This window comes from Xanthobacter sp. DMC47, assembly GCF_056313845.1.
Window position 1 is genome coordinate 1,072,013 of the sequence record NZ_JBQUZM010000004.1, and the last position, 57,434, is coordinate 1,129,446.

Genomic DNA, 57,434 nt, shown 5'->3' on the forward strand with positions numbered 1-57,434 from the left:
GAACAGCGTGCCCTCATGGGCGATCTGGAACTTGCCCGGCCGCGGCTGGCGGGCGGCGCCGGTGAAGGCGCCCGGCGCGACACCGAAGAATTCCGCCTCCAGCAAGTTCTCCGGCACGGCCGCCACATTGATGGCCACGAACGGCCGGCTCATGCGCTTGGAGGCGGCGTGGATGGCATGCGCGGCCATTTCCTTCCCCGTGCCGGTCTCGCCCAGGAGCAGCACGGCAGACCCGACCTCGCCCGCCCGGCGCAGGAGGCGCGCCAGTTGCCGCATGGCGGGGCTCGCACCCAGGATGTGCTCTGCGGTGAAGCGCACGCCCCGCTTGGCGGAGAAGGCCTGCTCCATCCGCGCGAGGCGCGACTGCATCTGATGGAGCCGCTCGGCGATGGGCTTGAGATAGGGAATGCTGTCCTTCAGGGCGAAAGCGATGGCACCGATGATCGCACCCGTCTCGTCGCGCAGCGGCAACCGCGTCACCAAAAGCCAGCGATCGCCGTACTGGATGATGTCGAGGGGATGGGGCTGGCCAGTCTCCACCACCTCGCGCATCCGGCTATGGGGGATGACACGCTCGATCTCCTGCCCCACGAGTTCGGCAAGGTCCGGCTTGCCGAGCAGCGCCAGCTGGCCTTCGCTGAACCAGACGACCCGGGACTCGCGATCGACCAGGGTCGCCCCATCGATCATGCCCTCCACCACGCCCAGAAGGGCTCTGGCAGAGGCGAAGCATTCGTCGGCGATGGTGGTCATGGCGGCGATCCGGAGGATGTGTGTCCAGTCTTCTGGAAAGCTGTGTCGCTCAACTGGACACCACCCGAAGCGCCGGGTGTCAACCGTCGATGTGAGCATGGGGCAGCCTGACGCCGGCAATGCCGCGGCGGACGCGTCCGGATTGTTGGACAAAAGCGGCATTGAGATTGGCCGGATGACCCGCACAACGCCTTGATTTTGCGCGCTCCGCGCCGCGCCCTCTCCGCTGGCACGCGCCTTGCGCAGGGAATCGGCAAAACAGATCGCCCGCCACTGGCGGGTGCGCAAGATATCGGGATGAAATGCAGCCGAAGAGGATCGCCGTCATTGGCGCCGGCCTGATGGGCCATGGCATCGCGCTGGCGTTCGCTGGCGCCGGGCTGCCTGTTTCCATTCACGACGCGGATCCGGCGCGGCGCTCCGGCGTTCCCTACCGCATCCGCAAGAGCCTCGACGAGCTGGGAGCCGACACCGCCGCCGCCGACCGGGTCACGCCCGCCGACACGCTCGCTGCGGCGGTTGCCGGTGCCGACGCGGTCATCGAGGCGGTGCCGGAAGATCTTGAGCTGAAGAAGCAGGTGTTCGCCGAGATCGAGGCTGCCGCCCCGCTTCACGCGCTGATCGCCAGCAACACCTCGGTCATTCCCATCACGCAGATCATGGCGGGGCTCACCCACCGGCGGCGGGCCATGGGCACGCATTGGTGGAACCCGCCGCACCAGATCCCTCTCGTGGAGGTCGTGCAGGCCGAGGACACCGGCGAGGACGAGGTCGCGGCCATGATGGCGCTCCTTGCTGGCATCGGGAAAAAGCCGGTGCATGTGCGCCGGGACGTGCCCGGCTTCATCGGCAACCGGCTGCAGCACGCCATGTGGCGCGAGGCCATCGCGCTGGTTCAGGCTGGCGTCTGCGATGCCGCGACCGTGGACGAGGTGGTGAAGGAGAGCTTCGGCCGGCGCCTTGCGGTGCTGGGGCCGCTGGAGAATGCCGACCTTGTCGGCACGGACCTGACGCTCAGCGTCCACCGCTATGTGCTTCACGACCTCGACCGCACGCCCGGTCCCCTGCAACTGCTGGAAGAGCTGGTCGCCGCCGGCCGCCTCGGCATGAGGTCCGGCGGGGGATTCCGGGACTGGACCGAGGCGGAGGCGCAGGCGGTGCGCACGCGCCTTGCGGACCATCTGCGCCGGTTCGAGGTTCACGACACATGAGAGAGAACACGCCATGAAAGGCCGCAACGCAATCGTCACCGGCTCCACCTCCGGCATCGGGCTCGCCATCGCACGGGCTCTTGCCGCCGAGGGCTGCAACGTGATGCTGAACGGGCTCGGCGACGCAGGCGAGATCGAGGCCGTCCGTGCCGATCTCGCCGCGTCCGCCGGTACGAAGATCGCCTATCACGGAGCCGACGTGAGCCGGCCGACCGAAGTCCGCGCGCTGGCCGCGGCGGCGCGCGCAGAAATGGGCCCGGTAGACATCCTTGTGAACAATGCCGGCATCCAGCATGTCTCGGCGCTGGCGGACTTTCCGGATGAGCAGTGGGACCGCCTCGTCGCGGTGAACCTCTCCGCGGCCTTCCACGCGAGCAAGGCGGTCATCGGCTCCATGACGGAGCGGCGCTTCGGCCGCATCGTCAACATTGCCTCTGTGCTCGGACTTGTCGGCGCACCGCACAAGGCGGCCTACGTGGCCACCAAGCACGGCCTCGTGGGGCTCACCAAGTCCATCGCCATCGAGGTGGCAGAGACCGGCGTCACCTGCAACGCCGTCTGCCCGGGCATGGTGATGACGCCCATCATCGAGATGCAGGTGGCCGACCAGGCGAAGGTCACGGGCCTGTCGCCCGAGGACGTGGTGAAGGAGGTGTTCCTCCAGAACCAGCCCATCCGCCGCCCGGTGACGGCGGAGGAGATCGCCGGGGCCGTCGTGTTCCTGTGCTCGCCGGCCGGCTCCGGCGTCACGGGCACGACGCTGGCGGTGGATGGCGGCTACGTCGCCCGCTGAGGTGTGCGAGGCGCGTGTCGACGCGTTCAGTGCGGATCAGACAAACAAAAGATCAGGCAAACATAAAGCAGGGAGAAACCGCATGAAGGGTCTCATGGTTGCCGCGGCGCTCGGCTCGGCTGTCGCCGGGCTCGCTGGACCGGCCTCGGCGCAGATGTCGGACGGCAAGATCAAGATCGGGCTCCTGTCCGATCTCGCCGGCGTCTATTCCGACATCAACGGCGAGGGCTCGGCCCAGGCGGCGCGGCTCGCGGCGGAAGAGTTCGGCAACGCCATCAACGGCGTGCCGGTGGAGATCATCGTCGGCGATCACCAGAACAAAGCGGACGTGGCAGCGAGCCTCGCCCGCAAGTGGATCGACACCGAGCAGGTGGACGTGATCGCCGACGTGCCCAATTCCGCCGCCGCGCTGGCCGTGCAGGCCATCACCAAGGAGCGCAAGCGCATCTTCCTCATGTCCGGCCCCGGCTCGGTGGACCTCACCGGCAAGGCGTGCAGCCCCTATGGCTTCATGTGGACGTGGGACACCCACTCGGTCTCCTCCGCTACCGCCCGCGCGCTGGTGAACAAGGGCGACAAGAGCTGGTTCTTCATCACCGCCGACTACGCCTTCGGCCATTCACTGGAGGAGGAGGCGTCCAAGACGGTGAAGGCCATGGGCGGCACCGTGAAAGGCGGCGTGCGCGTGCCCCTCGCGACCTCCGATTTCTCCTCCTTCCTGCTGCAGGCGCAGGCCTCCGGCGCCAAGGTGGTGGCCCTCGCCAATGCCGGCGGCGACACCATCAACTCCGTGAAGCAGGCGACCGAGTTCGGCCTGCCGCAGGGCGGCCAGACGCTCGCCGGCCTGCTCCTCAACATCAACGACATCCACGCGCTGACGTTGCCGGTGGCGAAGGGCCTCATCCTGTCCAACTCGTTTTATTGGGACATGAATGACGAGACCCGCGCCTGGTCCAAGAAGTTCGAGGAGAAGACCGGCCGCAAGCCCTCCATGAACCAGGCGGGCGTCTACTCCGCGGTCCGGCACTATCTCCAGGCGGTGAAGGACCTCGGCACGGATGACGCCGACAAGGTGGCCGCCAAGATGCGCGCCACGCCTGTGACCGACATGATGATGAAGGACGCGAAGATCGGCGAGAACGGGCGCGTGTTCAACAACATGTACCTGTTCGAGGTGAAGAAGCCCCAGGATTCGAAGGGCCCCTGGGACTATCTCACGCTCCTTGAGACGGTGCCCGGAACCGAGGCCTACATCCCGGTCAAGGACAGCGGCTGCCCGCTCGTGAAGTAGCCGGAGAACACTCGAACAGATGCGCGGCGCCATCGTCGGGGTCCGGCACAAGAAGCCGGACCAAGCATCTCGGGTGACTTCGTCGGTCCTGCCAGGAGGTGAAGGCAGCCACCGAGGCGCACTGCCAAACGAGGATCTGCACCGCCGCATCGCCAGTTCGCGGCGGTGCTGGACCCTGCGTTAGGTGTGGGTGAGGTGGTTCATTGGGGCGGGCGGTTATCTGGTCACGCGCTGTTTGTCTCAGGCGCGGGCGCGGGAAATGGCTGAGCACGGAGAAGTCAGCTTCTTGTCTTGAGGCGCTCGGTGAGCTGCAGCATCTGGCGCAGCAAGGCGGAGCCGTCGTTGCGGCGGTGGCTCAAGATGATCGGGCTCGAGAAGGGCTCGTCGAGGTCGAGGAAGCGCACATCGCCCCGCCCCAGCCGGCGGATCGAAGCCGGCACCACGCAGATGCCGGCGCCCGAAGCCACCAATCCCAGCGCGGTCTGCACATCGCGGGCCTCCATGCCGATGCGCGGCGTGATCCCGGCCTCGCGGTAAAAGGACAGCACCTGGTCGGCATAGCTCGGGCGCGGCGAGTGAGGATAGAGGATGAGCGGCTCGGCCTCGACGTCCGCGAGCCGCGGGCGCACTTTCGCCCCTGCCATCTCGTGCGACGCGCAGATGGCGATGCACAGCGTTTCCTCCCGCAGCACGTCTCGCACCAGCGCATCGTCCTCGAAGCGCAGGCGGCCGAAGCCCACGTCGATGCGCCCGTCCTTCAACGCGGCGATCTGCTCGAGCGTCGTCATCTCCATGAGTTGCACCTGCACCTCGGGGGAAAGGATGCGGAATTCACGGATCAGCTCCGGCAGCGCGTCGTAGAGCGTGGACGCGACGAAGCCGATGTTGAACTGAAAGACCATGCGCATCCCGATGCGCCGCGTGGTGGCCTTCATTTCCTCCACCCGCTGGAGCAATTGCACGCTCTGCTCGAACAGATGGCGGCCAGCCTCGGTCAGGGTCAGCGGCCTCCCGCGATCGAGCAGGCGCACGCCCATTTCCTCCTCCAGCTGCTGGATCTGCCGGCTGAGCGGCGGCTGGGCCATATTGAGCTTCTCGGCCGCGCGGCTGAACGAGCCTTCCGCGGCGACGGTGGTGAAGTAGCGCAGGTGCCGCAGGTCCATATCCAACCTCAGTCTTGATACCTCACAAGTATGATCGCGGCGCGAACCCTCTCAATCTGCGCAATTTTCTCCTCGCACCTCGCCATTCGCATCTGCTTTCATACCCAGAAAGTATGAATATACACTCATTCGGTCTTAGCCCACCGACCTCTTGCGCCGTAGTTTGCCGCGCAGGGAAGAAACGTCCGGACGGAGGTGCCGAAGGCCCCCGACTGGAACACTACGCGGCCGAAGCCGCGGGAGGGCCATGTTCGCCAGCCGCATCGCCACGCCCGGCTTTCGCGCCATCGACCGGGACGGATATGCCCGCGGGCGCGAGGCCATCCTCTGCGCGATCGCCCCGCACGCCACCATCGCCGCCGGCGCCGAGACCCCCGCGACGCCGCAGGCCATGGCGTCGGTGCTGAATGCCGGCATGTCGGGCTCACGCCTCGCCGTCTTTTTCCCGCCGTGCATCTCTTCGCCGCCGAACTGCGCCGAGACATAGCCACCTCCTTTCCAAAACGTCAGAACATCTGAGGAGACCCCATGCCAACGCCCACTGCCGTCACACGGGACATCAAGGACATTATCGACGCTGGGTCGATGACCGGCCGCCGCTGGGCGGTCGTCGCGCTGTGTTTCATGATCGCGCTGCTCGACGGCTTCGACACCCAGTCGATCGCCTTTATCGGCCCCGCGATCGCGCAGGACTTCGGCATGAAGGCGGCGGACATGACCTGGGTCATCACCGCATCCATCATCGGCATGACGTTGGGCGCGATCGGCCTCGGTAGTTTCGGCGACAAATTCGGGCGCCGCAGGGCCATCCTCATCGCGGTTTTCCTGTTTGGCGTGTTTTCGCTGATGGGCGCTTACGCCACCTCGCCTACCCAGATCATCGTGTTGCGCTTCCTCATCGGCATCGGCATGGGCGGCGCGACGCCCTCCCTGCTGGCGCTCGCCGGCGAATACAGCACCTCCTCCAAGCGCGGCCTCATGATTACCGGCGTGCTGCTCGGCCTGCCTGCCGGGGCCATGCTGGGCGGCCTCATCGCGGCGAGCTGGCTGCCGGTGCTCGGCTGGCGCGGCATCTTCCTGCTGGGCGGCGTGGTGCCGCTGGCGCTGATGGTCGTGATCTACTTCCTGCTGCCGGAATCCCCGGCCTATCTCGTCTCCCGCAAGCAGAATGATGGCCAGAACCAGGCTCGCAAGCTGATCGAGCAGATGACCGGCCAGAGGATCCCCGACGGCGTGCGCCTGGTGAACCCCGCCAAGGTGACGCACGGCGCCTCCATTGCTGGGCTGTTCGAGAGCCGCTACCGCAACGTGACGCTGGCGATCTCGGCCATCTATCTGTTCAACTGGATCGCGTGGTTCCTGCTGCTCCAGTGGCTGCCCACCGCGCTCACCACGCTGGGCCTCGAGAAGGCGCAGGCGGCCTACGGCACCGTCACTGTCAACGCCGCCTTTATCGCCATGGCGCTGCCGCTCTCGGCCTTCCTGCCCAAGGTGGACGCCCGCAAGCTGCTGGTGTGCATGTTCCTCGTGGGCATCGGCGTCGCGATTGGCCTCGGCCTTGCCGGCGACCGCTGGCCGGTGGTGTTCACGCTGATTGCGCTCGCCGGCTTCGGCATCGGCGGCCAGCAGCTCGTGCTCAACTATCTGATCGCCAATGCCTATCCCACACAGCTTCGCGCCACTGCCACCGGCTGGGGAATCGGCATCGGCCGCTCGGGGGCCATCGGCGGCTCCGCCATCGGCGGTCAGCTTCTGACGGGCGCGGGTCCCTCCGGCTACTTCATGGCGCTCGCCATCCCGCTGACCATCGCCGCGCTGGCCACCCTCACGGTTCGTGCGTCCGGCGAGGAGCAGGGTGTTCCGGTGCCGGCCGCCCACTAGAGGACGGCCAAACCGACTGCAGCGCAATCACCCCCCCCGAAAAGGCCGCGGCATTCAAGCCGCGGCCACCAAGCGGAAAGTATCAATCCCAATTTCAGGAATTAATTCCACAGCACAAATTCAGTCCGACATCTTTTCGCGCGTCGAAATTCAATCGTCCGGGCCATTCGCCCGCTGCCATTCCTCTCCGATGACCCAGGAGCAAGACCGTGCCCGAGGCTGTGAGAGTCGTTGATATCGAAACCTTCCTCGTCGACCTGCCGACCATCCGCCCGCACCAGCTTGCCATGACGACCATCCACCAGCAGACGCTGATGATCGTGCGTCTGCGCATGTCGGACGGCATCGTCGGCATCGGCGAGGGCACCACCATCGGCGGCCTCGCCTATGGGCCCGAAAGCCCCGAGGGGATGAAGCTTGCCATCGACACCTATTTCGCGCCGATCCTGATGGCATGCGACGCCCGCCGCATCGGCCGCACCATGGCGACCATCGGAACGTGCGTGCAGGGCAACCACTTCGCCAAGTGTGCGGTGGAAACCGCCCTGCTCGACGCCATGGGGCAGAGGGTCGGCCTTCCCATCTCCGAATTGCTCGGTGGACGTCAGCACGACCGCCTTCCGGTGGCCTGGACCCTCGCCAGCGGCGACACCGGCCGCGACATCGCAGAGGCGGAGGAGATGCTGGCGCGGCGGCGGCATAACATCTTCAAGCTCAAGATCGGCAAGGGCGACCCGCGCGCCAACGTCGCCCACGTGGCTGCCATCAAGAAAGCGCTCGGCGCACGCGCCTCGGTGCGGGTGGACATCAACCAGGCGTGGTCCGAAGCCACCGCCTCCGCCATGCTGCCGCTGCTCGCGGAGGCCGGCGTCGATCTCGTGGAGCAGCCCGTCGCGCTGCGCAACAGCGCGGGCCTCGGCCGCCTCGCCCGCGAGAGCTCGCTCGCGATCATGGCGGACGAGGCACTGACGGGCCCGGAGACCGCCTTCGCCCTCGCCGCCCAGGCCGCCGCAGACGTGTTTGCGCTCAAGGTGGAGCAGTCCGGCGGGCTGTTCGCCGCCGGCCGCGTCGCCGCCATTGCGGAAGCGGCGGGTATCGGCCTTTATGGCGGCACCATGCTGGAGGGGGGTGTCGGCACCGCCGCCTCCGCGCATCTGTTCTCCACCCTTGGCAACATGGAATGGGGTACCGAGCTGTTCGGCCCCCTGCTGCTGACCGAGGATATCCTCGAGACCCCGCTGGAGTATGCCGATTTCGGCATCACCGTGCCTACGGGGCCGGGCCTCGGCATCACGCTCTGCGAGCAGCAGGTCAACCGTTTTCGCCGCGACCGCGCGGAGCGCTCCCTTCACGTCGTCGCGGGCGCCCGGTAGACGCGCCGGACGCTTCTCCCACCAGCCCATCAAACCAAAACACCAGGAAACGCTATGCCCGCCAATCTCATCCCCGATTCCCAGAAGAAGGAACTCGCCGCCCGCGCCGTCGGCGCCGGGACCGACATGGGCAATGCCCGCGTCAAGCAGGTGTCGGAGCAGCTTTTGTACCGCATCATGCAGGTGATCGACGAGTGCGACGTGTCCATGGACGAATTCTGGGCCGCCGTTGGCTTCATCGGCCGGGCTGCGAAGAATGACGAGCTGGGCCTCGTGGTGCCCGGTGTCGCCCTTGAGCACTTCCTCGACCTCAGGCTCGACGAAGCCGAGCGCCTCGCCGGACTCTCGGGCGGCACCATGCGCACCATCGAGGGTCCGCTCTATGTCGCCGGCGCTCCGCTCTCCAAGGGCGAGGCCCGCATGGATGATGGCTCCGATCCCGGCGAGGTCTTCATCATCGAGGGGCAGGTGACGGACGAGGACGGCGCGCCCATCGCCGGCGCGATCGTGGACATCTGGCACGCCAATTCCAAGGGCGGATACTCCTTCATCGACGGCGAGCAGGCGGCCTACAACCTGCGCCGCCGCATCGAGACCGACCCTGAAGGCCGCTACCGCGCCCGCACCATCGTGCCAAACGGCTATGGCTGCCCGCCGGAGAGCGCCACCCGTCAGCTCATGACGGCCTTCGGTCGCCATGCCGAGCGCCCCGCCCATGTGCACTACTTCGTGTCGGCGCCTGGTCATCGCCAGCTGACGACCCAGTTCAACTTCACCGGCGACAAGTATCTCTACACGGACTTCGCCTTCGGCACGCGCGATGAGCTGGTGGTGACTCTGGAGCGGGTCGATACGCCGGATGAGATCCATGCCGCCGGCCTCAATGGTCCCTTCGCCCGCACGCGTTTCGACGTGGTGCTGGTGAAGGACAACGCCAACGCACCACAGACGGTGGTTCACCGCGACCACGTTCCCGCGCACTGACGACACCGGCCGGTGCGCGCCGGCCGGTACCTTTCCAATACGGCTGGCCCGCCGCAACGGGCCTCCACAGGAGGACAGCCATGGCAGATCCGACCCCCGCCCGGCGCTTCGAGGGCAAGAGCGTCATCGTCACCGGCGCGGCGCAGGGCGTCGGCATGCAGGTGGCGCTGGACGCCGCCGCCGAGGGCGCCCGCCTCGTGATCGTGGATCGCTCTTCCATCGTGCGAGAGATCGCGCAGCAGATCGAGGCGGAGCATGGCGCGGGGCGCGTCGTGGCCATGGAAGAGGATCTGGAGACCTGGGCCGGCAATGAGCGCGTAATGGCACTGGCCAATGACGCCTATGGCACGATCGATGTGCTGGTGACGAATGTGGGCGGCGCCATCTGGATGCAGCCGTTCCAGGAATTTGACGAACGCCAGATCACCGCCGAGATCAGCCGCTCGCTCTTCCCCACCCTGTGGGGCTGCCGCACGGTGCTGCCCTATCTTCTGGCGCAGAAACGCGGCTCCATCGTGAACGTCTCCTCGATCGCGACCAAGGGCGTCAACCGCATTCCCTATTCGGCCTCGAAGGGCGGCGTAAACGCCCTCACCGCGTCGCTGTCGTTCGAGCTCGCCGGCACCGGCATCCGCGTGAATGCGGTGGCGCCGGGCGGGGTGTCCGCGCCGCCGCGTCGCATCCCACGCGGCACCGACGTGCCGTCCGAGCAGGGCAAGGCGTGGATTCAGCAGGTGGTGGACCAGACCGTTCGCTCGACCCATCTCGGCCGCTATGGCGAACTCCGAGAGATATCCGCCGCCGTCCTGTTCCTCGCGTCCGACGAGGCCTCCTACATCACGGGCACCGTGCTGCCGGTCGGCGGAGGCGACCAGGGGTGAGCACACGGAGTGCATCTCCCCTCGTGCCCGCCGTCGCAGGGGCCGACGATGCGTCAGGCCGCGCCGCTCGGCGGTGAGGTCGGACGTGTCTTGGTTCCGAGCCATGGGCCAGCGTTGTCCTTCGGGACACGGGCAGAAGGCTGAAATCCGCTGCTGCTTCAACGGGACGAGCGCGACTCTGCTGGGCATGTTCGCCTCCAATCTGCAGGAAAAAAGGCGGACATGGCGGCAGCCATCTGCCGCCTGATCGATCAGCTCGCCTTTGTGCTGAATGCCCGCAGGATCGCAGACGGTCTGCGTGCCGAAGCGCCGGCGTGCGAGCGCCTCGTTGGAGAGATCAAAGGTCTCGCGGCCCACGGGGGCGACCTGGGCTATCCGCAGCCGCCTTTCCCATGACACGGTGGCAGGCAGGCGAGTCCGCCCTCAAGCCGCCACCGAACCCTTGCGCCTCGCGGCCTCGACATCGCGCTCCGGCGGCGCGCCGAACATCCGGGCGTACTCTCGCGTGAACTGGGAGATGACGGCGCTCGGCCGAGTTGGCCTGCCTGACGATATCGGGCCGATGATCGCCAGCCTGCTTTCCGAGGATAATCGCTGGGTCACCGCGCAGCGCATCGAGGTATCCGGCGGCCAGGGCATCTGACGGCGCTCGAAGGAAGCCGGCGGCGCCCCGTCGAATGAGAGACTCCCGACAGACGCAAGCGCAGGCACCGTTCGGCGGTAGCGGAAGGTAATTCGTTTCGGAAGCGGAACAATGCGCCCCGCCAAGCGTCTCCTCACCGCCTTCAGGCCCACCGATGGGGACGGAAAATGCGCTTTGCCGTGCGATCGAGCCTTGAATACGATGTGAAGTCTCCCGCCGTATTCATTCTGAACGTCGAGGCTGCCGCGCTGCATCGCCAGCGCATCATTGTCGAAAGCCTCAGCCTCAACCCCGCATTCGCCATCGAGCGCTTCGCTGATGACGAGGGGGGAAGCCGGTTCATCCGCGTGAACGCCTCTCCCGGGCCGTTTCAGGTTAGCTACCACGCCGTCGTCGAGGTCGACATGATCGACGAGGCGCCCGAAAGCATCCAGGAGCTGCCGGTTGGCGACCTCCCGCTCGACATCATGCCCTATCTGTATCCAAGCCGCTTTTGCCAGTCGGACCAGCTCGGCCGCTTCGCCCGCCGCGAGTTCGGGGAGATCGAACCCGGCCACACCCGCGTGACGGCGATCTGCAACTGGATCCATGAGCACGTCGACTATGTCCGCGGCTCCAGCGATTCCCAGACCTCGGCGTATGACACTATGGTCTTGCGGGCTGGTGTGTGCCGTGACTTCGCCCACCTCGGCATCACGTTCTGCCGTGCCCTCAACATTCCCGCCCGCTTTGCCAGCGGCTATGCGTGGCAGCTCGATCCGCCCGATTTCCACGCGGTGTTCGAAGCCTATCTCGGCGGACAATGGTATCTGTTCGACGCGACGCGGCAGGCCGCCCTTCAGGGCCTTGTCCGTATCGGCGTGGGTCGTGACGCCTCGGACGCGGCTTTCGCGACGATCTACGGCGATGCTGAGTTCAAGGGCATGTCCGTCGGCATCGACGCTGTCGACAAGAACGCCGAGGACGAAGAGCCAACTACTCGGGCTGTTGGCGTGGCCTAGAAAGGCATTCGCCCCACGCCCATTTCCAGAAAGCCTCGTTGACCAGAAAAATCCTGAACCTGGATGATTTCTGGCCCGTTGCGCGAGCGACTCAGGAGCCCGGGCGGCGCGCCGGGTTCTCGGGTGCCTTTGGCTGGACGCGACATCGCTTCCCATCTCGTCGTTATCTTCCAACCCCTTCCTTTGACGTCGGCCGGCCTCCTGTCCGCTGGATACCCAATCCGCGTCTTGCACCGGTGCTGGACGACGATTGTTGAGCCGGCGCACTTGAAAGGAAGTGCCTGCCGAAATATTGGCGGTGCATGGTGAAGAGGCATTATGCTCCGGCAGATGCCGCCCGCCGTCTCGGGACACGACCGCCCTACGTCCGCTCGGCGGCCACAGTTTGCGAGCAGGGCCGATCTCGATGAAAGGCACGACAGTGGCAATGGATGTGGTCCATCTCGAAACCGACATTCTGGTGATCGGCTCCGGCGCCGCCGGCATGATGGCAGCACTGGAGGCCAGCAAGGATGGCGCCAGCGTCATCCTCGCCGACCGGAGCCTCATCGGGCGCAGCGGCGCGACCATCATGGCGCAGATGACCGTGGCGGTGGCGCTCGGCTCCCAGACGCCGGATTCCTGGGAGCATCATCTTGCCGACACCCTCGCCGCCGGCCGCGAGCTCTGCGACGTCTCCCTCGCCCAACTGGTGTGCGAGGAGGGCCCCCGCGACATCCTCCAGCTCGACGCGTGGAAGGTGGGCTGGGCGCGCAATGACGACGGCTCCATCCGCCAGGCGCTGGCGCCGGGCCACGACCGGCCGCGCTGCGTCTACGTGGACTTCCTCTCCACCGGCCCGGCGGTGGCCAAGACCCTTCGCGGCCGCGTGCTGCGCCAGAAGGAGGTTACCCGCATCGGTGACCTCTACATCACCGACATCCTCGTGACCGACGGCATCGCCACCGGCGCGGCGGGCTTCTCGCTGGCCGACGGACGGCCGGTCGCGGTGAAGGCCAAGGCCGTCGTGATCGCGACCGGGGGCCTCACGCGCCTGTACCAGCGCAACAGCGCTTCGGCCAACATGGGCGGCGACGGATACGCCCTCGCCCTGCGCGCCGGCGCCGAGCTGACGGACATGGAGTTCGTGCAGTTCTTCCCCATCGGCCACCTTGCCCCGCGCCTCGTAGGCATGGACCCGATCATGTGGGACCCCTTCCGCTACAAGCTCGGCGGCCGTCTGCTCAACGCCGAGATGCGCGAGTTCGTCAACGACTACGGCAACGAGGAGGCCGGCACCTATAACGTGACGCGCGACCGCGCCACCTTCGCCATCCTCTCCGAGGTGAAGGCTGGCCGTGGCTCGCCGGCGGGGGGCGCCTATCTCTCCTTCCAGCACATCCCGGAGGAGACGCTGCGGGCTTCCTTCGGACCGGTCATCGACCGGCTCGCCGCCAACGGCATCGACCTCACTCAGATGCCCATCGAGGTGGCCCCCATCGCGCACTACCATATGGGCGGGGTGAAGGTGGACGCCCAGATGCGCACGAGCGTGCCGGGCCTGTTCTCCTGCGGCGAGGCGAACGGCGGCGCCAATGGCGCCAACCGCCTCTCCGGCAATGCCATCACCGAAGCCTTCGTGTTCGGCCGAACCGCCGGCCGAACCGCGGCGCTCCATTCGCGCGCTGCCGGCAATGCCGACGCACCGGTGCCGGCCGGCGCGCTGGACCTCGTTGCCGCCGTGACGCCCGATGGCGGCGAGAACCACGCCGGCCTCATCGCCGAGCTGCAGCAGATCATGGCCGTGAATGTCGGGCCATTCCGCACCGAGGAGGGTCTTCGCACGGCGCTAGCCGGAATTGCGGACCTCAAGACGCGCCTCGGCGCACTGCCGCCGAGCACGCCCGGTCCCTACAACATGGCGCGGCTCGACTGGTTCGACTTGCGCTCCATGCTTCTCGTCGCCGAAGCGGTGACGCGCTCCGCGCTCGTCCGCAAGGAGAGCCGCGGCGCTCACCAGCGTGACGATTTCCCCGCCATGGATCCTGCATTCGTGCTGCACCACACGGTGAAGCTGGCGGGAGAAGACATTGTGCTCGACCGCGCCCCGGTCGAGGGCCGCACCCTCTGCGAGGTCGCCTGATGCGTGAGACCGCCACCCTGATCGTCCGCCGCGGCCATGCCGGTAAGGATACGCACACCTCAACCTACGAGGTGCCCTATACGCCGGGCCAGTCCGTTCTGGACGGGCTGCGCTTCGTGCGTGCCAATCTCGATTCCACGCTGTCTGTCCGCCATTCCTGCATCAACGCGAACACCTGCAAGGAGTGCATGATTATCGTCGACGGCAAGGTGGATTATGCTTGCACGGCGCGCCTGGAGCCGCGCGAGATGGTGCTGGAGCCGCTGGGCAACAAGGCGCATTTGCGCGACCTCGTCACCGAGATCACGCCCCCGGACGAGCGCCTGGAGCATGCGCTCAAGTCGGGCCTTGGCAAAGTCGTGGTGGGCGCCTGAGCATGCCCGTCGCGTCTCAGCAGGCGTAGGCATGTGACCACGAGTGATAACCTCCCGCTGCCGCTCGTGCGGTTAACCATGAAGACGCGCCGCGCTTAGCTGCGGAAATAGGCCGGCCACAGCGCGACAAGATCCGGCGCATAGGCGAGCGAGTTGGACAGATGCGTGCGCAGCGCCTCCTGCGCCGCGCCGGCATCGCCGGCCCGCACCGCGGCGGCCACCGCCCGGTGCTCCCGCAGCACCCGCTCCGCCTTGCCCGGCATGGGCAGATGCAGGCGGCGGATGCGGTCGATATGGCCGGAATAGCGGCGCACCATCAGCCACAGGCTGTGGATGCCGGTGGCGTCGAACAGCACGCGGTGGAAGTCGCGGTCGCCGGCATCGAAGCCGGGAAGGTCGCCGCGCGCGAGCCGCTCGTCCTGGAGAGCGATCACCCCATCGAGGCGGGCGGCGATCCCCGCATGCTCCTCGCCCAGCGCCACCGTGCGCACCGCCTCCAGCTCGATGGAGCGGCGCAGAAAGTGCGCCTGCCGGGCGAGTTCCAGATCGATGGGGCTCACCACGGTGGCGTGCTGGGGGAAGATCTCCACCAGTTGCTCCTCCTGGAGCTTCAGGAGCGCGTCGCGCACCGGCGTCGAGGAGAAACCGAACAGGTCCTGCAATTCGGCGCGGGAGATCAGCGTGCCTGGTGGCATGTCCAGCGTGATGATCCGCTCGCGCAGATAATCGAACACCTGCGGCGCCGCATGGCGGGAGGGATCGCGGGAGGGCCGCGCGCTGCGCGTCGGGTCCATGGTCGTCGTGTCCATCCCGCGAGGATAGCAAATCAGGCGCTTGACGCCACTGATGCATTAGCGTTTTAGTGGACCCATAAATGAGAAGGCCCCGCCTCAGGCAGGGGCCGCCGAGGAAACGACCGCCGCCGGCGCATCCGCCTGCCCCATTTCCGGGCGGCATGGACGGCGCCCGTGAAGCCCGCGCACCGCAACCGCGCAGCCAACCGGCCCCGGGAGGACCCATGATCCATTTGCAACGCCCGTCCCGCTCATTCGCCGCCGGCGCGCTTCTCGCCGTGCTCGCCGCAACCGCCCTGCCCCTCGCCGGCGCGGCGGCGGCGGAGACCTATCCGCAGCGGCCCGTCACCGTGGTGGTGCCCTTCCCGCCCGGCGGCGCCTCCGACAGCACGGCGCGCCTCACCTCCCAGAAGGTGAGCGAGGCGCTAGGCCAGCCCGTGGTCATCGACAACCGCCCCGGCGCCAACGGCGGCACGGGCGCGACCCATGTGAAGACCGCGCCGGCGGACGGCTACACGCTGCTGGTGGGCTCCATCGGCGTCTTCGCCATCAATCCGGCGCTCTATCCGGCGCTGAGCTATTCGCCCAAGTCCGATTTCGATCTCATCACGGTGGCCGTGCGCACGCCCAACGTGCTGGTGGCGAACCCCAATTTCCCGACGAATTCGGTCAAGGAACTGGTGGACTATCTGAAGAAGAACCCGGACAAGGTGACCTTCGCCTCCTCCGGCGTCGGCTCCTCCGACCACCTCACCGCCGCGCTGTTCTGGCAGAAGACGGGCACCTCCGGCATCCATGTGCCCTACAAGGGGGGCGGACCGGCCATCAGCGACCTCATCGCCGGCCATGCGGACGTCTCTTTCCAGAACCTCGGCGCGGTGGCGAACCAGATCAAGGCCGGCAAGCTGAAGGCACTCGGCGTCACCGCCGCAGCCCGCAGCCCGCAGTTTCCAGACATCCCGACCCTCAAGGAGGGCGGCGTGGACGGCATCGATGTCTATTCCTGGCAGGCCGCGGCCGCACCCAAGGGCCTGTCGCCGGAGGTGAAGGCCAAGGTGGTGGACGCCTTCAAGGCAGCCCTCGCCGACCCCGGCGTGAAGGCGAAATTCAATGACCTGGGCTTCGAGGTGGTGGCCAGCACCCCGGCCGAGTTCGCCGCATTCCAGGCCGCCGAGGAGCAGCGCTGGCGCGAGGTGGTGAAGGCCGGCAACATCGTGGTCCAGTAACCCCCAACTTTACCTTCGCGCCGGGCGGTCTCGCCCGGTGCCCGACGGTCCCTGAGACACGGGTTCTTGAGACATGACACGCCTGAAGACACCGGACCAACTGCGCAGCGCCCGCTGGTTCGCCGCCGACGACCTGCGCAGCTTCGGCCACCGCTCCCGCCTGCGGCAGATGGGCTATGCCCCGGAGGACTGGGCGGGCCGGCCGGTGATCGCCATTCTCAACACCTGGTCGGATTTCAACTCCTGCCACGCCCATTTCCGGGACCGGGTGGAGGACATCAAGCGCGGCGTGCTGCAGGCCGGCGGCTTTCCACTGGAAGTGCCGGTGCATTCGGTATCCGAGACCTTCCTGAAGCCATCCTCCATGCTCTACCGCAACATGCTGGCCATGGAGGTGGAGGAGGTGATCCGCGCCCATCCCGTGGACGGCGCGGTGCTGATGGGCGGCTGCGACAAGAGCACCCCGGCCCTGCTCATGGGCGCCACCAGCGCCGGCGTGCCGGCCATCTATGTGCCGGCCGGCCCCATGCTGCGGGGCAACTGGAACGGCAAGACGCTGGGCTCCGGCTCGGACGCCTGGAAGTTCTGGGACGAGCGGCGCGCCGGCAACATCGGCGAGGCGGAGTGGAACGAGATCGAGGGCGGCATCGCCCGCTCCTACGGCCATTGCATGACCATGGGCACAGCCAGCACCATGACCGCGATCGCCGAGGCGCTGGGCATGACGCTGACCGGCGCCTCGTCCGTGCCGGCGGCGGATGCCGGCCACATGCGCATGTGCGCAGCCTCCGGTCGGCGCATCGTCGACATGGTGTGGGAGGACCTGACGCCGGCCCGCATCCAGACCCGCGCGGCGTTCGAGAACGCCATCATCGTCGCCATGGCCATGGGCTGCTCCACCAATGCCATCATCCATCTCATCGCCCAGGCCCGCCGCGCCGGTGCCGACATCACCCTCGATGATTTCGACGCGGCCAGCCGCCGCGTGCCGGTGCTCGCCAACGTGCGGCCGAGCGGCGATGCCTATCTGATGGAGGACTTCTACTTCGCCGGCGGCCTGCCGGCGCTGATGGGACGCCTCGCGGACTTCCTCCACCTCGATGCCCTCACCGTCTCCGGCCGCACGGTGGGCGAGGCCATCGCGGGAGCGAAGGTGCACAATGACGACGTGATCCGCCCGCTTGACAAGGCCATCTATGACGAGGGCGCGCTCGCCGTGCTGCGCGGCAACCTCGCGCCGGAGGGCTGCGTCATCAAGCCCAGCGCCTGCGCGCCCCATCTGCGCGTCCATACCGGCCCGGCGCTGGTGTTCGACGATTACCCCAGCCTCAAGGCCGCCACCGACGACGAGAACCTCGACGTGACGCCCGACCACGTGCTGGTACTGCGCAATGCCGGCCCCCTCGGCGGCCCCGGCATGCCCGAATGGGGCATGCTGCCCATCCCCAAGGCGCTGGTGAAGGCGGGCGTGCGCGACATGCTGCGCATCTCGGACGCGCGCATGAGCGGCACCAGCTATGGCGCCTGCATTCTCCACGTCTCGCCAGAAAGCCATGTGGGCGGGCCTCTGGCCCTGCTGCGGACCGGCGATCTCGTCACCGTCGATGTGCCCAACCGGCGCATCGATATGGAGGTGCCGGCCGAGGAGCTGGAGCGCCGCCGCGCCGCCTTGCCCGCGCCCGTGCCGCGCTATGAGCGCGGCTATGGCTGGATGTATTCCAAGCACATCAGCCAGGCACACCTCGGCTGCGACTTCGACTTCCTGGAAACCTCCTTCGGCGCCGCCCCCGGCGAACCGGCCATCTACTGAACAAGGAACAGCCCCTTGGACCTGCCTCGCAACGCCTTCAAGCACGCCATCTATGCCGGCCAGCAGCAGATCGGCCTGTGGAGCAGCCTCGCCAGCCATGTGTCGGTAGAGATCCTCGCCGGCGCCGGCTTCGACTGGCTACTGCTGGACACCGAGCATTCGGCCAACGAGGTGCCGATGGTGCTCAGCCAGCTCCAGGCCTGCATGGAGCACCCCTCCGTGATGCCCATCGTGCGCCCGCCGGTGAACGATCCCGTCGCCATCAAGCGGCTGCTCGACGCGGGGGTGCAGACCCTGCTGCTGCCCATGGTGGACACGCCGGAGCAAGCCGCCGATGCGGTGGCGGCGACGCGCTATCCGCCCGCCGGCATCCGCGGCTTCGCCTCCGCCTCCCGCGCCTCGCGCTTCGGCCGGATCAGCGACTATCACCAGCGCGCCCATGAGGAAATCTGCGTTCTGGTACAGATCGAATCCCGGCTCGGCATGGACAATCTCGAAGCCATCTGCGCCGTGCCCGGCGTGGACGGGGTGTTCATCGGCCCCGGCGATCTTTCGGCCGCCATCGGCTATCTGGGCGACCAGAACAACGAGCACATCGTCACCCTCATCGAGGGACTGATCGGCCGCATCGTGGCCGCCGGCAACCGCCCCGGCATCCTCACGGGCGCCGAGGCGCTGGCCCGCCGCTACATCGCCGCCGGCTGCATGTTCACCGCGGTCGGCTCCGACACCGGCCTCCTCGCGCGCAACGCCGAGGCGCTGGCGAAACGCTTCCGCGGGTAGGGCGCCGCCCTACACCGCCTTCCGGTAGACCGGAAAGGATTCAACTAAATCGAATAACTATATGAAAGAGGTTCGCGTCCGTCCGGGCATATGGTCAATTGCCATGGCTCACTCTGCGTCTCGCCTGATGGTCACGACGGTCGTCACAATGCCCTGGAGGCGGCCGAAGAGGTAGCCCAGGCTTGCGGTCAGGATGAGGATCACCGCCGCGACGAAGTCGGGAGAGGTGCCGATTCGACCGTTTGGCTCGCTGACCACGGATCCGGACAGAAAATAGACCGAAGCCACGAGCGCAGCAGCGACGATGCCGAGGCCAGCGAGACGGACTGCGCCTGCCCCTGTCTGGGGCCCGGGTATCGCGGCGGGAAAGAGGCCTGGCGATGGGATAGCATGGGGTTTTGCGCTGGGCGGCATCCCGGACACCGCAGGCGAGGCTGGCGCATCCCCCTGCCCTCCGTCCCGGCGCGCGACGATCTCCTGGGCGAAGCGCTTGAAAAAGGCTCCGGACATCTGCTTCGCCGTCGCGTCGATGAGCCGTGCGCCGAGCTGGGCGAGCTTGCCGCCGACCTGGGCCTCGACCTCGTAGCGCAGGATCGTCCCGTCGCCATCCGCCTCCAGGCGCACCAACGCCTCGCCCTTGGCGAAGCCTGCCATGCCGCCCTGGCCTTCGCCGCTGATGCGGTAGCTGTTCGGCGGATCGAGGTCAGAGAGTGTCACCGCGCCTTCGAACCGCGCGCTCACCGGCCCTACCTTGAGCACCACCTTCGCGCTCATCTGGGTGTCGGAGCTCTTCATCAGTTCCTGGCAGCCCGGGATGCAAAGCTTCAGAACTTCCGGATCGTTGAGAGCCTGCCAGACCACCGCGCGGGGGGCCGGAATGCGCTGTTCGCCACTCATGTCCATGTGCGTATCTCCCGTCCGCTTCAGGCTGGCGTGTCGATGCCGCCGAGGCAGAGGTATTTGATCTCCAGATAGTCCTCGATGCCGTATTTCGAGCCCTCACGGCCGAGCCCTGACGACTTCACGCCGCCAAATGGCGCGACCTCGGTCGAGATGAGCCCCTCGTTGATGCCGACGATGCCCGCCTCGATGGCCTCCGCCACGCGGAAGATGCGGCCCACGTCCCGGCTGTAGAAGTAGGCCGCGAGGCCGAACTCGGTGGCGTTGGCGAGCGCGATCGCCTCGGCCTCCGTCTCGAACCGGATCAGTGGAGCGACCGGCCCGAATGTCTCCTCGGAGAAGATGAGTGCATCCTTCGGCACGTCGGCCAGAACGGTCGGCTCGAAGAAGCTGTGACCGAGGGCATGAGGCTGTCCACCGGTGACGATGCGGGCGCCTTTAGCCACTGCGTCGGCGATGTGTTCCTCCACTTTTGCGACGGCGGCAGCATTGATGAGCGGCCCCTGGGTGACGCCCTCCGCCATTCCAGGGCCGACCTTCAGCCGCCCCACCGCATCGGCCAGCTTTAAGGCGAAGGTGTCGTAGACACCGGCCTGCACCAGGAAACGGTTGGCGCACACGCAGGTCTGCCCGGTGTTGCGATATTTGGAGGCCATGGCGCCCTTGACCGCCTCATCAAGGTCGGCGTCGTCGAAGACGATGAAGGGCGCGTTGCCGCCCAGCTCCATGCTGGTCTTCTTCACCGTCGGCGCGCACTGGGCGAGGAGCAGTGCGCCCACGCGTGTGGACCCGGTGAACGACAGCTTGCGCACGAGGGGGTTCTCGCACAGCTCCTTGCCCGTCTCGGAAGAGGGGCCGGTGATGATGTTGCAGACACCGGGCGGCAGGCCCGCGCGCTCGGCCAGCACACCCAGCGCGAGGGCGGAGAAAGGCGTCTCACTCGCTGGACGGATCACCCCGGTGCAGCCGGCGGCCCAGCCCGGCCCGGCCTTGCGGGTGATCATGGCCGAGGGGAAATTCCAGGGCGTGATGGCGGCAAAGACGCCGATGGGCTCCTTCTGCACGATGATGCGCCGGCCCGGCAGGGGAGCGGGAATGGTGTCGCCATAGACGCGCTTCGCCTCCTCGGCGAACCACTCGATGAAGGCGGCCGCATAGGCGATCTCGCCCTTGGCTTCGGCGAAGGGCTTGCCCTGCTCGGCGGTCATGATGCGGGCGAGATCGTCCTGGTTCGCCATCATCAGATCGAACAGGCGCCGCAGGACTGCTGCGCGCTCCTTGCCCGTCCTAGCCCGCCAGCTCTTCTGCGCGGCGTGGGCCACACCGATGGCCCGCGCGACTTCAGAGCGCGACAGCGCGGGCACATGGCCGATGAGCGTGCCATCCGCCGGATTGGTGACGGCGATGGTCGCGCCGCTCGCGGCGGACACCCATTCGCCGCCAATAAGGTTCGCTTCGCGGAAGAGGCTCGGATCCGCGAGGCCGACCGTCGCGGCGGAATTCTTGTCGGTCATTGCGCCCTCTCAGCCCTGGAAGTCCACGACGAGACGCACGACGGAACCTTCATGCAAACGATCGAAGCCGTCGTTGATCTCTTCGAGCGGGATGCGCCCGCTCATCAGGCGGTCCACGGGCAGACGGCCCGCCTTGTAAAGCTCGATGTAGCGCGGCACGTCGCGCACCGGCACGCAGGTGCCGATATAGCTGCCCTTCACCGTGCGCTCTTCCGCGACGAGGCTCACGATGTTCACCGGCAGCACGGCATCCGGCGGTGGCAGGCCGGCGGTGACGGTGGTGCCGCCGCGCTTCGTCATCTTGTAGGCATTCTCAAGCGCCCGCGCGGAGCCGGCGAACTCGAACACGAAATCCGCGCCGCCGCCCGTCAGCGCCCGCACCTGATCGATGGCATCGGGGGCGCGTGCATCCACGACGCCGGTGGCGCCGAGGTCCTTGGCCAGTTGCAGCTTTTCCGGCGACAGGTCCACCGCGACCACCCGAGCGGCGCCCGCCGCCAGAGCCCCGAGGACGGCGGCGAGACCCACGCCGCCAAGCCCGACCACAGCCACCGTCTCGCCTGCCTGCACACGGGCTGTGTTCACCACCGCGCCGACCCCCGTCAGCACGGCGCAACCGAACAGCGCGGCGACGTCGAGGGGGACATCCTTGTCTATCCGGACCAATGAGCGGCGCGACACGACCGCATGGTCGGCGAAGGCGGAGCATCCGAGGTGATGATGAATGGTCTCCGCGCCCTCGTGCAGCCGGATCGCGCCAGTCAGCAATTCGCCCTTGCCGTTCGCCACCGCGCCGGGCTCGCACAGGGCGGGGCGGCCCTGCGAGCAGGGCTGGCAATGGCCGCAACTGGGCATGAACACCATAACCACGTGATCGCCCGGCTTGAGATCGTCCACTCCGTCGCCCGCCTCGACCACCACGCCCGCCGCCTCGTGGCCGATGGCCATCGGCATGGGCCTCGGACGGCTGCCGTTGATGACGGAAAGGTCCGAGTGGCAGAGGCCCGCCGCCGCGATCTTCACCAGCACCTCGTCGCGACCGGGTCGATCGAGTTCGACCTCTTCGATATGGAGCGGATGGCTCTGCGCGTAAGGCATCTGCGCGCCCATGCTGCGCAGGACTGCGGCTTTGATCTTCATGGCGTGGTGCTCCCTTGCGTCCCTCGACCGCGCTTGCCGCCTCTGGCCCGGGCGGCTTGACACCGATTAACATAGTCTAATAATGCAAGTCACTAGGGAACGGAAACCGATATGCCGGAAATGCGCCGATGAAGCCCGCCCGGTTCGACTATGTTCGCGCCGAGAACATCGCCCATGCAGTGGAGGCACTCGCAGGCGCGGGCGGCGACGGGAAGGTGCTCGCCGGCGGGCAGAGCCTCATGCCCATGATGAATTTTCGCCTCGTGAAGCCATCAGTTCTGGTGGACATCAACCGCATCCCCGACCTCGACCGCATTACGCTCGAAGCCGGCGCCCTGCGCCTCGGCGCGCTGGTGCGCCACCGCATGACGGCGGAGGACGGGCTGGTGGCGCGGCACATCCCGGTGCTCCACGCCGCCATGAAGCATGTGGCGCATCTCACGGTGCGCAACCGCGGCACCTTCTGCGGCAGCGTCTGCCACGCCGACCCTGCCGCCGAGATGCCCATGATGACGCTGCTGCTCGATGGCACCATCCATATCGCCTCGCCGCGCGGCGCCCGCGCCATGCCAGCGCGGGACTTCCTCACAGGCTCCCTTGCCACCGCGCTGGAGCCCGACGAGATGGTCACGGGAGTCGATCTCGCCATTCCGGAGGACGGCACCGGCTGGGCCTTCCAGGAGTTCTCCCGCCGCCACGGCGACTATGCGCTGGCAGCCGTGGCCGTGCTCATGGCGCGGGTGGACGGGCGGATGCGCAATGTGCGCATCGCCATGATGGGCATCGCCGACACGGCCATCCGGTTCAACGAGGTGGAAGCGGCTCTGGAGGGACGCGAAGGCACGCTTGCGGCCTTCGACGAGGCGGTGACCCGCCTGCAAGCCTCTATCGAACCGAATTCCGATCTCAGCGCCTCCGCCGACTATCGCCGCCACCTCTCGGGTGCCCTCGCGCGTCGCGCGCTTGCCGATGCGTGGAGTCGCGCCCGCGAGACGGACGGGGACGCAGCCTGATGCAAGATGCAGTCACCATCACGCTCACCATCAATGGGCTTACACATACCCGAGCGGTGGACGCGCGCCTGCTGCTGAGCGATTTCCTGCGTCACGACCTCGGCCTCACCGGCACCCACGTGGGCTGCGAGCACGGGGTGTGCGGCGCCTGCACCATCCTCCTGGACGGGCGCAGCGCCCGCTCCTGCCTCACCCTCGCCATTCAGGCGGACGGCGCCACCATCGAGACTGTGGAAGGGCTGGGCCGGATGGGCGATCTCGGCAGGGTGCAGCAGGCGTTCCGCGATCACCACGGCCTGCAATGCGGCTTCTGCACGCCGGGCTTCCTGATGACCATCACCGATATGCTGCGCCACCACACTCTGGAAAGCGACGACGCGATCCGGGAGGCGCTGTCCGGCAACATCTGCCGATGCACGGGCTACCAGCACATCGTGGAGGCGGTGCGAGAGCTGGCGCGCGAACGGGGGCCGCTGACATGACCGCCTTCGACGCTTCAGTGGAGATGCGCCCCAAGCTGGTCGGCCAGCGCATCAAGCGCACCGAGGACCCGCGCCTGCTCACCGGCTCGGGCCGCTACGTGGACGATATGGCACCCGCCGGCCTCCTCCACGTGGCGGTGCTGCGCAGCGACCAGCCCCATGCGCGCATCCGGTCCATCGATGTCGGGGAGGCCTTCGCAGTGCCCGGCGTGGTCGCGATCTTCGACGCCGGGGATATCGTCTCCGACTTCAAGCCGGCCATCCCCACCTCCCGCATGAAGGGCTATTACGCGACACCCTTCCGCCCCCTCGCCGAGGGCAAGGTGCGCTATGTGGGTGAGCCCGTGGTCGCGGTGGTGGCCGAGAGCCGCTACGCCGCCGAGGATGCGCTGGAGCTCATCTCCATCGATTACGAGCCGCTGCCCGTCGCCGTCTCAAAAGACGACGCAGCTGTGGACGACGCCCCGCTCTTGCATGACGAGGCCGGCACCAACGTCATCATCTCCCGCACCTTCGCCCGCGGCGACGTGGATGCAGCCATCGCCGCCGCGGCAGTGGTGGTGAAGGGCCGCTTCCGCATGACGCGCAAGACGCCCATGCCCATGGAAACCCGCTCCTACCTCGCCGAGTGGGACCGACGGCGGCAGGCGCTGACCCTGCATTCCTCCACCAATATCCCCGGCATCATCTGCGATGTGCTCGGCGCCTGCCTCGACCTTCCGGGCAATCGGGTGCGGGTGGTCGCGCCCGACGTGGGCGGCAGCTTCGGCGGCAAGGGCTCGCTGAACCATGAGGAGATGCTGGTCTGCGTGCTCGCGCGCAAGCTGGAGCGGCCGGTGAAGTTCGTCGCCGACCGCATGGAGGACCTCACCGCCATGAGCCAGGCCTTCGACGAAACCATCGAGGCGGAGTTGGCGGTGGATGCGGACGGCCGCCTCCTCGGCCTCCGGGCGGACGTGATCGGCGATATCGGCGCCTACTCGATCTATCCGTGGACCGGCGCGCTGGAGCCGGTGCAGGTGGTGAGCTTCCTGCCCGGCCCTTACCGCATGGAGCATTATCGCGGCCGGGTGCGGGGCGTGCTCACGCCCAAGCCGCCCACCGGCCCCTATCGGGGCGTCGGCCGCCCCTCCTCCACCTTCGCCATGGAACGGCTGATGGACATGGCCGCGCGCAAGCTCAGCATGGACCCGGCGGAGATCCGTCGCCGCAATCTGGTGACAGCCGAGGAATTTCCCTACCGCACCGGCTCCGGCATCATCTGGGATCGCTCCGCGTTTCAAGAGTGCCTGCAAGGCGTGTGCGGTCTGGTGGACTACCCCGCCCTGCTGCGTCAGCGCGATGCGGCACGGGCAGAGGGCCGCTGGGTCGGCATCGGCTTCGCGAGCTATGCGGAGCTGACAGGCATCGGCTCGCGCATCGCCGTCGCGCCCGGCATGCCCATCAACACTGGCACGGAGACCTCCACCATCCGCATCGATGCCACCGGAGCCGTTACAGCCGCGTTCGGCATCTCCTCCCATGGACAGGGGCTGGAGACGACTCTGGCCCAGGTGGTGGCAGACGAGCTGGGCTGCCGCATGGAAGACGTGGAGATCCAGCACGGCGACAGCGCCCTCGTGCCCATGGGCACGGGCACCTACGCCAGCCGCTCGGCCGTGCTCGGCGGCGGCGCCGCCACCAAAACCGCTCGGGTGGTGAAGGCAAAGGTGCTGAAAGCCGCCGCCTTCCTCATGGAGGTCCCGGTGGAAGACCTTGAGGCTCAAGGCGGGGTCATCCGCGCCCGCTCTTCCAATGCGACGATGACTTTCCGGGAGGTCGCCCACGCGGTCTATGCGCAGATGGGGCGCATCCCCCATGAGCAGCGGGAGGATCTCGTCGCCTCCGAGAGCTACGACCCCTATCTCGGCACGGCCTGCGCCTCCACCCACCTCGCCATGGTGGAGGTGGACCCCGATACATTTGCCGTCACGGTGACGCGCTTCGCCGTGGCGGAGGATTGCGGACGCATCATCAATCCGCTGATCGTGGACGGGCAGGTGCACGGCGCCGTGGCGCAGGGAATCGGTGCCGCGCTGCTGGAGGAAGTGGTTCACGACGAAGGCGGACAATTGCTCACCGCTAGCCTCGCTGACTATCTCGTCCCCATCGCCAGTACCATGCCGCAGATCGAGATCCTGCATGTGGAGGCGGAACTGCCGAACAACATCGGTGGCTTCCGCGGCATGGGCGAAGGCGGCACCATCGGCGCGCCGGCCGCCATCGCCAATGCGGTGTCGGATGCGCTCGCGCCGCTCGGTATCGAGATCGACACGCTGCCGGTGACGCCGGACCGCTTGTTCCGTCTGGTTCAGGCCGCGCGTAGCTCCACTTCCCGCTGACGCAGGCTGAGGCGACAATAGGCGGAAACGGATCGGGCGCCGGCTCCTGAGGAGCCGGCGCCCGTTTCTTCGCGGGAAGGTTTGTTGCAGCCGTGTCAGGGCAACGGCTGCACCATCTCCTTCAGCCGGAAGCGGATGATCTTGCCGGAGCCCGTGCGCGGAATCTCGTCCACCTGATGAACCACGTGGGGCACCTTGTAGGACGAAAGGTGATGCCGGCAGTGATCGAGCAGCAGGTCCGCGTCGAAGCTGGAGTCGCGTGGCACCACATACAATGCCGGCACCTCGCCGAGCTGGGGATGGGCGACACCCGCCACAGCACAGTCGAGCACGCCGGAGAATAGCAGCACCACCTCCTCGATCTCCGCCGGGGCGATGTTCTGCCCGCCGCGGATGATGAGCTCCTTGAGCCGACCGGTGATGGTGACGAAGCCGTTGCGGTCGGCGCGGGCGAGGTCGCCGGTGTGGTACCAGCCGTTGCGCAGGGCCTTGGCCGTTTCCTCCGGCTTGTTATGATAGCCGAGCATCACGTTCGGCCCGCGCACGATCAGTTCGCCCTCCTGTCCGGCATCGAGGTCGCGCAGGCTCGCGGGATCGACAATGCGCAGCGCGACGCCCGGCAGGGGCAGACCGCACGACCCCATGACGCGCGAGGACGAGGCCGCATTCATCGTCACCATGGTCGAGGTCTCGGTGATGCCGTAGCCATCCAGCAGCGGCACGCGGAACGCGCCCTCGAAGGCGGTGTTGAGTGTCGCCGGCATGATGGCTCCCGCCGAAACGCACACGCGCAGTCCCGGCAGGGAACTGCGTCCCTCCGCCAGCGCCGCCTCCATCAGGTAATGGAACATGGTGGGCACGCCGGGGAAGACGGTGAACTCGCCGGTCTCCAACAGCCGCATGGCCTCGCGGGTCGAGTATTTGTCCAGGATGTACTCGCTCGCGCCCGTGGCGAGGATGGACAGCACCGAGAAGTTCAGCGCGTAGGAATGGAACAGGGGCAGCGGCGAAAGCACATTGTCCTCGCAGCTCAGCCTCACGATCGGCCCCCAGCAGGCCGCCGTCACCCACAGCATGCTGCGACAGGTCAGCAGCACGCCCTTGGCGCGACCTGTTGTCCCCGAGGTGTAGATGATGAAGGACGCCGCATCGATATCCGCGGCATCGCGCGGGGGCGCGGCCGACGGCAGGTCCGCCAGCGTCTCGAAGCTGCGCAGGTCCCCGGCCGCGGCGTCGACCATCAGCAGGCCGGCGACGCTGGGGGCCTCGGCCCGCAATGCCTCCACCATCTCCGCGCGTGCCGCCGTGGTGATGACGATCCGGCACGCGGCGTCCGACAGACGGTAGGAGACTTCGCCGGGCGCCGCCTCGGCGCTGATGGGCACCGCGATGCCCCCGGCCCGGACGATGGCGAGGCAGGCCTCCACCCAGGCGACGCTGTTCGGCAGCAGGATCGCGACGCGATCCCCGGGACCGACGCCAAGGCCGGCGAGATGTCCGGCAAGGTTCGCCGTGCGCCGCTCCAGATCGGTATATGTGACCGATCGCCGGGCGTCGCGGAACGCGACCTTCGCGCCGCGCTCCGAGGCATGCCGCCGCAACAGCTCCGGCACCGGAGCGATCAGATCCGCCTTGAGCATCCGTTCCTCCCCTCTGATGACCGCGTTCTTGTGCGCGGCTGTCGTCACACCATGCAGAAGCCGCCGGAGATGGAGATCACCTGGCCGGTGATCCACGATCCCTTCGGCGAGGCAAGCAGGGCCACTGTGGGCGCAATGTCCTCCGGCTGGCCGAGACGGCGCAGCGGATAGAATTTGGTGAGCTTGTCGCGATTGGCTTCCACCCACGAGCGGTCGTGAGCGGTCTCGACGAGACCCAGGGAGACGGTGTTTGCCGTCACGCCGCTGCGGCCCAGTTCCCGCGCCAGCGACTTCATGAGGGCGATGGTGCCCGCCCGCGCCGCAGCGACGATGGCGAGGCCGGATTCGCCCACGCGCGAGGAATCCCCGACGATGGCGATAAGACGCCCGTCGCCCGCCTTCTCCAGATGCGGGACGGCCGCGTGGGCGAGATGGATGGCGCCATAGAGGCAGGTATCGATCTGCGCCTTCCACTCCCTCTCGGTGGAGTCGGTGAACCGCTGCCGGATGGCGAGGCCGGCATTGTTGACCACGATGTTCAGGCCGCCGAAATCTGTGACGATGGCCTCGACCATCCCCTTCACCGCGGCGAAGTCGGCCACGTCTGCCTTGTAGGCCTTCGCCTCGCCGCCCAGCGCGCGGATCTCGTCGACGACGGCCTGCGCCTCTTCGGCCGAATTGCGGTAGTTCAACGCGACGGTCGCGCCCTCGGCGGCGAGGGCCAGCGATATCTCGCGCCCCACGTCGCGCGCGCCGCCGGTGACCAGCGCGACCTTGCCCTTGAGATTGAGATCCATGGAAAATCCGCCTTGCGTGAGATGAGGGATGGAAACGGGGCCGCGCCTTACGCGTAGGCGTCTGCCCCCTTCCGGAGGCTCTGCCATTGGGCATCGTCATGGCCGCAGAGGACGGTGGCGCCGCCCACCTCGATCCTGCGGATTTCCGCGATGGAGCGATTGTGCAGGTCGACGTTCCAGGTGTTCTTCGGCACCACGTCCGTGTCGAGGCTTGTGCGCAGGCTTACCGCGTCCGAGGCCAGCAGGAAGGCGCCATCCCGGTCGAGTGAGACAAGAGCCCCGGTGAGGCCCGGCGTGTGGCCGGGAAACGGAATGAGGGTGACGCGCCCATCGCCGAACAGATCCTTCTCTCCCTCGATCAGCTCGAGGGGATTGCCCTGGTCCCACTCCACCGGGAGATAGCCCGCCGAAGCCGCATTCTCGGCCTTCGCCGCGGCAAGCTCCGCCGCGTGGACCACGACCGTCGCCTTGGGAAAAAACCCGTTGCAGCCGCAATGGTCGGGATGGAAGTGCGAGCAGACCACCACGTCGATGTCGTCGGCCCCGAGGCCCACGCAGGCGAGTTGCGAGACCACGTTGTCCTCACGCCCCATGATCGGCGTCATGGCCCGCGCCACGCCGCCCCAGCGCGCTTCGGCATCGTCAACCACGGACGGGTGACATCCCGTGTCGAACAGGACGTTGCCCTGGGCATGGCGCAGAAGGATGGAGGCAACCGGCAGCTCGATGGTCTCGCTGCGGTCGGCATCGGGCTGGTAGATATGCCGCTTCATCCGGAGACGGCCGCCGGAAAGCACGTGCATCTTCATTGCTGTTTCCTCCCGTGCGGGACCGCTTACCGCCCCTCGAAGCGCGGCGGGCGCTTCTCGGCGAAGGCGTTGCGACCCTCCTGATAGTCGAAGCTGCGGGATGCACCGTCGATGCGCGCCTGGGCAGCATCGAGATCGAGCGCCCCGGCCCCCATGGCGATGCCGTCGAGGATGAACTTCGCGCCACTGACCGAGAGCGGCGCATTCGCCGCGATGCGCCCGGCGAGGGTGCGGGCCGCCGCCATCGGATCGTCGGCCAATTCGTCCGCGAAGCCAATGCGCAGCGCCTCCTCGGCGGGGATGCGATCCGCCGTGTAGAGGATGCGCTTCGCCTGCGTGAGCCCGACGAGGGAAAGCAGGCGCTGGGTGCTGCGGACGCCATAGATGATGGAGAGCTTCGCCGCTGGAATGCCGAAGATCGCGGTTGGCGCGGCGATGCGGAAATCGCAGGACATGGAAAGGTGGCAGCCCCCGCCGAGGCAATAGCCGGAAACCACGGCGATGGTCGGCTTGCCCGCCCCAGCGATGGCGTCGGAGGACGCATCCACTGCGACCTCGTAATCCACGCTCTGCTCAAGCGTGTGGCGCACCACGGGGAATTCAGAGATGTCCGCCCCGACGCTGAAGTCGGCGCCTGCGCCGGCGAGCAGGATCGCCCGCACATCTCGGTCGGCTCCAAGTTCCGAGAATATTCGCGCCACATCCCGCCACATGGCGAGCGTCATGGCGTTTCGCTGCGCCGGACGATTGAGCGTGACGGTGGCGATGTGATCCGCGACGACGACTTCGATATCCGCCATTCAGCCCTCCCTGGCCCCGATGTCCGCCTCGTCGACCACGAGGGGGGCAAGAACTTCGCGCAGCTTGCCCGGGAGTGGAACGGGCCGGTTCGTGGCGCGGTCCACGTAGACATGGATGAAATGCCCCTGCGCAGCCGCCACATCGTCCGCATCGCGGAAGATGCCGATCTCGTACCGCACGCTGGTGGTTCCAAGGCGCCCGACGCGCAGGCCCGCATGCACCTTCGAGGGAAAGGACAGGGACGAGAAATATTGGCAGCGCGTTTCCACCACGAGCCCGATGACGGGACTGGCCTCAACGTCCAGCGCGCCTGTCTCGATGAGGTAATGGCCGACGGCCGTGTCGAAAAACGAGTAATAAACCACGTTATTCACGTGCTGGTAGACATCATTGTCCATCCAGCGCGTCGTGATCTCCCGGAAGTGTCGATAGTTCTGCCGCCGGTCCGGCGTTTCGCGCGCGCTCACCTGCCGCCTCCCTTCCAGACCTGCCCGCAGACGGGCACCAGCGTTTCTTGTACGGCCCGTCGTGCCGCGGACGATGGCCACGACGATCGGATCCGCTGATCAATTCGTAACTTGCATTAATAGACTGAAAGTGCTGTTGTCAATGGCGCACCGACCGACACGGGACCGACTGCCCGGCCTTCGACATCATTTGCTTCAGCTCGCGCCAATTCATACTGCAGTGCAGGATGAAATGACTGGGGCACGGCAGTCAAAACATCCATTTATGAAAGACAACGGTCGGTGCAGGGACAGACCAGCCGGACGCTAAGCCGGAAAGGCGCGCCGGATCACGCAGGAGGAAGACGGATGTCCAGGATTGCACACGTGGCGACGATCTGCGCCGCGCTTGCCATGTCGCTGCCGGCCCATGCCCAGACCCCTGCGGCTTCGCCCGCGGCCGGAAAGATCTCCAACGACATGGTGAAGATCGGCGTTCTGACCGACATGTCGGGGCAGTTCTCCCACGAATCGGGCGAGGGATCCGTAACGGCGGTGAAAATGGCCGTAGAGGATTTCGGCGGGAAGGTCCTCGGCAAACCCATCGAGGTCATTGTCGCCGATCACCAGAACAAGACCGAGGTCGCCATCGCCAAGGCGAAGGAATGGTTCGACGTCGACAAGGTCGACATGATCGCCAACCTCATCAATTCGGCCGTGGCCATCGGTGTCGCGGGTGTGGCGAAGGAGAAGAACGGCATTGCCATCATCAACGGCTCGGGTTCCTCGCGCCTCACCGGCGACATGTGCACGCCAAACTCGATCCACTATGCCTACGACACCTATGCGCTGGCCGTCGGCACGGGGAACGCGCTTATCAAGCAGGGCAAGAAGAACTGGTTCTTCCTGACCGCCGACTACGCCTTCGGCCATGCCCTTGAGGCCGACACGGCATCGGTCGTGAAGGCGGGCGGGGGCAACGTGGTGGGCTCCGTGCGCTACCCCATCAATACCCTCGATCACGGCTCCTTCATGCTTCAGGCGCAGGGATCGGGCGCGGACGTGATCGCGGTTGCCGGCTCCGGCACCGTCTTCATCAACGCCGTGAAGGCCGCGCACGATTTCGGTCTGACGCAGTCCGGCAAGCAGTCCCTCGCCGGGCTCCTCGTGTGGATCACCGACATCCATTCCATGGGTCTGGAGAACGCCCAGGGCCTCGTGCTCACCAATGCCTTCTACTGGGATCGGGACGATGAGACCCGCGCCTTCTCCAAGCGCTTTGAGGCGCGCATGGGCCGCAAGCCGCACATGGGCGATGCGGGAGACTATTCCTCCACCATGCATTATCTGAAGGCCGTCGAAGCTGCCGGAACCGATGAGGCTCAGGCGGTGATGGCCAAAATGCGCGAGATGAAGGTCAACGACTTCTTCGCCAAGAACGGCTACATCCGCGCCGATGGCCGTTTCATCCACGACATGTACGTTTACCAAGTGAAGAGCCCGTCGGAATCGAAAGGCCCGTGGGACTATTACAAGCTGGTACAGGTCATTCCGGGCGAGCAGGCGTTCCGCCCGCTGTCCCAGAGCCAGTGCCCGCTGATCAAGAAGTAGCGGACGCCGGGCGGCCCCGGCGTCGGGCCGCCCGCTTCCCCGGCCGGGGCACTTCCTCTTCCGCCTGGTCTTGGCCGGGCGCATCCGGAGCAGGCGCATCCTCGCGCACCACCGGCGCATCGACGATCCGATCGCCGGCCAAAGGCGCGCCATATTGCGCCGGATCGTAATTGAGGCGGTAGCGCATGTCGGGGGCCTCGATGGGCTTGCGGCACTTGTCGCACACCACCACCGCGGAAAAGTCGTGTCCACAGTCGAGATGCGTGAGCACCAGCGGCGGATCCCCGGCGGACAACCATCGGTCGCCCCACGCTCCCATGGTGATGAATGCGCCGTAGAGGTCCTTGCCCATTTCGGTGAGCCGATATTCGTAGCGCTCGGGCAAATCCTGATACTTGACCCGCGCGAACACCCCGCGCGTGACCAGCCGGCCGAGCCGTTCGGTAAGAATATTGGGCGCGATCCGCAGTTCGGTCTGCATCTGGTCGAAGCGCCGCACGCCGAAGAACGCCTCGCGCAGGATAAGAAAGCTCCAGCGGTCGCCGATGATTTCCAGCGACCGCGACACCGAGCTCGGGCGACCGCGCGAGAAGCTTGCGGATTCCGCCGTCCGCCGCGCCCGCTTCGCCGGCTCCACCGGGGTGCGGCCCGCGCCCGGCCCGTCGCGGTAACGCACGCGGTTCGCCTTCACCTCGCCGAGGCAGTGGGAACAGGCCACATAAGGCTCGCACTCCGCGCCGCATGTGGCGTGGATGAGGCGGAGCGGCGGCCCTTCTGGCCCCGAGAGCCATCGGTCCCCAAAGCGGATCAGCGCGACGAAGCTCGGGTACAACTCCATTCCACAGCGCGTGAGATGATATTCGGCCCGGCTTGAATTCGCCGAATAGTGCACTTGGCGAAATATGCCGCGCACGGTGAGGCGTTTCAGCCGTTCCGCAAGCGTGCCGCGGGGCAGCCCGAGGGCAGTCCGGAACTGTTCAAACCGCTGCGCGCCGAAGAACGCCTCGCGGATGACGAGGAAGCTCCACGCATCCGACATGATGGAGATTGTGCGTCCGACCGAGCAGTTGCGTTCAAACAGCTGAGGCACCGGCTGGCTCCTGGATGCGGTCTTCACAATCGCTCCGGGGCCCGCACGCTTCTCGTTCCGCATCTGGCCGCGCACTCCACGTGACAATTTTTCCGTCCAATTATAGTACCAGCGAATCGGCCCGTCGCGCGGATATCTATATGACCGTGAGCGCCGTGGGCGCGCCCTGTTTCTTTTTACGCCCCGACGCTAGCGTTATATAAATTTGACATAAAATCGATAAATTTTGAGCGTAATTTTCCATACTAATTAAAACTATTCAAATATCAAATATCTTGCATGTGTAAAATCATAATTTGAAAGAAGCTTATTTCAAAATGCCACTCTGATACTTAGTCATCGGGTGGCCGACTGTGCCGACTTCGGCCCCGCCGCCTTGCGCAGGGAGGATTCATCCGCCCTTGCCATCCTGGCCCGATGTTGCGGAAGGCTTCCGCCACATCGGCGTCGATCCGGAACGATAGCAGCGCCTTCGGGTTCTTGGCCTTCGGCCGGCCCCGCCTTCCCTGTCCCCTTCAAGCACCTGCCCGAGCTGCGCGCCTTCTTAGTGCTCAATGAGGTGCCGCCCGGCCACATGACGTCCGAGGTAACGGACGACACCCTCGCGCCTCACCTCCGGGCGGCGAGTTTGCCGTGGTCGGCCTGCCGGACCATGAGCCGTAGGACCGAGAGCTTTACGTCATCTCCTTCACCTCGCCGCGGGCTCGCATCGGCGTCGCTTGGCGCATTGTTCGGATGCAGGCGCGCTCAAAGCGGCCGGGCCTGCCTCCAGATCGACGCTGAAGGTGCGAAGCGGCAGCGAATCCGAAGCGCCCCGACTCAAAACGGCGGCGGCGTTGCCATGGCGGAAAGGGCTTAAGATTGTGGGTCCGGCGCTTACAAGCTGCTTACACGGCGATGTAAGCGAAAGGGAAATTTGCTGTAAGTCTTTGATTTTATGGTGCGCGGAAGGGCGCCACACTAACATTCTAAGCCACTGATAACGAGATAATATTTTTTCTGTGAATTAATTCACGCCTACAGATACGCCTACAAATCGCGTAGGTGAGGTGGTTCGATGCCTCTTTTGAAATAATCTTGCGCGAATTTGCCCTCGCGCGCACGAGAACGCACCGGGCCGGAAGCCCCCTCCCCTAGCCTTTCTCGGCCTTGGCCGCAGCCGCCTTCTCGCCCTGCAGACGCAGGATGACTTCGACCTGCTGAACCGCGATGGCGAGTTCGTAATCGTCCAGATTGTTCACGGCCGACACCATGCGGTCGATCAACTTCGAGCGCTCCGTCGGCTCGGGCAGGTCTTCAGGCTCGCGTTTCACCCCGAGCAGCGCATCGGGCGTCGTGCCCAGCGCCTTCGATATCTTCACCAGCGTCGCCAAGTCCGGCTCCCTCGCCCCGCTCACATAATGGAAGTAGCGGCGCTCGTTCAGGCCGGCCCGGCGGGCGGCTTCGGCGTTGGAGAGATTGAGCGCCGCGGCACGGGCTCGAAGATTGGCTGCAAAGAGATCCATGAGAACAAAATGTTCATGGCACCCCTTGTGCCGTCTACGAACAAAATGTATATTAATAGTTGTCCATTATGTGCGCAATCGCAACCATGAAACTCTCAGCCAATTTCCATAATGCGACGTTCGCCGCCGTCATTCTCGCCGCTCTCGGTCCAGCGCCCGCCATGGCCCAGCGCGGCGTCGAGTTCGGCTACAAGGACCGGATCTTCGAGGAGAAATATCTGCTGCCGGACGGCCTGAACGCGTTCGAGGTCCAGAACTATCTGCTCATGTCCGGCCTTCGGGCGATGGCCACGACCGGCGGAAACGGTTTCGACAACCGTGTCCTAGAGGCTGCAGGCGGGACGTGCGCCGGCCTGTTCGTCGGCAGTCAAACCCTTCCGGATCGCACCCCGGCCCAAACGGCCATAGACCGAACGCCCGAGTCACAGGAGACGCAAGGTCCGGAAGAATTGGTGCGCCAGCCGGCATCAAACGACCAACTGTGCAGCGCCCAGATGAGGCTGTTCCAGATGGCCTTCACGGACAGCATGTCCATGGACCATCAACTTGCAGGCCTCGCAAAGTCCATGCGGACCCGCTTCGCAGGTGAATGGGTGTCCCCATCGGAGATGGCCGACCCGAGAATGCAACGTGCGGCGTTCAGCGTTCACAGCATCATGACCAAGCTGTATCGCCTCGCAGCGCATGGCATCGAAGTACCCACCGACGCTTCTGGCGGCACATTCGAAGACGCAGCGGGAGCCATCGCATCGATGCGGCGCCTCCTGCTCGCCGCGAAGTCCGACCCCGCCGGCATAGACAGATATGGCGCCCGTCTATCAGCCGCAGAGGACGAGGCCGCCACCACCCTGGCAGAACGGGCGGCGCGCAAAGAGGCCGAGGAGAAGCAGGCACGCGAAGAGCGAGCGCGCGCGGAAGAGGAGGCCCGCCAAGCCGAGCGCAGGCAACAGGAGGCGCAGGAAGCCTTACGGCGTGCTCGACGTGACCGGGCAGACGAGATTGAGCGGCTGGAGTATCAGCGCACCGAGTTGGACAGGACCGTCCACTTCTACCAAACCCGCCTGAAATACGAAGACAAGGGCAGCGATGGGGTTCGGCTCCGAGGGCTGCTGAACGCAGCATTGACCGAACGGGCCGAGGTCGAGCGCCGGCTCATGAAGGCCAAGGGCATCGCGACGGAGCAACAGCCTCAGCCGACACCGCAGGCCCCTGCATCGTCGCTCCCTTCGCCGCAGCCGGAACCTGTGGCCGGTGACGACTGCCTGCAGGGCCGCGTTTGCCGGGTCATCGAGGTCACACTGTTCTGCCGCACGCCGCAGCAGATAGCGGCGATCCTGTCGCAGCGGCCGGGTCCTGCCCGCCGCCAGATGCTCACAGCCTTCACGGCCTCGGGCGACTGCCGGAAGGTCGGTCCGGGCGCAACATTGGCCTGGACGGCGCCCATCACAAAAGTCCAGCCGCAGGGCGAGGCCGAAGCCGAACTCGTGCCAGGCACCCTCGCCGATGGGTCTGCCGGCTTCATGTTCAAGGACGGCGTCATTGCGCCGACTGTCCGCGCCGCGCGCTGAGCATCCGTTTCACATCACACACATCATTGGGGGAGCACATGAAGGTCGCGTTCAAGAACCCGAAGACGGGTGAGCTGAAGGCCGTGAAGATCGGCTTCAGCTGGGTGCTGGTGCTGTTCTCCGGGGTTTTCGGCCTGCCACTTTTCCTGCGCCAGCTCTATGGCCTCGGCGCTTTCATGGCCGCCTGGCGCGTGTTCGTCATTTTGATCAGCATCATCCCCATGAGCGCCGACGCGCGCGAGGGTCTTATGCCGCTGCTGTTCGTCGTCGACGTCGGGCTGGTCGTCTGGCTTGGCCTGAAGGGCAATGAGTATACGGGCAAGCACCTGCTCAATATGGGCTGGGTCTTCGCCAAGCCCGACAGCCTCGAAGCCCAGTTCGCCGCGTCTCGCTGGGGGATTGAGTTGCCCGCCGCTGCAACGGCCTGACGGAAACCTAAGGGGGACAGTCATGACGGGCAGCAGGGGGGCCGACAAAGTCTCCCGCCATACGCATGCATTTGCTGCGGCCTTGCTCTCGGTCGCCCTGATGCCGATTGGGGCGGTCGCCCAGCCGGCTCAGATGCCCTTCACCGGCGTCACCATGCACAATTCCGCTCATCTAGTCCGCACGCCCCAGATTGCCAGCTGAAACAAAAGGGTGACGCGGCCTGAAATCGCATCTGAAGGCCGCTGAAGGCCGACGCAGCAAGTTGCGCGGCCGAGCCGCTCACGTTGCACGTTCGGCCGCCATCGGCTTCGCTCTGCTATCGGGCCGCCATTACAAGTCGGCCGGCAGCACGAAGCCGTGATGCCACCCCGCGAGCCGCGACGACTTCACATGCTGTGGAAGTGGTCCTTGCTGCGGAGACTGCACATGCCGCCTCATCCGGCCAGGAAACCGCCGTCAGTGGCGAGGACGTGCCCGACGACGTAGCTGGCCGCGTCAGACAGCAGCCACACAACGGGCGCAGCAACTTCTTCCGGATGGCCCATGCGCCTCAGTGGCAGGCTGTGTGCGACAGTCCGCGTGTCGGCGATCCCTGAGGACAACATCATGTCCGTGACAACGCAGGCCACTGATTAGCAGCGACACCCCGTTGACGGCTTAGCCTCTGCAGTTTTTAGTTGTGCACGGGGGCTGCCTCTGTCGGCAGCAATGGGGACTGGCATGCGATTCAGCGAAATGCGGGAATTCGACGATGGCGGCAAACTCGCATCGCAAGCTTACTCGAACGCTCTCCGGAAGCTGCAGCAAGCTTTTGAAGAGGTTTACGACGAGGAGTTAGAGTCTTACGGCGACCGCCCGATGGCGCGGTTCGAAAGTGCCCTCAACAACCTCAAGAAACGGCTTTCCCAAGATGCAGAACGGGGAAAACGCGTTCTTGATTTCTTGGATATCGAGCCGGGCGAAGATATCGGAACAGTTCTGCTCAGCGATGCCGATATCGACAGTTTAGCGCCGAAACCCATCAAGACGGCGATGTATGCGGAGTTCCGCAGCCTCGAGAAGGGCCGTTTCGAACTCCGACCGATTCTGCGACGCGTGCTGGACGAGGTGTTTACGGATCCCGCGATCCGGAGGCCGCGCGTCGGAGCAAATCGGCACTGGCCTCGACTGCGGCAGTATCTGCGCGAAATCGAAGATGAAACGAACTCGCTGCCAGACGGGCAAGGGATGCGCCTAGCCAATAAGAGTGGCCGAGGTCCTGTCGCGCAAAACCCCGCCGATCCTGGTCGTCTCAGTGTCGTTATCGATCCGGACTACCTCTGAGTCCTGAGGCTCGCTCGCCCTTGATCCGAGCCACCCGAGGCTCGCGTCCTTCTGGGCGAGCAAGGGCGAGAGTTGCCCCATAGTTGCCCCTCGGCTGCCCTTTCAGCGACGTGCGCTTTGCGCTCCCTTCTCGGACGTTCGGTCTCGCCCAGCTTGATCCCAGATTCCGCCGTAAATCATCCTGATAAACTCTACGGTCGGACAGTTAGCTTCGGATACGTTCGCCTTGGGTCCTTTTGCGAGCGGTGACGAACACAAGATGGTCTTGACATACTTGTCTCGCTGATGTCGGCATTGCGCCTCTTGGTCACTGAGATAAAGTCAAACTGCCTCGACTCACAAACTGGATGGCGTTCCAGGAATTTGTGCGTCAGCACAATTTCGAATTGTTTGGGGGGGCCAAAGTGAAGAATTGCCTCATGGATGAGGATTCACAGCAGAAGCCCGAACGATCGATCGCCGACCGCGTGCTGTCGACGTTCATTGCGGCGGTTGGGGAAGACGAAGGGCTGTCTGAAGTGGCCACGCGTCTGAAATCCGTCTTGCTCGATGGCGATACAGTCAATGAAGCGTCATTGCGTCGGGCCATTTTCGGCGACGAATCATGATCACTGTTGAGCGCATCAAGATTAAAGAGTTCAGGGGCATCCGCGATCTGACCGTTGATCTCGGCAGCGCGAATTTTGCGGTGTGCGGCCCGAACGGAACCGGCAAGAGCGGCATAGTTGACGCTCTCGAATTCGGCCTGACCGGCACGATTTCTCGCCTAGTCGGCAAGGGTCGCGGAGCGCTGTCGGTTAAAGAACACGGCCCCCATGTAAACAGCCGGACTCATCCCGAGAAAGCGGTGGTAACGCTGGAGGTGTCGATCCAGAGCCTCGGCAAGAAGGCGACCATCACCCGTAACGTCAAATCGCCCAAGGCTCCGAAGATCACACCGGATGACCCCGCCATCCGGGCGGTGTTTGAGCATGTCCAGCGCCACCCGGAATTTTCACTCTCACGGCGCGAGATCATCAAATATGTTCTCGCCGAGCCCGGCGTGCGCGCCGAGGAAGTGCAAACGCTGTTGCAGCTCGACAAGCTCGATACCACCCGCAAACTGTTGCTGAAGATATCCAACGCCGCGACGCGCGACTTAAATGCTCTGGAAGGCGAGCGCGACCGTGCCGCGAGCCACTTGATGAGCGCGCTTGGCATAGCCGAGGTCAAAGCGCCGACCTTGCTTGCCGCGGTTAACGTCAAACGGGCGGCATTGGATCTTCCCGCCCTGACCAAACTCGAAGCGACCACATCCATTCGTGACGGGCTAGAAACGCAGAGTGGCATATCCGGATCTAAGGTTCCCAAGGTCCAGGCCAAAACCGACATTGCCAATGGGCTTGCCTCGCTTGAAGCGATCAAAACGCCGGAAACCGAAGCGGCGTGGTCGGGCGTGGTTGATGCGCTCATTGCGCTAAAAGAGAACGAGGCCAAACTTGCCGACCTGACCCGCGACGGGATGCTTGCCACTGCCCTTGCTCTTTTCGATGAAGAACATTGCCCCGTCTGTGAAACCGAGTGGGAACCCGCCGAGTTTCGCGCCGTGGTCGAGGCCCAACGCGAGCGACTGAAAGCGGCGGCGGTCGAACGCAAACGAGTCGAGGAATTGATAGAGCCCATCGCCGTCGTCTTGGAAGGGTTGCGACCGATGTTGCGGCAGTTAGCTGTCTATGCTCGCGACCTGCCTACCCCGCTCGCAATTGAGCCGTTCGCGGTGGTGGCAAAGGAAGCCGATCGTCGTGCAGAAGTGCTGCGCAACTTCCTGCCGCTGGATGACGCGATCACGGCCCTCGACACCGACTGGGGGGACGTCCAACCGGCGCTTGAACATCTCGCCACGCTCTCCGCGAGCGTCGAGGCGTTGCCGGAGCCGACGGACCGCGACGCGGCACGCGATTTCCTGACCGTCGGCCAGGAACGCTTAGAATCGTGGCGTCAGGCGATGACAAAATATGCGGCGGGGAAGGTTAAAGCCGACGCCGCCGCCAGAGTGCACGCGTTGTATGGCACGACCACTGACAAGGCGCTCGAGGCAATATACAAGGAGGTGGAGGCGGAGTTCCGCAGCTACTACCGCGACATCAATGGTGACGACGAAAGCAAGTTTGAGGCGCAATTAACGCCCTCGCTCGGCAAGCTCGGCTTCGAAGTCGATTTCTACGGCAAGGGTTTTTTTCCGCCTGGTGCCTATCACAGCGAAGGCCATCAGGACGGCATGGGCCTGTGCCTATACCTCGCCTTGATGAAGCACCTGCTTGGCGACCAATTCACCTTCGCCGTGCTGGACGACGTGTTGATGTCTGTCGATGCCGGGCACCGGCGCGAAGTCTGCACCCTACTCAGGACCAAGTTTCCGAAAACCCAGTTTGTGCTCACCACCCACGACCCGGTGTGGTTGAACCACATGAAGAGCAGCAAGCTCGTCGCGGGCAAGAGTGCAATTACCTTCCGCAAATGGCATGTCGATCACGGTCCGCAGGAATGGAAGCAGACCGACGTATGGGCGGAGGTCGATCAAATGGTTGCCAACAACGAGATACGCGCCGCCGCCGGTCAGCTACGGCATTACCTCGAATATGCCGCAGCGGAATGGTGCGCACGTCTTGGCGGTCGCGTCGAGTATCGCAGCGATGGCAAGTACGAGCTGGGCGACCTGTTGCCCGCCGCTATCGGCGCGATGAACGAACTCTACAAGAAGGCAAAAACGACCGCGCAAAGCTGGGGCGACAAAGCCCGCGTTGAAGAGATCAACGGCTGTCATACGGCCTTCACCGCTGCCGTGACCCAGTCGCAAAGCGAGCAATGGGAAATCAACCCAGCCGTCCATTTCAACGAATGGGCCAACCTCCAGCGACAGGATTTTGAGCCGGTGGTGGCCGCCTTTAAACTGTTGGAGCGCGAGTTCGAGTGTCCTGCTTGCGGCGACATGATCTACGTCGTGCAGACTGGCAAGACCAAGGAAGCAGCGCGCTGCGGCTGCGCGAAGGTCAATTTGAACTTGAAGTCCAAGCCTAAGGATGCGGCCGCCTAGCCGCCGTTAGGTGCACCTCACGGACGCCGCTTAGATTAAGCGGCCATCAGAAAGCGGTCGGTCAGCAACCGGCCCCCTATTACTCCGTTGCGTTGGAGAAGGGCATGTCCCGCGGCGATGACCGGATGGGGGTGGTAAAGAGAAGGGAGCGTATGGCCGCCCAGACTACGACGGTAGAGATTCCCGGTGGTAACAACTTGGACGGATGGTGTTTATTGTGCAGAGCCCTAAACTTGCCCAGCGCATAAACCGGAACCTGAAGGATTGATCGTGCAGGATGTCGCCCAACTTCGCATTGAAGCCGCCCACAAGAAAGTTGCGGAGGTGTTTTCGAAGGACTACTCGTTCACGATCCCGGCGTATCAGCGCCCCTATGCGTGGGAGACCACCCAAGTCGAGGAATTGCTAACCGACCTTTCCGATGCGATGGGCCCGGAGTCACGGTCGGACGGGTTCTATTTCCTGGGAAGCATTGTTCTCGTCAAAACGCATGGCAGTCCGGACTCGCGCGTCGTGGACGGACAACAACGCCTGACGACGCTGACTATCCTCTTCAGCCTGATACGCGACCTGACGGAAGATCCCGTGAAACAGGCCAGCCGCGAGACCTATATCAAGCAGGTCGCCAACGAGGACGAAGGCATCCCCGAGGCGTTGCGGCTTCAACTGAGGCAGAAAGACCAAGCCTTCTTCGAGAAGCACATTCAGACGCGGGGGGCGACCGAAAGTCTTCCGTTGACCGATGGCCAGTCCGGGGCGAAGGCTCGGATCATCGAGAACGCCACGACCATTCGTGCGAAACTAGTGGAGATGGGCGAGGACAAAAGGAGCGAGCTTCTGCGTTTTCTCTTGCAGTGCTGTTACCTAGTAGTTGTGGAGGTCCCGACCCAAACCGCCGCCCGGCGCATCTTCACAGTGCTCAACGCCCGAGGGATGGACCTGTCAGCGACCGACATCCTCAAGGCCGACCTTCTTGAACGCGCAGGCGAGTTGAAAGAACGCGACCTTTCCCAGAGGTGGGAGGATATCGAGGTTGCTCTGGAACGCGGAAAGTTCGGCGATCTGTTCACCCACATTCGGATGATCTTCGAGCGCGACAAACCGCGATCTGCGCTTGAGAACGGGTTCCCTGAGCAGGTGCCGATCTTCCGCAGGGACCCCGTAGGGTTTGTCGATAAGGTCCTCGAACCCTATGCCGACGCTTTCACGTTGTCGCAGAATGACACTGAACTCAGAAAGCGGTTCGGACCAAAGATGGCCGACCTTGTCCGATCCCTGGATAGGCTAGACAACAAGGACTGGCTTCCACCGCTCCTGCTCTGTCTGAGGCAGAGCAATGAGGGCAAGCGCGATGACGTGCCTGACATCGTGTTCCAGCTTGAGAGGTTGGCCTATTACCTCTTTATGGTTCGAGCGGACGTGAATGCGCGTATGTCGCGATATGCGGACGTGCTGGACGCGTTGGAACCACTTTCGGAGCTAAAGCCCAGAGTCAGCGTGAGGGACCGCTCGACAGGTTTCACCCTCACGCAAGCGGAAGCTTTCGCCATGTTCAACGCCCTAAACGGTGATGTGTATCTCGCAACGCGGGTAGTGAAACCGATCTTGTTGCGGCTGGAACAAGCGTCAACCGACGGATCTGCAACCTACGATTATCCGACGATCTCGGTCGAACACGTCTGCCCACAGACCCTGCCCGACAGTTCCCACTGGGCAGAGTGGTTTTCCGACCCGGACACGCACAGTTCTTTGCTTCACACCTTGGGAAATCTCGTGCTACTGAATTTCCGAAAGAATGCGGCGGCCCGAAATTTCGATTTTGATATCAAGAAGAACCAATACTTCGCGCCTGGAAATTCAAGCGCGTTCACTCTGACTAACGAGGTGCGCGCCTATTCGACATGGATGCCATCAGACATCGAAGGACGGCGGGAAATTTTATTGCGGCGCTTGGCAAAAGATTGGCGTTTGGACGACACATTCGAACGATGGTGGGTAGCCCAATGACCCACGCTGCCCTTCGGTATTGACGCCCACGCCGAGGACGGCAGCTACAGACGCAACGCGATCTTCTCGGAGTGCCTAGTCTATCGGTCTCAACAGGCTAGGTGAGGAACGCTTTGATCTTGTCACCGCTACTATAACGGCTCTTAAACTCGGCGCGAGCGGCAGCTTTTACCGCAGTCCCCAAGGGATCCGCGAACGACCTAAAAGGGGGTTGGATGCAGATTGTCGGCTTTCTCTGTTTTCGCGCTGGAACCGGGCAGACCGAAATCGGCCCCCGAAGCCGTCTGTCAGCAAAGCGCCGCCATCTCGGCCATTGATATGGTAACCGCCGCGGCCCAAAAGCGGACATTCGCGACGTGGGGCGTTGGCGCCTTTGCGCCAGTTCAATGGGAAATGAGCCTTGCCGAGCGCATCATATGTCAGGTCGCCGTGGCGTACATATCTGTTGAACCTAGACGCGATTAGTTCATGCCGAGAGCTTTGAGGGCCGCGATCTTGGCGTCACCGAAGAAGATCGGATCGACCTGCTCCATCACGTCGCCCGTGACCTCGAGGAAGCTGCGCTTGTTTTCGAGTGGAATTAGTGCGCGCTTTGCGCCGTTGTCCATGGCGATCTGCAGCGGTTCGACCAACGACCTGACGCCCTTTATATTGCCCTGCACGCTGAGGTCACCGAGCACGAGTAGGGCTGCGGCGGGCGCGGCTTTCTTCAGCGCGGAGAAGGCGGCAACGAAGAACCCCAGTCCAATCTCGCCTTCGACGCGGTTATTGAGCAGGTCGATCACCTCGACGTGGAGATCGGAGCTGTCGAGCTCTCGAGCGATCGTCAGCTCGGCCTTTCGAGTGAGCATATAGCTGAACGCACGATTGACGGACTCCTTGGTCGCGCCGCTGATTCCGCCGGCGGTTCTCAACTTGCCCGCGCCCGTGCTGATTGATACCTCTACGCGGAACAATCCGACGGTGCCATCAAGCGCGACGCTGGCCGTGTAGACACTGCCCGGGGGCAGTGGATCGGCAGAGATCATGTTGCGACCGCCCTGTTCGGGCACGCCCACGAAGCGCTCGTTGCCCGTCTCGGTATCCGTATAGCTGAACGAAGTGTGATAGTACTCGAACGAGCCCATCTTCTTGAGCTGCTCTTTCACGCGGCGACGGCCCTCCATCGCAAACTCGAGGAGCTCCGCCACCTCGTCTCGCGTGGCTTTGCCGTCGGGATAGAGAATTTTCATGAGCCCGGAGACCGTGCGCTTGACTGCCTTTCGATCGCGGGACACGAGGTGGGAGCCCATGGTGAAATAGCGGTCGGGGACCTCGGTTAAATTGTGCCGCCGGAGCTCACGCAAGGCTTCCGCCAGATAGTCGACGACAAATCCGTAGTGATCGGTGAAGAGCTCGTTTCTCATCTTCGGGATTTCCCATCCTGGAAGATAGAAATGCAAGCGGTCGATGAAGGCCATGTCATTGCGAATGAATTCTGGCATCGGCTCGAATAGATGGCCCGACTGCACCATAACGTCGATCGGCTGGTTGGTGTTACCGAACATCGCGACGCTCGCTTCGCCAGACGCAGCTTCTTGGCCTCTCTGATACGAACCCGACTCGCAGTAGGTCTTCATGGTGGTGATGACCTCTTTTGGCATCTTTTCGAGATCCGCCACTTCGTCGAAGCCGACGACGTCCCAGATCTGGACGAGACCTTTCGAGCGACCACCCATATGGCCAAAGAGGTTGGCGACGGTCGTCGGTCCGGTCATGAGGGCGGCATAGGGCGAGACCTCTTGCACGACATAGCTTTTGCCGGTGCCGCGCGGGCCCAGCTCGACGAGATTATAGTTGCGCTCGCACAACGGTATCAGCCGGGTCAGGAACAGCAGCTTGAGACGCCGGGACATCTCGGAGGGCTCGTAGCCCATGCTGCGGAGAATGAGATCCATCCACTCTGCGACGGTGAATTCCGCGCGAAGCTGCTGGTACTCTTCGAGATTGAAAGTGGCCACCTGGATGGGCACCAGCTTGTCGATCCAGAAGGGGTTCTTGCCCTTGCCGTCCTCGTCATATTCAAAGCGCATGTCGATCTGCGCCCAAATCCCGCCCGTCAGCAGCCGCTCGTAGTCGCGGACGTACTGATTGGGGATGTGGACGTTGCGATTGCCGAAGTTGTTGACCTCTGCCCAATAGTCAGAATCGACGAGACGAACCTTGACTTTGTCGATGAAAGTCCACCGGCCCTTCTCCTTGACCTTGCTTTGGGCCTTCATCGCCTCATCGGGGCGGATATAATTATCGGCCAGACTCGTATTCACTACCTGGAGGCCCATCTGGATAGCCATCTCATCCGACGAGGCACAATACTTTCCGAGGAGATACTCGAGCACGAACACGGGCACATTGGTACCGACCTTCACCCGTCGGACGAGATCCTTGCGCACAACCTTGCCGGCGAAGACGCGGTTCGCTTTATCGTCGAGGGCATCACGTGCTGTTGACAACATCGACTAGACTCCGAGCCGGACCGGAAGGTCCTTCGGCGATATGAAAAGAAGGGCGTCGGTATCGGCGTCAAGAACCTGGACGCGGACAGTCTCGACGGTGTCATCGGTCAATATGAACCCTACCGTGGCAGGGGAACCGGGCTCGAGAAGCAGGCAGCCGTTTTCGAGGTGCCCGCCCACAGCAACTCCGGGCATCGCGACCTGACGCTCTCCGGCCACGACAATAGGGCGGACGCGGCGCGCCTGCTCGAAGAGGCTCTTCGCTGCGCCGCCGAGCTCGATCTTGACGGAGAAGATGCGATTGGTGACCGCATTGAAGTCGTGGGTGACGGTGACGGCGTTTTTTTCCGCCCGGGCCTCGGCCGTGGATCTGAGGCGCGTCTTAATGACAGGGATCACCATCTCCTGGAGAGAAGCGCCGCCGTGATGGTAGGCGAGATCTCCGCCCGATTTGAACACGGATGTGCTTGCAGGGAGAACGACGTCGAGATCCGTCGCGTAGCCGAGTTTCGATCCGGAGATTCTGACGCTGCCGGCGGGAGTCGCGCCACCTCTGCCCGTCCAGCAGCGGCGATGAAGATCGGCCGTATCGCCGCCCGGTGCGTCGATCCGCATCGATGCATCGCGATCCGATGCGAAGAAGAGGTGGCCATGATCCGAAGTGACTACGACGTTCTCGATGCCGGCCGATGCGAGGCGCTGCAGGCATCGGGCGATGTCCTCGATGACCCGCTCCATGATCCGGCGCGCCGACACGGTCCCGGTGTTCTCTCCCGCTGCATCGATCTCCGTCGAGCGGATCAGGACGACTTTGGCAGTGCCGATGCGCTTCTGGAGCGACTTGGTGTTGCCCGAGAGTGCATCGTCGAGGGTGAGGTCGAGGAGGTCGCGTATCTGGGCCTTCAGGTACTTTAGGCGCGCAGAAAGGTCGGGAAGGAAGGCGCTCCCGACAATCGCGCCGAACCGGCCATTCTGGGTCCCGATCGAGAATTCGCCTGACGCCGCCGGCAGAAGGGCCGCCATTCCGATGGGAGTGATCGATGGAAGAGCGGCAATCGCCGGTCTCAGCTGAACTTCACCGAAGTTGGCGATGCGTGTCGCAAGCTCCGCACCCATCTCATACCGCATGGCATCCACGACCACGAGAACGACGGGTTTCGGGAGTGGCTGCACAAGATCGGACCAAATGCGGGTCTGATGCAAGGCCCCAGGGATGCTGCAGCCGGCCTTCGCGAAGGCCGTGAGGAAGCCCTCGGACATCCGACAGACGGCGTCTTCATAAATGGCCCGCACGCGGCCGATGGCGCGTTCGGGGATCTCGTCCTCGAGCTCGGGAAGGATCGCCTCGAGGCGCCTCTGGATACGGTCAAGATGGTGCCATCCGTCCTTTGCGGCGACATAGCGCTCGACCCAGGCAGCAGCGTCTCCGTTGGCCTTCTTCATGCTCCCGTCGGCTTGCTCGGCCGCGATGCCGAGGTCCAGCATCAAGCGACATGCCTGCCACACTGTCAGGCGCGCAACGTCACGATTGATCCAGAAGCTTTCCGTCCGCGTGTCGACAACCGCCTTCGCTCCGGCGAAATCGGCCGCTGCGATGAGATTGAAGCAGGCCAGAGCAACGGACTTTTCTTCGAAGCGGAAGGTATCGGCGGGCCCTAGGCTCGAGCCGAGGTCCTGATCCGCATGCAGGCTGAGGTCCTGCTCGACTCGGTCGGCGAGCAGCACATAGGCGGCCGCATACCTCTCGCGCAGCCGGCGACAAACCTCCGAGACGGCCCGGGATTGTTCGGCCGACGAGGGGAGAGGAATTCCACTCAGAGATTGATCGGCAGTGGCGGGCAGCTTGGCCTTGGGGGACAGGTCGGCCCGGAAGGCGTTGGCCAGCACATACCGGCCGAGGTTCGAACGCATCCGAGCCAGATCGGCACCGTCGGGAAGACTGGCTCCCAGGCGCGCATGCGCCAGAGTGCGCAGCTCCCCGTCCGCGCCCTTTGCTGCGATCTCGGCATCGCAACCGGTGTCGGCCAGCCATTCGGTCAGGATCGAAAGGCTGTCGGTGACGCCAAAGATGCCCTTGAGGAGGGATGGACCGTTGTTCGCACCGTCATCCTGGCTCATGCGCGCGAAGTCGGCGTAGCGCAGTGCGTCCGACTTCAGCATCTCGTCGATGGCGACATCGGTGAAACGTTTGCGCAGCACCTCGCGCGCGAGACGCTTCAGTGCGGGCGGCCGATAGAGGTCTCCGCCCTTCTCGAGCTCCATGAGCAGCGATCCCGTTTCGTCGCGCTCGCGGCCAGGGATGTAGATCAGCGTATCCTCGGGAACCTCACCGCTCGTGACGGGCTCGACGAGGAAGCGTACTTTGAGGAATGACCCGTCGTAAATGCATAGCTTCGGCGATCTGTAGCCGACGCGCACGGGAACAAGCGAGTCAGTGGCGGGGTCGGAGGTCAGCTCGGCGAAGAATGGCCGGAGCTCTTCGTTCTTGTCATAGATGACGACAACGTGCCGTTCCTTCAGCCTGTCGGCAATCCGGCGAGCGATGTAGCTGTGCAGCGGATGGGGATCGGCAGCTTCCTTTGTCGTCATCAGCGTCTCCCCCGGCCGCGTCGTGCGCCGCCTGCTTGCTCCGGCGCTTCCATCAGACTCTTGAGTGCTGCCTTAACGGCGAACGACGTCCGCTCCTTCACGAGCGCATCGATTGGCCTCGTCGGCTCCTCGCGTGGCTTCCAATTCTTGTCGTCGTCCTGATACCAGAACACGTCCTCGAGGTCGTGAGCGATGGCGAGGCTGCGGTCCTCGGCGCATTTCGGCACGACGCGCTCGGGCCAGAGGTGCATGGCGAGGTGCGCCCAGTCGTATCTGCCAGCGCAGAGCGTGTCCCAAGTCGATTTCAGCTCCTTCTGCCAGGGCTTGTGCTGCGGCACGAGACGCCAGAGCGGCGCGAAGTTGATGATCACGCCGTCGTCGAGGTTCGGGTTCCAGAGAGGGGCGACGCGCTTTACCTCGTCGAGAAAGGTCCGCATTTCATCGACGAAGCCTTCCTGCGCCTCAATGGCTTTGCGCTGCGCGGTGATAGGATCGGGGCCGGCCTCGGCTCGCAGCGTCTCGAGCTGGCGCTCCTCGTGCGCTAGCTTGCCCGCGGCGTAATCGTTCTGGACGCGGAACAGCGTGTCCTTGGTGAAGGCGTGGATATAGAGCCAGACCGAATAGCTGGCCGACGGCGTCGCGAGCTGCCAGTAGATCGGCGCCTTGCGACGACTTTTCGAGTACATCTTGATGTGCAGAGGGAAGAACTCGCGCGCGATCCACGGGCGCAAGTCTGCCGCCACCTCCACGCCGACGCTCTCGCCCCATCTCTGCACAAGTGCGGTCAGGTCCTTAAGATGGCCTTCGTCGTCGACAAGGATGTCGGGATGTTCAGAGGGCTCCTCACCTTCAGGGTACATGGCCGGGGAACGCGACGGCAAGGGTTCGAACGGTTCAGGCTCTGGAGGGACCGCGCGCTCTCCCGTTGCGAGACGGGGATCGAAGCGGCTGAACCCAACACCGATCAGCCAAGAAATTTGACCCCATTCTGAGCTCACTGACTCTGCAGCATCGGTGTCTTCGTCGTCGTCGAGATGTGTCTCCTCGCTGGTTTCATCTTCCCCGAGCGGTTGCTCGGCCTTCCGCGAGAATTCCTCAATCGCTTTGCGATCCACGGAATCGACATCGTACAACTGCAAGCAGATGGCATCGACACGTTTTCCTATCGCTTCGATCTCCGCATCAATTGCACGACATGCGGAATCAGAAAGAAGCTGATTTTTGCCAGCGGGAAGTGTGAAGGCGTGGGAAGTCTCGTTCCCGGTATCGAGGCTCCGTTTCAATGACCAAGCCCGTCGCGCCAGCTCAGTCAATTCAGCGCGCACCTTCTCCGAGAAATTCGGGTAAGGGAGCTTCTGAAGAACGCCAACAACAAACTCAGGATGACCAAATCGGCCCAGCGCCACTTTGAACAGGTAGTCAAACACTGATGAGTTGCAGATTGCTGCAATCGAAAGAAGTTCGGCTTCCATGGAAATTATAGCGTAACCTCGAATGCTAAAAACACAGCCGCGAGGAAGTGGAACAGGTGCGAACTGAGCCGCGCGAAGTGGCCAAGTGAGTGCTGGATTGAAATAGTGATCTGCGGAGGACGGTTTTTCACTGGAGCGGTGTAGCAGGCCGGTGTATCCGAAGAATGTGGTTCTCCGATCGTCCCATCGCACTACTACGGGGTAAGCAGAGTACCACAGCGATACGTTGCCTCCCTTCGCAAAGGGAACCCAACGCTCTCGATTCGATGTGCTCCCAACACTTGAGATCTCCCAATGGAGCCTCAAAAATTTGGCATCATTTCCTGTAACGCCGCCCTGTCGAACGATACGCGGAGGGCATTCGAATGCTTGATTCTGCTTGAACAGAGATCGCAGTCGGGCACTCGTCCAGTAGGCAAAGGGAGTTCCTGGAACAGTCTTGAACTCAGTCGGTGCAATACGCACTACATTCGTGCCGTTCTGGACGGCATCTAGGAGCGCATTCGGCTTATCCTCTATCGGCGCATCTAGCACCCTTATGAAAGTCGTCACGGTTGCGCCTCCAGGCAGTAGGCCGCCGTTTCCACCATGGCGCTATCAAGAACTCCGAATCCAAGATCTACAAACACTACGGGTGGCGCTTGCGCTAGGAGAATTTCCTCTCGCCATTTCTGAAAACTTTTCAAAAAAAACCCTGTGCGTGAAGTGATTGCGCCCAAGCGTCCGCGCGCCAAAAGTACGTCGACGCCGCGCTCCACGAAGGCCGCGTAAACGTCATTTTTCGTTCGGGGATAGGATCGCTCGAAATATGGCTTCGCTCGCGTACTGCCCGCACCAAATGGCGGGTTCATCAGCACGACATCGAATTTCTTTGCCAAGAGATCAGCGAGCGCGATGCCCTGAGCCGCATCCTCCGCGAACAATCTCCTCCGCGCATTGCCGGAGTCGCTTGCCGACGCCGCATAGTCCGCCAGCGCCTGGAACACAAGCTTCTCGGCCTTGGTCCAGAAGTCCTCCTGCGCGCCCGGGACGACGCGCACAAGCTTCTCGTTGGTGATGCCGCCGAGGCCGTAGTCCGCGACACGGAACAGCGGCAGTGTGTCCTCCCACTCAGCGCGGCCCTTCTCGATTGCCCGTGCCAGATCGCGCTCGATCTTGAGCAGCGTGCCCATCTCGCCGGCAAGCTTCATGCCGTCCCAGACCGTCTCGACTAGCTCGGCGAGGCTGTCGGCCATGGCCTTGGTCGCAGGTACCTGCTTGTCGGCCGGCACGTCGAGCGCCCGCCGGATCAGCCCTTCGAGCTTGTCCTCCTTCAGCTCGGCCAGGAACTCCTTGAGCAGGTCCTTCTCGCCCGGCATCGGCTCGGCGATGACGATATTGGCGCGCTTGATGATCGGCCGCTCGGCACCGCCGATGCCGAGCTCCTTAAATGCCCGCTGCGCTCGCATCCATAACGCGAGCTGCCCGATTTGAGCACAGCGCGGGTCGATATCGACGCCGTGCAGGTTGTATCGCAGGATCAGCCCTGGCAGCGCCGTCTTTAGGTTCGCGATCTCGGGATAGTCCTCTCGCAACGTCTTGCCGGTCACCTCGCTCGCCGGTGACGCCTCATCCGCCCACGCTTCCTCGTACATGACGAGCAACAGATCGAAGCAGTAGAGCAAAAAGTGCCCGGACCCGCAGGCTGGATCCAGCACGCGCATATCGCGCGGATCTTTCTTCGCGCGCGGCTGCCACGTCTCATCCGGGCGCCGCAACATGTACTCGCACAGGTCCCCGAGGCGCGTAGCGCCGTTGCGCATCTCGTACCAGATGCGGCCGAGTGTGTTGTCGGAGAGGAACTGCACGACATAGCGTGGCGTGAAGAACTGGTTCCGGATGGCGAGCTCCCGGCTGTTGCGCGGCGCCTGGCTCTCCTCGCGCATCTTGCGGCGTTCGTCCTGCCCATTGAAGAACTGGTACACCCAGCCGACGGTCTCGCCCTCGCCCCAGACGCCGGAAAGCTCGGGCGCGTTCAGGATCTCGAGCAGCTGCTCGAATGTGCTTCGCTTCGGCCAGAGCACGGCGGACGGGTCACGCCGGTCGAATAGCACCTTCACCTCGGTTGAGAGCTCGTCGAAAATGCATTCGAGGTAGAGCCGATATCCGCTGCCGTCCGGGAACCTGATGCCCGGCGCGAGGCCGCTGAACTCGGCGAAGCCAGACGACGCATCACCTTTCGAGATGCACTCCTGCACTATGTCGCGGGCTTCGAGCATCTTGAGCGCGACGAAGCGGTTGATCGTCGTAAACGCAGCGTCGCGCAGGTAGTCCAGAATGGCCTCGTTGGCCTTCATGCCGCCGGCGCGTTTGTGCTCGATCGCTGCGACGATTTGGTCGCGCTGGCGTTGCTCTTTGGCTGACAAATGTGGCCCAGCCTGAGGCGCGATCGTTCCATCGACGTGGACGTCGTAGACGCCCTCGAGCTGCTCCCGGAAGTCGTCTTCGAGCACGCGGCGGGCCTTTTGCGTCGCCGACTGGATCGCGTTGCGGGTTTCCTTTTCCATCAGGACTGCCTCACCGTACGATGATCTTCTTGCCTTCGCCGATGAGGCGGGAGAACTCCTCACGCATGCCTGTCAGAGCCTGCTCAAGCTGTTCCTCTGTTTCGATGCCACCCGTAAAGTACCTGCCGACCGACACCGTCGCGAGGCGCGCGCCTTCGAGCAGCTCGTAGACGCGCTGCACGGCGGCATCGAACCGGGAGCGGCACAACTCGGTGTCAGACCGGACCTGCTGCAGCGACGCTCCGTCAACCGTCTGGTTGGTTCCCTGCCGGATCGGGCGTTCGATTTCCGTGCGCTGCCCTTCCGTGAGCTTCTCCCATCCAGGTGTCGCCACGAGAGCGTCGTGCGCATCGAGATAGGCGGTGACGCGCGCGGCGATGGCAGCCTTCAGACGGCGCTCGAATTCGTCATCGATGGCCTTTGCCGTCTGGTCGATGGCCGGCAGCTCGCGGAAGAATGTTTCCCTGGCGAGGATGTCGGAGAGAGTACGTCCCCGCTCTGCCAGATCGGGATCGAAGTCGGGTTCGGCGGTGAGAACAGGCAGGCGCGCCAAGGCGGCCCGCCCCCTTTCGATGTCCCGCAACGCCGGCTCGGTCAGGCACCGCGACAACTCAGCGACACGTTGGATGGCTTCCTTCAGAAGCTTGTACGTGGCCGTGAAGGTCGTGATGGCGTTCTCTTCGCTGCCGCGTTGGATCGAGCGCATCTGCTGCGCCGCGTTTTCGATCCGATCGACGCCCGGGAGCCGGGCGGCGCGAAGAACGCTCAAGACGGTGTCGAAGTTCTCCTCGTTTTTTTCCAGCTCCTTACGCAGCTGCGCGACGAGGGGCGTCGCGGACAGCTCGCGGATATCATGGCCGAACGTATCTTTGAACTGCTGCGCTGCCTCCGCGATGACCGCGAAGTCGATCCCTTTTTTGGGGCGGAAGCTTGCCGCACGGAAGATGTTGTTGCTGGAGAAGCAGTCCCGCGCCTGCACACTTGTGGCGGCCTCGATCGTATGGCCTTTGCTGACGGCATCGATCAGCCCGGCCCGCAATAGGCACAAGGTGAACAGGCGAACGGCCTCGAAGTCCCAACCGAAGGGCGCCTTCGAGAACTCGTCCTCGAGATAGCGACCGGTCGCCTGATCGCCGTAGTTGGCTTTCCCTTCGATAACGGTCAGCACCTCCGCGAGCGGCGCCCCGTCGGCGCGGAACACGGTCTTGCCGCGTTCGTCTCGGAGCAGGGCCAACTGGCTGAAGACCGCAGGAAGGCCGGACAGGTTGTCGGCGGAAAGCAGGGCGTCCATTCCGCGCTTGAGGTCGACGGTCTTGGCCGAGGCCTCGACGAACCGGTCGTAAACGGCGGGCAGCACCTGGGCCAGGATGGCCGCTGCGGTCTTGCCGACGTCGGTCGCAGAGCTGTCGGGGCTGCGGTCGTTGCCCTTGGAATAGATCTGGCCCGACAGGCAAGCGAGCCGCAGCCGGCGGCGGAGCTCCTCCATGTGCTTGCGCTGTCGGATCTTCTCCTCGGCGATGAGGCGTGTCTCGTCCGCGGTGGTGGCGCCGCGCCCCTTGCGGTCGACCATCTGGCCGGAACGGAACGCCTCGCGCAGCTCGCGTTGGATTTCGTCATCGAGGATGACGACCCAGAACACGCTTTTCTGGTCCTGCTGGCTGCGGCGCCGCAACAACGGTGCCTCGCGCGCGGCATCAGCTTGTGTCTCGGCAAGCTGCAGATGGAACGGGATGTCGCCCGTGACCTCCTCGGCGCCGTTGACGATCAGGCCGGCCTTGAACTGTTTCGTGTCGCCGAGATTGAAGCTCGGCTGGGGCGTCCACAGCGTGGTCAGAGTTTCGGTAAACAACCGCTTCCGGTCGGCGGCCTTCGGGTCGATGCTCGAACGCAGCTGATCCCAATCGTCCTCGGCGGGCGTCGGTATGCGGTACCCGCCATCGCCCTGGCGGATCATGAGCGCCTTCTCAAGGTCGGCGAGGGCCTCTTTCACCTGCGGAAGCTTCGATTCTCCGTCGGCCTTTTCGAACAGCGCGGCAGCGATGTTCTCTGCGGTGCGGTGCACGGTCGGGACGAACTGGAGCAGGCACACGACTTTCGCCACGGCCTGCGCGAGCGGGTGCGAGACCCGTTGCGAAATCGAGGCGATCTTGGCGCGGACCGTCGAGGCGATGTTGCTCTCAATCAGGTCGTAGACGTGATCCAGACGCGCGAGCGCACCGGTGCCCATACCGGCGAGGTTGGTGGCCGGATTGATGAGAAGCTGCTGTGCGAGCTTGATGATGGTCCGGTTAGCGCCGCCGACGTGCTTGCTCGCGCCGCCCTGGGTTCTAAGCCCCGAGACGATATCGATGATCAGAACGATCTGATAGGGCAGCAACGGATAGAGATCGATGAACGTCTGCCGCGAGAGCGGCGGCAGGGCGATGTCAGCGGTGAGCTTGGTCGAGGCCTCGAGCCGCGCGCGGTGTTGATCGAAGAGCTGCCCGAGCGCCCTTTCGGCCGCACTGTTCTTTTTGAGAACGCGCCGGCTGGTCACCTCCGAGATATCGGACGGTTCGAGATGGACCTGCATCGGAAACCTGTCCATTAGGCGGGCGAGCTCGATCTTCTTGTCATCGAGGCCGCTGACGATCTCGCTCAGCTTTTCCTGCGAGGTGACGACGATCCAGTGCTTGCCGCGCCCCTTGACGCCGAGCTGCTGCACGATGGCCTGCAGATCGAGCATCTTCTGCACGTCACGGGCGACAAACTGTCCGACCTCGTCGACCACGAACATGAGCGCGTGACCAGGGCGACGGCGCTCCATCAGCACGGTGACCCGTTCTGCAAGTTTGCCGGGCGAGACGTCGACCTTCGGGCGGGCCTTGGCCCAGGAATCCGGCTGGGGATACACCTTCGGGTTGAGGATACTCAAGGCCGCGCTCGCCTCGCCGATGGCGAACGAAAGCATTCCTTTCTCGGCCTTCCAGTCCTTGCCGTGAAGCTTGCTGAATGCCGCCTCGAACTCGGGCAATTGCCCCCGGGTCTCGAGGTCGATCTCGAGCTCGGCCAGCTCGATGTCCTTGGCGTAGCCGAGGCTCTCGAGGAACAGGCGGTACATGATCTCGGTCAGCATCTGGTTGCCCGACCGGATGCCGCGATCTGTCGAGACGTCGAAGATGACGGTATGGGTCGGGATAGTCTGGTTGATGCCGTCGAGCAGCACCGTCAGCTTAGGGTCGCCGGTGCGGGTGGCGAAGCGCTTGGCGGCGCCGGTGCCGAGGATGTCGCGGTTCTCGATCGCGAGTCCTAGGATCTTCGCGTAGCTCGATTTGCCGGAGCCGAAGAAGCCTGAGACCCAAACGGCGATCCCTTCATGGGGTTTACGGGGTGTTTCGAGATAGAGCTCGAGCACGTCGACGAAGTGGCGACGGATCGACTCCGTCGCCACGTACTCGTCAAGTTCCGAGGCGATGACTTCGGCCGACGTCTGGTCGACCTTGATGACCTCTTCGATCCGCCTCGAGACGTCACCGGAAAAGAGGGTTGCGATCGTCGACATGCCCATGTCCACTCAAAAGATCTTAGGTCGATAATTGTGCTCAGCGTCGAAAACACCCATGAAGCGGAGCCCGGCCGCTCCATCGAGATCGCCGGGATAGAAGAGGATCGTGGGCGCCACTACCCGACCCTTCAGCTGCTCCAGGAGCGAGAAAGTACGATAGACGGGAAAGAGCGCGCCGGTTCTGACGATGAAGACTATGTCGTGCAGCGGGTCGGCCTCTGGCGGCATGCGCGCGCCGACCATATCGACTAACGGCTGAAAATCGTCGAGAAGATTGGTCAAGGTCTGCGCGATCGTCTCGAGCCCGGTGTCGCGCTCCGCATCGAACCAAGCCTGTGGCGGGCGCTGTGAAGCAACCGCCGTCTGGAAGCATTCCGCCAGCGAGATATCGGTAACGCGCTTGCCCGTGTTCTGCAGCCGTGTCGTCAAACGCCGGACCGCAGATCTAAGCACGAACTCGTCCTCGGCGGCGTAGCGGAAGATGGCATAAGGCATGTCATGATAGGCGCTGAGCCTCGGACGCGGGTCGGCGAGACTGAGGGCTGGCTCCAGGTCTTGGGTGAGACGGTCCTGCAGATCGGTCATGCAGACATCCTCTCCGCGTAGGCTTCAGCGGATTTGCAGGGGAGCGACAGCTGCATCAGGCTGCCAGCCACCTCGAAGCGAAGTTTGCGATACTGATGGAGACGCAAGAGCTCGCGCTCCACATCTTCGGGGCTCATCAGAAACAGGCGCCAATCAGACGCGGTAAGAAGGCGTCCGGGATTGGCCTCACGCTCCCGGATGGCGTGGAGAAGGTAGATGAAGCTGCGCTCCGGGAGATGGTAGGCGGTGAACTCCTTGATTGCGGAGCCTTTGAGGAGATCGAAGTCGGAGGCGATCTTCAACAACCCCGCCGCCACACGGTGAAGGGTCGCTTCCGTCCAGACGTGCTCGATTCGGCCGCCGCGCCGTTCGATCGACTTCAGGTAGGAATCTAGCTCCGCGGGGCGCACGCGAAACTGGCCTTTCGCGTAAGCCTTAAAGAGCCAATGCTGGATGAAGTCGCGGAGCAGAAACTCGTCGCGCGTCATGTGCCACAGGAGAAGGGGCTTCCATTCCTCCATGGGGCAATCCTGCTTCGCGAGGAGCACGAGCGGCTTGTCGCGACCGCCTGGATCGAAGCGCCGGTTCAGG

The 57,434-nt window shown here is 64.4% G+C and carries 45 protein-coding genes and 3 pseudogenes (2 of these 48 running past the window's edge); 26 read left to right on the forward strand and 22 right to left on the reverse strand.

Annotation, left to right across the window (positions count from 1 at the left end; all coding sequences use genetic code 11):
* A protein-coding gene (locus ACT54R_RS16795) for a sigma-54 interaction domain-containing protein (RefSeq protein WP_476328140.1) crosses the window boundary here: on the reverse strand, positions 1-753 show its 5' portion. It extends 633 nt beyond the left edge of the window; the window shows 753 of its 1,386 coding nt (coding positions 1-753); the start codon lies at positions 751-753; its stop codon lies beyond the left edge, outside the window.
* A 302-nt stretch (positions 754-1,055) separates the two neighbouring features.
* On the opposite strand from ACT54R_RS16795, the gene ACT54R_RS16800 reads away from it, so the two are divergent.
* From ACT54R_RS16800 to ACT54R_RS16810, 3 genes are all read left to right on the forward strand, one after another.
* Entirely contained in the window at positions 1,056-1,964 is a 909-nt protein-coding gene (locus ACT54R_RS16800) for a 3-hydroxyacyl-CoA dehydrogenase family protein (protein ID WP_476328142.1), read from the forward strand.
* A 13-nt stretch (positions 1,965-1,977) separates the two neighbouring features.
* Positions 1,978-2,757, forward strand: coding sequence for a 3-hydroxybutyrate dehydrogenase (locus tag ACT54R_RS16805; protein ID WP_476328144.1), 780 nt, complete (start codon positions 1,978-1,980; stop codon positions 2,755-2,757).
* 82 nt (positions 2,758-2,839) lie between these two features.
* Positions 2,840-4,048, forward strand: a complete 1,209-nt coding sequence (locus ACT54R_RS16810) for an ABC transporter substrate-binding protein (protein WP_476328146.1) — start codon at positions 2,840-2,842, stop codon at positions 4,046-4,048.
* A gap of 278 nt (positions 4,049-4,326) precedes the next feature.
* Here the strand turns inward: ACT54R_RS16810 and ACT54R_RS16815 are convergent, their stop codons facing one another.
* On the reverse strand, positions 4,327-5,211 hold the full coding sequence (locus ACT54R_RS16815) for a LysR family transcriptional regulator (protein ID WP_476328148.1): 885 nt from the start codon (positions 5,209-5,211) through the stop codon (positions 4,327-4,329).
* A 247-nt stretch (positions 5,212-5,458) separates the two neighbouring features.
* Between ACT54R_RS16815 and ACT54R_RS16820 the strand changes: the two genes are divergently transcribed.
* The 10 genes and pseudogenes from ACT54R_RS16820 (at position 5,459) to ACT54R_RS16865 (ending at position 14,470) form a co-directional block, all read left to right on the forward strand.
* A complete protein-coding gene (locus ACT54R_RS16820) occupies positions 5,459-5,698 on the forward strand; it encodes a hypothetical protein (RefSeq protein ID WP_476328150.1) in 240 nt (79 codons plus the stop codon).
* 41 nt (positions 5,699-5,739) lie between these two features.
* A complete protein-coding gene (locus tag ACT54R_RS16825) occupies positions 5,740-7,092 on the forward strand; it encodes an MFS transporter (RefSeq protein WP_476328152.1) in 1,353 nt (450 codons plus the stop codon).
* A gap of 209 nt (positions 7,093-7,301) precedes the next feature.
* Complete coding sequence (locus tag ACT54R_RS16830) at positions 7,302-8,465, forward strand: muconate/chloromuconate family cycloisomerase (RefSeq protein WP_476328154.1); 1,164 nt, start codon at positions 7,302-7,304, stop codon at positions 8,463-8,465.
* 54 nt (positions 8,466-8,519) lie between these two features.
* Positions 8,520-9,449, forward strand: a complete 930-nt coding sequence (locus tag ACT54R_RS16835; protein ID WP_476328156.1) for a dioxygenase family protein — start codon at positions 8,520-8,522, stop codon at positions 9,447-9,449.
* An 80-nt stretch (positions 9,450-9,529) separates the two neighbouring features.
* A complete protein-coding gene (gene benD / locus ACT54R_RS16840) occupies positions 9,530-10,330 on the forward strand; it encodes a benzoate diol dehydrogenase BenD (protein WP_476328158.1) in 801 nt (266 codons plus the stop codon).
* A 222-nt stretch (positions 10,331-10,552) separates the two neighbouring features.
* On the forward strand, positions 10,553-10,726 hold the full coding sequence (locus ACT54R_RS16845) for a hypothetical protein (protein ID WP_476328160.1): 174 nt from the start codon (positions 10,553-10,555) through the stop codon (positions 10,724-10,726).
* Positions 10,727-10,844: 118 nt separating this feature from the next.
* A pseudogene (locus tag ACT54R_RS16850) lies at positions 10,845-10,973 on the forward strand (3-oxoacyl-ACP reductase); the annotation flags it as partial.
* Positions 10,974-11,140: 167 nt separating this feature from the next.
* The gene (locus ACT54R_RS16855; protein ID WP_476328162.1) at positions 11,141-11,974 is read left to right on the forward strand and encodes a transglutaminase-like domain-containing protein; all 834 of its coding nucleotides are present in this window, start codon (positions 11,141-11,143) and stop codon (positions 11,972-11,974) included.
* A gap of 406 nt (positions 11,975-12,380) precedes the next feature.
* Positions 12,381-14,096, forward strand: coding sequence for an L-aspartate oxidase (locus tag ACT54R_RS16860; protein WP_476328164.1), 1,716 nt, complete (start codon positions 12,381-12,383; stop codon positions 14,094-14,096).
* Positions 14,096-14,470 carry a 2Fe-2S iron-sulfur cluster-binding protein gene (locus tag ACT54R_RS16865; protein ID WP_476328166.1) on the forward strand — a complete coding sequence of 125 codons (375 nt, stop codon included), beginning with the start codon at positions 14,096-14,098 and terminating at the stop codon, positions 14,468-14,470. The genes ACT54R_RS16860 and ACT54R_RS16865 overlap by 1 nt, the downstream gene beginning before the upstream one ends.
* A 95-nt stretch (positions 14,471-14,565) precedes the next feature.
* Here the strand turns inward: ACT54R_RS16865 and ACT54R_RS16870 are convergent, their stop codons facing one another.
* The gene (locus ACT54R_RS16870) at positions 14,566-15,264 is read right to left on the reverse strand and encodes a GntR family transcriptional regulator (RefSeq protein ID WP_476328168.1); all 699 of its coding nucleotides are present in this window, start codon (positions 15,262-15,264) and stop codon (positions 14,566-14,568) included.
* 224 nt (positions 15,265-15,488) lie between these two features.
* Between ACT54R_RS16870 and ACT54R_RS16875 the strand changes: the two genes are divergently transcribed.
* The 3 genes from ACT54R_RS16875 to ACT54R_RS16885 all read left to right on the forward strand — a co-directional run bounded on the left by ACT54R_RS16875 (position 15,489) and on the right by ACT54R_RS16885 (position 19,083).
* Positions 15,489-16,490 (forward strand): Bug family tripartite tricarboxylate transporter substrate binding protein, encoded by a 1,002-nt coding sequence (locus ACT54R_RS16875; protein ID WP_476328169.1) that lies wholly within the window; start codon positions 15,489-15,491, stop codon positions 16,488-16,490.
* Between the two features lie 73 nt (positions 16,491-16,563).
* On the forward strand, positions 16,564-18,300 hold the full coding sequence (gene araD / locus ACT54R_RS16880; RefSeq protein WP_476328171.1) for an L-arabinonate dehydratase: 1,737 nt from the start codon (positions 16,564-16,566) through the stop codon (positions 18,298-18,300).
* Positions 18,301-18,315: 15 nt separating this feature from the next.
* Positions 18,316-19,083 (forward strand): HpcH/HpaI aldolase family protein, encoded by a 768-nt coding sequence (locus ACT54R_RS16885; protein WP_476328173.1) that lies wholly within the window; start codon positions 18,316-18,318, stop codon positions 19,081-19,083.
* A gap of 108 nt (positions 19,084-19,191) precedes the next feature.
* On the opposite strand, the gene ACT54R_RS16890 is transcribed toward ACT54R_RS16885, so the two are convergent.
* Genes ACT54R_RS16890 through ACT54R_RS16900 form a run of 3 tightly spaced genes read right to left on the reverse strand, consistent with a single transcriptional unit; the run spans position 19,192 to position 22,637 of the window.
* Positions 19,192-19,986 (reverse strand): SRPBCC family protein, encoded by a 795-nt coding sequence (locus ACT54R_RS16890; RefSeq protein ID WP_476328175.1) that lies wholly within the window; start codon positions 19,984-19,986, stop codon positions 19,192-19,194.
* A 20-nt stretch (positions 19,987-20,006) separates the two neighbouring features.
* Positions 20,007-21,497: an NAD-dependent succinate-semialdehyde dehydrogenase gene (locus ACT54R_RS16895; RefSeq protein WP_476328177.1), complete on the reverse strand. Its 1,491-nt coding sequence runs from the start codon at positions 21,495-21,497 to the stop codon at positions 20,007-20,009.
* A gap of 9 nt (positions 21,498-21,506) precedes the next feature.
* Positions 21,507-22,637 (reverse strand): zinc-dependent alcohol dehydrogenase family protein, encoded by a 1,131-nt coding sequence (locus ACT54R_RS16900; protein ID WP_476328179.1) that lies wholly within the window; start codon positions 22,635-22,637, stop codon positions 21,507-21,509.
* 128 nt (positions 22,638-22,765) lie between these two features.
* On the opposite strand from ACT54R_RS16900, the gene ACT54R_RS16905 reads away from it, so the two are divergent.
* The 3 genes from ACT54R_RS16905 to ACT54R_RS16915 are packed head-to-tail and all read left to right on the forward strand — an operon-like array spanning position 22,766 to position 26,513.
* On the forward strand, positions 22,766-23,650 hold the full coding sequence (locus ACT54R_RS16905) for an FAD binding domain-containing protein (protein ID WP_476328181.1): 885 nt from the start codon (positions 22,766-22,768) through the stop codon (positions 23,648-23,650).
* The gene (locus ACT54R_RS16910) at positions 23,650-24,132 is read left to right on the forward strand and encodes a (2Fe-2S)-binding protein (RefSeq protein ID WP_476328183.1); all 483 of its coding nucleotides are present in this window, start codon (positions 23,650-23,652) and stop codon (positions 24,130-24,132) included. The genes ACT54R_RS16905 and ACT54R_RS16910 overlap by 1 nt, the downstream gene beginning before the upstream one ends.
* A complete protein-coding gene (locus tag ACT54R_RS16915) occupies positions 24,129-26,513 on the forward strand; it encodes a xanthine dehydrogenase family protein molybdopterin-binding subunit (RefSeq protein WP_476328185.1) in 2,385 nt (794 codons plus the stop codon). Before ACT54R_RS16910 ends, ACT54R_RS16915 begins: the two co-directional genes overlap by 4 nt.
* A gap of 95 nt (positions 26,514-26,608) precedes the next feature.
* Here the strand turns inward: ACT54R_RS16915 and ACT54R_RS16920 are convergent, their stop codons facing one another.
* The 5 genes from ACT54R_RS16920 to ACT54R_RS16940 are packed head-to-tail and all read right to left on the reverse strand — an operon-like array spanning position 26,609 to position 31,027.
* Positions 26,609-28,153 carry a class I adenylate-forming enzyme family protein gene (locus ACT54R_RS16920; RefSeq protein ID WP_476328187.1) on the reverse strand — a complete coding sequence of 515 codons (1,545 nt, stop codon included), beginning with the start codon at positions 28,151-28,153 and terminating at the stop codon, positions 26,609-26,611.
* Positions 28,154-28,197: 44 nt separating this feature from the next.
* Positions 28,198-28,950, reverse strand: coding sequence for an SDR family NAD(P)-dependent oxidoreductase (locus ACT54R_RS16925; RefSeq protein WP_476328189.1), 753 nt, complete (start codon positions 28,948-28,950; stop codon positions 28,198-28,200).
* Between the two features lie 47 nt (positions 28,951-28,997).
* Complete coding sequence (locus ACT54R_RS16930; protein WP_476328191.1) at positions 28,998-29,759, reverse strand: N-acyl homoserine lactonase family protein; 762 nt, start codon at positions 29,757-29,759, stop codon at positions 28,998-29,000.
* A 26-nt stretch (positions 29,760-29,785) separates the two neighbouring features.
* The gene (locus ACT54R_RS16935; RefSeq protein WP_476328193.1) at positions 29,786-30,559 is read right to left on the reverse strand and encodes an enoyl-CoA hydratase-related protein; all 774 of its coding nucleotides are present in this window, start codon (positions 30,557-30,559) and stop codon (positions 29,786-29,788) included.
* Positions 30,560-31,027 carry an acyl-CoA thioesterase gene (locus ACT54R_RS16940; protein WP_476328195.1) on the reverse strand — a complete coding sequence of 156 codons (468 nt, stop codon included), beginning with the start codon at positions 31,025-31,027 and terminating at the stop codon, positions 30,560-30,562. It lies immediately after the preceding gene.
* 348 nt (positions 31,028-31,375) lie between these two features.
* Here ACT54R_RS16940 and ACT54R_RS16945 point away from each other — a divergent pair, with 348 nt between their 5' ends.
* Positions 31,376-32,617, forward strand: a complete 1,242-nt coding sequence (locus ACT54R_RS16945) for an ABC transporter substrate-binding protein (protein ID WP_476328197.1) — start codon at positions 31,376-31,378, stop codon at positions 32,615-32,617.
* Here the strand turns inward: ACT54R_RS16945 and ACT54R_RS16950 are convergent.
* From ACT54R_RS16950 to ACT54R_RS16960, 3 genes and pseudogenes are all read right to left on the reverse strand, one after another.
* Positions 32,607-33,770, reverse strand: coding sequence for a winged helix-turn-helix transcriptional regulator (locus ACT54R_RS16950; RefSeq protein WP_476328199.1), 1,164 nt, complete (start codon positions 33,768-33,770; stop codon positions 32,607-32,609). The two genes, ACT54R_RS16945 and ACT54R_RS16950, sit on opposite strands and share 11 nt — an antisense overlap.
* A 269-nt stretch (positions 33,771-34,039) precedes the next feature.
* A pseudogene (locus ACT54R_RS16955) lies at positions 34,040-34,195 on the reverse strand (BrnA antitoxin family protein); the annotation flags it as partial.
* A gap of 645 nt (positions 34,196-34,840) precedes the next feature.
* Entirely contained in the window at positions 34,841-35,212 is a 372-nt protein-coding gene (locus ACT54R_RS16960) for a helix-turn-helix domain-containing protein (protein WP_394029566.1), read from the reverse strand.
* An 86-nt stretch (positions 35,213-35,298) separates the two neighbouring features.
* On the opposite strand from ACT54R_RS16960, the gene ACT54R_RS16965 reads away from it, so the two are divergent.
* Together ACT54R_RS16965 and ACT54R_RS16970 are read left to right on the forward strand one after the other, a co-directional pair.
* On the forward strand, positions 35,299-36,780 hold the full coding sequence (locus ACT54R_RS16965) for a hypothetical protein (RefSeq protein WP_476328201.1): 1,482 nt from the start codon (positions 35,299-35,301) through the stop codon (positions 36,778-36,780).
* Positions 36,781-36,818: 38 nt separating this feature from the next.
* Positions 36,819-37,208 carry a hypothetical protein gene (locus ACT54R_RS16970; protein ID WP_476328203.1) on the forward strand — a complete coding sequence of 130 codons (390 nt, stop codon included), beginning with the start codon at positions 36,819-36,821 and terminating at the stop codon, positions 37,206-37,208.
* Between the two features lie 435 nt (positions 37,209-37,643).
* Here the strand turns inward: ACT54R_RS16970 and ACT54R_RS16975 are convergent.
* Positions 37,644-37,829: pseudogene (locus ACT54R_RS16975) on the reverse strand (SDR family oxidoreductase); the annotation flags it as partial.
* A 100-nt stretch (positions 37,830-37,929) separates the two neighbouring features.
* On the opposite strand from ACT54R_RS16975, the gene ACT54R_RS16980 reads away from it, so the two are divergent.
* The 4 genes from ACT54R_RS16980 to ACT54R_RS16995 all read left to right on the forward strand — a co-directional run bounded on the left by ACT54R_RS16980 (position 37,930) and on the right by ACT54R_RS16995 (position 43,612).
* Positions 37,930-38,532 (forward strand): hypothetical protein, encoded by a 603-nt coding sequence (locus tag ACT54R_RS16980; protein ID WP_476328205.1) that lies wholly within the window; start codon positions 37,930-37,932, stop codon positions 38,530-38,532.
* A 347-nt stretch (positions 38,533-38,879) separates the two neighbouring features.
* Positions 38,880-39,140 carry a hypothetical protein gene (locus ACT54R_RS16985; protein WP_476328207.1) on the forward strand — a complete coding sequence of 87 codons (261 nt, stop codon included), beginning with the start codon at positions 38,880-38,882 and terminating at the stop codon, positions 39,138-39,140.
* A complete protein-coding gene (locus tag ACT54R_RS16990) occupies positions 39,137-41,605 on the forward strand; it encodes an AAA family ATPase (protein WP_476328209.1) in 2,469 nt (822 codons plus the stop codon). Before ACT54R_RS16985 ends, ACT54R_RS16990 begins: the two co-directional genes overlap by 4 nt.
* Positions 41,606-41,875: 270 nt before the next feature.
* Entirely contained in the window at positions 41,876-43,612 is a 1,737-nt protein-coding gene (locus ACT54R_RS16995; RefSeq protein ID WP_476328210.1) for a DUF262 domain-containing protein, read from the forward strand.
* Positions 43,613-44,073: 461 nt separating this feature from the next.
* Here ACT54R_RS16995 and brxL read toward each other — a convergent pair whose 3' ends face one another.
* The 7 genes from brxL to ACT54R_RS17030 all read right to left on the reverse strand — a co-directional run.
* A complete protein-coding gene (gene brxL / locus ACT54R_RS17000; RefSeq protein ID WP_476328212.1) occupies positions 44,074-46,107 on the reverse strand; it encodes a protease Lon-related BREX system protein BrxL in 2,034 nt (677 codons plus the stop codon).
* 3 nt (positions 46,108-46,110) lie between these two features.
* Positions 46,111-48,696, reverse strand: coding sequence for a PglZ domain-containing protein (locus ACT54R_RS17005; RefSeq protein WP_476328214.1), 2,586 nt, complete (start codon positions 48,694-48,696; stop codon positions 46,111-46,113).
* The gene (locus ACT54R_RS17010; RefSeq protein WP_476328216.1) at positions 48,696-50,168 is read right to left on the reverse strand and encodes a hypothetical protein; all 1,473 of its coding nucleotides are present in this window, start codon (positions 50,166-50,168) and stop codon (positions 48,696-48,698) included. The genes ACT54R_RS17005 and ACT54R_RS17010 overlap by 1 nt, the downstream gene beginning before the upstream one ends.
* Before the next feature lie 548 nt (positions 50,169-50,716).
* Complete coding sequence (locus ACT54R_RS17015; RefSeq protein ID WP_476328218.1) at positions 50,717-52,714, reverse strand: Eco57I restriction-modification methylase domain-containing protein; 1,998 nt, start codon at positions 52,712-52,714, stop codon at positions 50,717-50,719.
* Between the two features lie 10 nt (positions 52,715-52,724).
* Positions 52,725-56,255, reverse strand: a complete 3,531-nt coding sequence (gene brxC / locus ACT54R_RS17020; RefSeq protein ID WP_476328220.1) for a BREX system P-loop protein BrxC — start codon at positions 56,253-56,255, stop codon at positions 52,725-52,727.
* Between the two features lie 12 nt (positions 56,256-56,267).
* Entirely contained in the window at positions 56,268-56,843 is a 576-nt protein-coding gene (locus ACT54R_RS17025; protein ID WP_476328222.1) for a BREX protein BrxB domain-containing protein, read from the reverse strand.
* Positions 56,840-57,434, reverse strand: partial view of a BrxA family protein gene (locus ACT54R_RS17030; RefSeq protein ID WP_476328224.1) — the 3' portion only. It continues 191 nt past the right edge of the window; the window shows 595 of its 786 coding nt (coding positions 192-786); its start codon lies off the right edge, out of view; the stop codon is at positions 56,840-56,842. Before ACT54R_RS17030 ends, ACT54R_RS17025 begins: the two co-directional genes overlap by 4 nt.

Excerpts from the sequence above, each read along its gene's own strand:
- ACT54R_RS16980 (WP_476328205.1), top strand. The coding sequence starts at position 37,930 with ATGCGATTCAGCGAAATGCGGGAATTCGACGATGGCGGCAAACTCGCA.
- ACT54R_RS16835 (WP_476328156.1), top strand. The coding sequence starts at position 8,520 with ATGCCCGCCAATCTCATCCCCGATTCCCAGAAGAAGGAACTCGCCGCC.
- ACT54R_RS16960 (WP_394029566.1), bottom strand. The coding sequence starts at position 35,212 with ATGGATCTCTTTGCAGCCAATCTTCGAGCCCGTGCCGCGGCGCTCAAT.
- ACT54R_RS16950 (WP_476328199.1), bottom strand. The coding sequence starts at position 33,770 with ATGCGGAACGAGAAGCGTGCGGGCCCCGGAGCGATTGTGAAGACCGCA.
- brxL (WP_476328212.1), bottom strand. The coding sequence starts at position 46,107 with ATGTTGTCAACAGCACGTGATGCCCTCGACGATAAAGCGAACCGCGTC.
- ACT54R_RS16875 (WP_476328169.1), top strand. The coding sequence starts at position 15,489 with ATGATCCATTTGCAACGCCCGTCCCGCTCATTCGCCGCCGGCGCGCTT.
- ACT54R_RS16915 (WP_476328185.1), top strand. The coding sequence starts at position 24,129 with ATGACCGCCTTCGACGCTTCAGTGGAGATGCGCCCCAAGCTGGTCGGC.
- ACT54R_RS16935 (WP_476328193.1), bottom strand. The coding sequence starts at position 30,559 with ATGGCGGATATCGAAGTCGTCGTCGCGGATCACATCGCCACCGTCACG.
- ACT54R_RS16865 (WP_476328166.1), top strand. The coding sequence starts at position 14,096 with ATGCGTGAGACCGCCACCCTGATCGTCCGCCGCGGCCATGCCGGTAAG.
- ACT54R_RS16845 (WP_476328160.1), top strand. The coding sequence starts at position 10,553 with ATGGCGGCAGCCATCTGCCGCCTGATCGATCAGCTCGCCTTTGTGCTG.
- araD (WP_476328171.1), top strand. The coding sequence starts at position 16,564 with ATGACACGCCTGAAGACACCGGACCAACTGCGCAGCGCCCGCTGGTTC.
- ACT54R_RS16855 (WP_476328162.1), top strand. The coding sequence starts at position 11,141 with ATGCGCTTTGCCGTGCGATCGAGCCTTGAATACGATGTGAAGTCTCCC.
- ACT54R_RS16970 (WP_476328203.1), top strand. The coding sequence starts at position 36,819 with ATGAAGGTCGCGTTCAAGAACCCGAAGACGGGTGAGCTGAAGGCCGTG.
- ACT54R_RS17025 (WP_476328222.1), bottom strand. The coding sequence starts at position 56,843 with ATGACCGATCTGCAGGACCGTCTCACCCAAGACCTGGAGCCAGCCCTC.
- ACT54R_RS16945 (WP_476328197.1), top strand. The coding sequence starts at position 31,376 with ATGTCCAGGATTGCACACGTGGCGACGATCTGCGCCGCGCTTGCCATG.
- ACT54R_RS17010 (WP_476328216.1), bottom strand. The coding sequence starts at position 50,168 with ATGGAAGCCGAACTTCTTTCGATTGCAGCAATCTGCAACTCATCAGTG.
- ACT54R_RS16815 (WP_476328148.1), bottom strand. The coding sequence starts at position 5,211 with ATGGACCTGCGGCACCTGCGCTACTTCACCACCGTCGCCGCGGAAGGC.
- ACT54R_RS16825 (WP_476328152.1), top strand. The coding sequence starts at position 5,740 with ATGCCAACGCCCACTGCCGTCACACGGGACATCAAGGACATTATCGAC.
- ACT54R_RS16900 (WP_476328179.1), bottom strand. The coding sequence starts at position 22,637 with ATGAAGATCAAAGCCGCAGTCCTGCGCAGCATGGGCGCGCAGATGCCT.
- ACT54R_RS16860 (WP_476328164.1), top strand. The coding sequence starts at position 12,381 with ATGAAAGGCACGACAGTGGCAATGGATGTGGTCCATCTCGAAACCGAC.
- brxC (WP_476328220.1), bottom strand. The coding sequence starts at position 56,255 with ATGTCGACGATCGCAACCCTCTTTTCCGGTGACGTCTCGAGGCGGATC.
- ACT54R_RS16910 (WP_476328183.1), top strand. The coding sequence starts at position 23,650 with ATGCAAGATGCAGTCACCATCACGCTCACCATCAATGGGCTTACACAT.
- ACT54R_RS16985 (WP_476328207.1), top strand. The coding sequence starts at position 38,880 with ATGGCGTTCCAGGAATTTGTGCGTCAGCACAATTTCGAATTGTTTGGG.
- ACT54R_RS16895 (WP_476328177.1), bottom strand. The coding sequence starts at position 21,497 with ATGACCGACAAGAATTCCGCCGCGACGGTCGGCCTCGCGGATCCGAGC.
- ACT54R_RS16805 (WP_476328144.1), top strand. The coding sequence starts at position 1,978 with ATGAAAGGCCGCAACGCAATCGTCACCGGCTCCACCTCCGGCATCGGG.
- ACT54R_RS16870 (WP_476328168.1), bottom strand. The coding sequence starts at position 15,264 with ATGGACCCGACGCGCAGCGCGCGGCCCTCCCGCGATCCCTCCCGCCAT.
- ACT54R_RS16905 (WP_476328181.1), top strand. The coding sequence starts at position 22,766 with ATGAAGCCCGCCCGGTTCGACTATGTTCGCGCCGAGAACATCGCCCAT.
- ACT54R_RS17015 (WP_476328218.1), bottom strand. The coding sequence starts at position 52,714 with ATGGAAAAGGAAACCCGCAACGCGATCCAGTCGGCGACGCAAAAGGCC.
- ACT54R_RS16930 (WP_476328191.1), bottom strand. The coding sequence starts at position 29,759 with ATGAAGATGCACGTGCTTTCCGGCGGCCGTCTCCGGATGAAGCGGCAT.
- benD (WP_476328158.1), top strand. The coding sequence starts at position 9,530 with ATGGCAGATCCGACCCCCGCCCGGCGCTTCGAGGGCAAGAGCGTCATC.
- ACT54R_RS16820 (WP_476328150.1), top strand. The coding sequence starts at position 5,459 with ATGTTCGCCAGCCGCATCGCCACGCCCGGCTTTCGCGCCATCGACCGG.
- ACT54R_RS16965 (WP_476328201.1), top strand. The coding sequence starts at position 35,299 with ATGAAACTCTCAGCCAATTTCCATAATGCGACGTTCGCCGCCGTCATT.
- ACT54R_RS17005 (WP_476328214.1), bottom strand. The coding sequence starts at position 48,696 with ATGACGACAAAGGAAGCTGCCGATCCCCATCCGCTGCACAGCTACATC.
- ACT54R_RS16800 (WP_476328142.1), top strand. The coding sequence starts at position 1,056 with ATGCAGCCGAAGAGGATCGCCGTCATTGGCGCCGGCCTGATGGGCCAT.
- ACT54R_RS16920 (WP_476328187.1), bottom strand. The coding sequence starts at position 28,153 with ATGCTCAAGGCGGATCTGATCGCTCCGGTGCCGGAGCTGTTGCGGCGG.
- ACT54R_RS16810 (WP_476328146.1), top strand. The coding sequence starts at position 2,840 with ATGAAGGGTCTCATGGTTGCCGCGGCGCTCGGCTCGGCTGTCGCCGGG.
- ACT54R_RS16925 (WP_476328189.1), bottom strand. The coding sequence starts at position 28,950 with ATGGATCTCAATCTCAAGGGCAAGGTCGCGCTGGTCACCGGCGGCGCG.
- ACT54R_RS16890 (WP_476328175.1), bottom strand. The coding sequence starts at position 19,986 with ATGGACATGAGTGGCGAACAGCGCATTCCGGCCCCCCGCGCGGTGGTC.
- ACT54R_RS16990 (WP_476328209.1), top strand. The coding sequence starts at position 39,137 with ATGATCACTGTTGAGCGCATCAAGATTAAAGAGTTCAGGGGCATCCGC.